Source organism: Cupriavidus sp. 8B (genome assembly GCF_054589115.1).
Genome location: NZ_BAAILO010000530.1, coordinates 1 through 57,671 on the forward strand (window position 1 = coordinate 1; position 57,671 = coordinate 57,671).

46 protein-coding genes, 1 tRNA gene and 10 pseudogenes (1 of these 57 running past the window's edge) are annotated in these 57,671 nt (G+C 61.5%); 30 read left to right on the top strand and 27 right to left on the bottom strand.

Annotated elements, in window-relative coordinates; genetic code table 11:
* Positions 1-48: 48 nt before the first annotated feature.
* The 6 genes from tnpB (ACYP5B_RS46495) to ACYP5B_RS46520 form a co-directional block, all read right to left on the bottom strand.
* Positions 49-288, bottom strand: a complete 240-nt coding sequence (gene tnpB, locus ACYP5B_RS46495; RefSeq protein WP_459574091.1) for an IS66 family insertion sequence element accessory protein TnpB — start codon at positions 286-288, stop codon at positions 49-51.
* On the bottom strand, positions 285-695 hold the full coding sequence (gene tnpA, locus ACYP5B_RS46500; protein ID WP_459377440.1) for an IS66-like element accessory protein TnpA: 411 nt from the start codon (positions 693-695) through the stop codon (positions 285-287). Before tnpA (ACYP5B_RS46500) ends, tnpB (ACYP5B_RS46495) begins: the two co-directional genes overlap by 4 nt.
* 229 nt (positions 696-924) lie before the next feature.
* Positions 925-1,875, bottom strand: a complete 951-nt coding sequence (locus tag ACYP5B_RS46505; protein WP_459376855.1) for an IS5 family transposase — start codon at positions 1,873-1,875, stop codon at positions 925-927.
* 120 nt (positions 1,876-1,995) lie between these two features.
* On the bottom strand, positions 1,996-2,964 hold the full coding sequence (locus tag ACYP5B_RS46510) for a Bug family tripartite tricarboxylate transporter substrate binding protein (RefSeq protein ID WP_459376856.1): 969 nt from the start codon (positions 2,962-2,964) through the stop codon (positions 1,996-1,998).
* A 61-nt stretch (positions 2,965-3,025) separates the two neighbouring features.
* Positions 3,026-4,531: an argininosuccinate lyase gene (gene argH, locus ACYP5B_RS46515; RefSeq protein ID WP_459376857.1), complete on the bottom strand. Its 1,506-nt coding sequence runs from the start codon at positions 4,529-4,531 to the stop codon at positions 3,026-3,028.
* A gap of 117 nt (positions 4,532-4,648) precedes the next feature.
* Complete coding sequence (locus ACYP5B_RS46520) at positions 4,649-5,530, bottom strand: LysR family transcriptional regulator (protein WP_459376858.1); 882 nt, start codon at positions 5,528-5,530, stop codon at positions 4,649-4,651.
* Positions 5,531-5,679: 149 nt separating this feature from the next.
* Between ACYP5B_RS46520 and ACYP5B_RS46525 the strand changes: the two genes are divergently transcribed.
* The 5 genes and pseudogenes from ACYP5B_RS46525 to ACYP5B_RS46545 all read left to right on the top strand — a co-directional run.
* Entirely contained in the window at positions 5,680-6,720 is a 1,041-nt protein-coding gene (locus ACYP5B_RS46525; protein WP_459376859.1) for an asparaginase, read from the top strand.
* Between the two features lie 485 nt (positions 6,721-7,205).
* Entirely contained in the window at positions 7,206-8,345 is a 1,140-nt protein-coding gene (locus tag ACYP5B_RS46530; protein ID WP_459376860.1) for a porin, read from the top strand.
* Positions 8,346-8,621: 276 nt separating this feature from the next.
* A pseudogene (locus ACYP5B_RS46535) lies at positions 8,622-9,542 on the top strand (IS5 family transposase); the annotation flags it as partial.
* A 622-nt stretch (positions 9,543-10,164) separates the two neighbouring features.
* Positions 10,165-11,790, top strand: a complete 1,626-nt coding sequence (locus ACYP5B_RS46540; RefSeq protein ID WP_459376861.1) for a gamma-glutamyltransferase — start codon at positions 10,165-10,167, stop codon at positions 11,788-11,790.
* A gap of 739 nt (positions 11,791-12,529) precedes the next feature.
* Positions 12,530-12,880: pseudogene (locus ACYP5B_RS46545) on the top strand (transposase); the annotation flags it as partial.
* A gap of 394 nt (positions 12,881-13,274) precedes the next feature.
* On the opposite strand, the pseudogene ACYP5B_RS46550 reads toward ACYP5B_RS46545, so the two are convergent.
* Positions 13,275-14,352: pseudogene (locus tag ACYP5B_RS46550) on the bottom strand (transposase); the annotation flags it as partial.
* 335 nt (positions 14,353-14,687) lie between these two features.
* Between ACYP5B_RS46550 and ACYP5B_RS46555 the strand changes: the two are divergent.
* The 8 genes from ACYP5B_RS46555 (at position 14,688) to ACYP5B_RS46590 (ending at position 22,464) form a co-directional block, all read left to right on the top strand.
* Complete coding sequence (locus ACYP5B_RS46555; RefSeq protein ID WP_459376862.1) at positions 14,688-15,470, top strand: enoyl-CoA hydratase/isomerase family protein; 783 nt, start codon at positions 14,688-14,690, stop codon at positions 15,468-15,470.
* A gap of 2 nt (positions 15,471-15,472) precedes the next feature.
* Positions 15,473-17,665 (top strand): acetate--CoA ligase family protein, encoded by a 2,193-nt coding sequence (locus ACYP5B_RS46560; protein ID WP_459574093.1) that lies wholly within the window; start codon positions 15,473-15,475, stop codon positions 17,663-17,665.
* Between the two features lie 14 nt (positions 17,666-17,679).
* Positions 17,680-18,495: an enoyl-CoA hydratase-related protein gene (locus ACYP5B_RS46565; RefSeq protein WP_459376864.1), complete on the top strand. Its 816-nt coding sequence runs from the start codon at positions 17,680-17,682 to the stop codon at positions 18,493-18,495.
* Positions 18,496-18,891: 396 nt separating this feature from the next.
* Positions 18,892-19,029 (top strand): hypothetical protein, encoded by a 138-nt coding sequence (locus tag ACYP5B_RS46570; protein ID WP_459376865.1) that lies wholly within the window; start codon positions 18,892-18,894, stop codon positions 19,027-19,029.
* A gap of 53 nt (positions 19,030-19,082) precedes the next feature.
* Positions 19,083-20,408: a dicarboxylate/amino acid:cation symporter gene (locus tag ACYP5B_RS46575; protein ID WP_459376866.1), complete on the top strand. Its 1,326-nt coding sequence runs from the start codon at positions 19,083-19,085 to the stop codon at positions 20,406-20,408.
* Positions 20,409-20,410: 2 nt separating this feature from the next.
* A complete protein-coding gene (locus ACYP5B_RS46580) occupies positions 20,411-20,578 on the top strand; it encodes a hypothetical protein (protein WP_459574094.1) in 168 nt (55 codons plus the stop codon).
* Between the two features lie 289 nt (positions 20,579-20,867).
* Complete coding sequence (locus ACYP5B_RS46585; protein WP_459376867.1) at positions 20,868-21,203, top strand: type 2 periplasmic-binding domain-containing protein; 336 nt, start codon at positions 20,868-20,870, stop codon at positions 21,201-21,203.
* A 361-nt stretch (positions 21,204-21,564) separates the two neighbouring features.
* Entirely contained in the window at positions 21,565-22,464 is a 900-nt protein-coding gene (locus ACYP5B_RS46590) for a glutamate/aspartate ABC transporter substrate-binding protein (protein WP_459574252.1), read from the top strand.
* Positions 22,465-22,774: 310 nt separating this feature from the next.
* Here the strand turns inward: ACYP5B_RS46590 and ACYP5B_RS46595 are convergent, their stop codons facing one another.
* The gene (locus tag ACYP5B_RS46595) at positions 22,775-23,668 is read right to left on the bottom strand and encodes a MurR/RpiR family transcriptional regulator (protein WP_459376868.1); all 894 of its coding nucleotides are present in this window, start codon (positions 23,666-23,668) and stop codon (positions 22,775-22,777) included.
* 264 nt (positions 23,669-23,932) lie between these two features.
* On the opposite strand from ACYP5B_RS46595, the gene ACYP5B_RS46600 reads away from it, so the two are divergent.
* On the top strand, positions 23,933-25,276 hold the full coding sequence (locus tag ACYP5B_RS46600; protein WP_459376869.1) for an aspartate aminotransferase family protein: 1,344 nt from the start codon (positions 23,933-23,935) through the stop codon (positions 25,274-25,276).
* A 75-nt stretch (positions 25,277-25,351) separates the two neighbouring features.
* The gene (locus ACYP5B_RS46605) at positions 25,352-25,438 is read left to right on the top strand and encodes a hypothetical protein (protein ID WP_459377442.1); all 87 of its coding nucleotides are present in this window, start codon (positions 25,352-25,354) and stop codon (positions 25,436-25,438) included.
* 93 nt (positions 25,439-25,531) lie between these two features.
* Here ACYP5B_RS46605 and ACYP5B_RS46610 read toward each other — a convergent pair.
* From ACYP5B_RS46610 to ACYP5B_RS46620, 3 genes and pseudogenes are all read right to left on the bottom strand, one after another.
* Positions 25,532-25,922, bottom strand: a pseudogene (locus tag ACYP5B_RS46610) (transposase); the annotation flags it as partial.
* Between the two features lie 139 nt (positions 25,923-26,061).
* Positions 26,062-26,298: pseudogene (locus tag ACYP5B_RS46615) on the bottom strand (hypothetical protein); the annotation flags it as partial.
* 224 nt (positions 26,299-26,522) lie between these two features.
* Positions 26,523-26,618: transfer RNA gene (locus ACYP5B_RS46620), tRNA-OTHER, on the bottom strand.
* 584 nt (positions 26,619-27,202) lie between these two features.
* Here ACYP5B_RS46620 and ACYP5B_RS46625 point away from each other — a divergent pair.
* Positions 27,203-27,472 (top strand): annotated as a pseudogene (locus ACYP5B_RS46625) (IS110 family transposase); the annotation flags it as partial.
* Between the two features lie 187 nt (positions 27,473-27,659).
* Positions 27,660-27,812, top strand: a complete 153-nt coding sequence (locus tag ACYP5B_RS46630; protein WP_459376871.1) for a hypothetical protein — start codon at positions 27,660-27,662, stop codon at positions 27,810-27,812.
* Positions 27,813-28,037: 225 nt separating this feature from the next.
* Here the strand turns inward: ACYP5B_RS46630 and ACYP5B_RS46635 are convergent, their stop codons facing one another.
* The 3 genes from ACYP5B_RS46635 to ACYP5B_RS46645 are packed head-to-tail and all read right to left on the bottom strand — an operon-like array spanning position 28,038 to position 31,717.
* The gene (locus ACYP5B_RS46635) at positions 28,038-28,811 is read right to left on the bottom strand and encodes an FAD/NAD(P)-binding protein (RefSeq protein ID WP_459376872.1); all 774 of its coding nucleotides are present in this window, start codon (positions 28,809-28,811) and stop codon (positions 28,038-28,040) included.
* 18 nt (positions 28,812-28,829) lie between these two features.
* A complete protein-coding gene (locus ACYP5B_RS46640; RefSeq protein WP_459376873.1) occupies positions 28,830-30,272 on the bottom strand; it encodes an LLM class flavin-dependent oxidoreductase in 1,443 nt (480 codons plus the stop codon).
* A 41-nt stretch (positions 30,273-30,313) separates the two neighbouring features.
* Positions 30,314-31,717 (bottom strand): LLM class flavin-dependent oxidoreductase, encoded by a 1,404-nt coding sequence (locus ACYP5B_RS46645; protein WP_459574097.1) that lies wholly within the window; start codon positions 31,715-31,717, stop codon positions 30,314-30,316.
* A gap of 296 nt (positions 31,718-32,013) precedes the next feature.
* Between ACYP5B_RS46645 and ACYP5B_RS46650 the strand changes: the two genes are divergently transcribed.
* From ACYP5B_RS46650 to ACYP5B_RS46690, 9 genes are all read left to right on the top strand, one after another.
* Positions 32,014-33,318: an acyl-CoA dehydrogenase family protein gene (locus ACYP5B_RS46650; protein WP_459574099.1), complete on the top strand. Its 1,305-nt coding sequence runs from the start codon at positions 32,014-32,016 to the stop codon at positions 33,316-33,318.
* Positions 33,315-34,904 carry an FAD-dependent oxidoreductase gene (locus tag ACYP5B_RS46655; protein WP_459376876.1) on the top strand — a complete coding sequence of 530 codons (1,590 nt, stop codon included), beginning with the start codon at positions 33,315-33,317 and terminating at the stop codon, positions 34,902-34,904. Before ACYP5B_RS46650 ends, ACYP5B_RS46655 begins: the two co-directional genes overlap by 4 nt.
* Positions 34,901-36,439 (top strand): ABC transporter substrate-binding protein, encoded by a 1,539-nt coding sequence (locus ACYP5B_RS46660; protein ID WP_459376877.1) that lies wholly within the window; start codon positions 34,901-34,903, stop codon positions 36,437-36,439. The genes ACYP5B_RS46655 and ACYP5B_RS46660 overlap by 4 nt, the downstream gene beginning before the upstream one ends.
* An 8-nt stretch (positions 36,440-36,447) precedes the next feature.
* Positions 36,448-37,995 carry an ABC transporter substrate-binding protein gene (locus tag ACYP5B_RS46665; protein ID WP_459376878.1) on the top strand — a complete coding sequence of 516 codons (1,548 nt, stop codon included), beginning with the start codon at positions 36,448-36,450 and terminating at the stop codon, positions 37,993-37,995.
* Between the two features lie 15 nt (positions 37,996-38,010).
* Positions 38,011-38,928 carry an ABC transporter permease gene (locus ACYP5B_RS46670; RefSeq protein WP_459376879.1) on the top strand — a complete coding sequence of 306 codons (918 nt, stop codon included), beginning with the start codon at positions 38,011-38,013 and terminating at the stop codon, positions 38,926-38,928.
* A 121-nt stretch (positions 38,929-39,049) separates the two neighbouring features.
* A complete protein-coding gene (locus ACYP5B_RS46675; protein ID WP_459574102.1) occupies positions 39,050-39,841 on the top strand; it encodes an ABC transporter permease in 792 nt (263 codons plus the stop codon).
* Between the two features lie 54 nt (positions 39,842-39,895).
* Positions 39,896-40,912, top strand: coding sequence for an ABC transporter ATP-binding protein (locus tag ACYP5B_RS46680; protein ID WP_459574103.1), 1,017 nt, complete (start codon positions 39,896-39,898; stop codon positions 40,910-40,912).
* Positions 40,909-41,868, top strand: a complete 960-nt coding sequence (locus ACYP5B_RS46685; RefSeq protein ID WP_459574105.1) for an ABC transporter ATP-binding protein — start codon at positions 40,909-40,911, stop codon at positions 41,866-41,868. Before ACYP5B_RS46680 ends, ACYP5B_RS46685 begins: the two co-directional genes overlap by 4 nt.
* Before the next feature lie 65 nt (positions 41,869-41,933).
* Positions 41,934-42,881 carry a TauD/TfdA dioxygenase family protein gene (locus ACYP5B_RS46690; RefSeq protein ID WP_459376883.1) on the top strand — a complete coding sequence of 316 codons (948 nt, stop codon included), beginning with the start codon at positions 41,934-41,936 and terminating at the stop codon, positions 42,879-42,881.
* Positions 42,882-42,915: 34 nt separating this feature from the next.
* Here the strand turns inward: ACYP5B_RS46690 and ACYP5B_RS46695 are convergent.
* Positions 42,916-43,515: pseudogene (locus ACYP5B_RS46695) on the bottom strand (tyrosine-type recombinase/integrase); the annotation flags it as partial.
* Positions 43,516-43,727: 212 nt separating this feature from the next.
* On the opposite strand from ACYP5B_RS46695, the gene ACYP5B_RS46700 reads away from it, so the two are divergent.
* Both ACYP5B_RS46700 and ACYP5B_RS46705 read left to right on the top strand, forming a co-directional pair.
* A complete protein-coding gene (locus tag ACYP5B_RS46700) occupies positions 43,728-44,921 on the top strand; it encodes an ISL3 family transposase (RefSeq protein ID WP_459574107.1) in 1,194 nt (397 codons plus the stop codon).
* Complete coding sequence (locus ACYP5B_RS46705) at positions 44,911-45,243, top strand: enoyl-CoA hydratase-related protein (RefSeq protein ID WP_459376885.1); 333 nt, start codon at positions 44,911-44,913, stop codon at positions 45,241-45,243. The genes ACYP5B_RS46700 and ACYP5B_RS46705 overlap by 11 nt, the downstream gene beginning before the upstream one ends.
* Before the next feature lie 125 nt (positions 45,244-45,368).
* Here ACYP5B_RS46705 and ACYP5B_RS46710 read toward each other — a convergent pair.
* A pseudogene (locus ACYP5B_RS46710) lies at positions 45,369-45,510 on the bottom strand (IS3 family transposase); the annotation flags it as partial.
* A gap of 174 nt (positions 45,511-45,684) precedes the next feature.
* On the opposite strand from ACYP5B_RS46710, the gene ACYP5B_RS46715 reads away from it, so the two are divergent.
* Positions 45,685-46,800 (top strand): porin, encoded by a 1,116-nt coding sequence (locus ACYP5B_RS46715; RefSeq protein WP_459376886.1) that lies wholly within the window; start codon positions 45,685-45,687, stop codon positions 46,798-46,800.
* Positions 46,801-46,899: 99 nt separating this feature from the next.
* On the opposite strand, the pseudogene ACYP5B_RS46720 reads toward ACYP5B_RS46715, so the two are convergent.
* Positions 46,900-47,010: pseudogene (locus tag ACYP5B_RS46720) on the bottom strand (MurR/RpiR family transcriptional regulator); the annotation flags it as partial.
* Positions 47,011-47,349: 339 nt separating this feature from the next.
* Here ACYP5B_RS46720 and ACYP5B_RS46725 point away from each other — a divergent pair.
* A pseudogene (locus ACYP5B_RS46725) lies at positions 47,350-48,153 on the top strand (IS110 family RNA-guided transposase); the annotation flags it as partial.
* A gap of 266 nt (positions 48,154-48,419) precedes the next feature.
* On the opposite strand, the gene tnpC reads toward ACYP5B_RS46725, so the two are convergent.
* The 10 genes from tnpC to ACYP5B_RS46775 all read right to left on the bottom strand — a co-directional run.
* Positions 48,420-50,018: an IS66 family transposase gene (tnpC, locus tag ACYP5B_RS46730; RefSeq protein WP_459574110.1), complete on the bottom strand. Its 1,599-nt coding sequence runs from the start codon at positions 50,016-50,018 to the stop codon at positions 48,420-48,422.
* 70 nt (positions 50,019-50,088) lie between these two features.
* Positions 50,089-50,427, bottom strand: coding sequence for an IS66 family insertion sequence element accessory protein TnpB (gene tnpB / locus ACYP5B_RS46735; protein WP_459574112.1), 339 nt, complete (start codon positions 50,425-50,427; stop codon positions 50,089-50,091).
* The gene (gene tnpA / locus ACYP5B_RS46740) at positions 50,424-50,819 is read right to left on the bottom strand and encodes an IS66-like element accessory protein TnpA (RefSeq protein ID WP_459574114.1); all 396 of its coding nucleotides are present in this window, start codon (positions 50,817-50,819) and stop codon (positions 50,424-50,426) included. Before tnpA (ACYP5B_RS46740) ends, tnpB (ACYP5B_RS46735) begins: the two co-directional genes overlap by 4 nt.
* A gap of 271 nt (positions 50,820-51,090) precedes the next feature.
* The gene (locus tag ACYP5B_RS46745) at positions 51,091-51,213 is read right to left on the bottom strand and encodes a hypothetical protein (protein ID WP_459574116.1); all 123 of its coding nucleotides are present in this window, start codon (positions 51,211-51,213) and stop codon (positions 51,091-51,093) included.
* 571 nt (positions 51,214-51,784) lie between these two features.
* Entirely contained in the window at positions 51,785-52,570 is a 786-nt protein-coding gene (locus ACYP5B_RS46750; RefSeq protein ID WP_459574117.1) for an ABC transporter permease, read from the bottom strand.
* The gene (locus ACYP5B_RS46755) at positions 52,560-53,318 is read right to left on the bottom strand and encodes an ABC transporter ATP-binding protein (RefSeq protein WP_459574119.1); all 759 of its coding nucleotides are present in this window, start codon (positions 53,316-53,318) and stop codon (positions 52,560-52,562) included. The genes ACYP5B_RS46750 and ACYP5B_RS46755 overlap by 11 nt, the downstream gene beginning before the upstream one ends.
* Entirely contained in the window at positions 53,315-54,658 is a 1,344-nt protein-coding gene (locus tag ACYP5B_RS46760) for an acyl-CoA thioester hydrolase/BAAT C-terminal domain-containing protein (RefSeq protein ID WP_459574120.1), read from the bottom strand. The genes ACYP5B_RS46755 and ACYP5B_RS46760 overlap by 4 nt, the downstream gene beginning before the upstream one ends.
* Positions 54,655-55,746: an ABC transporter substrate-binding protein gene (locus ACYP5B_RS46765; protein WP_459574122.1), complete on the bottom strand. Its 1,092-nt coding sequence runs from the start codon at positions 55,744-55,746 to the stop codon at positions 54,655-54,657. The genes ACYP5B_RS46760 and ACYP5B_RS46765 overlap by 4 nt, the downstream gene beginning before the upstream one ends.
* A 31-nt stretch (positions 55,747-55,777) precedes the next feature.
* A complete protein-coding gene (locus ACYP5B_RS46770) occupies positions 55,778-57,316 on the bottom strand; it encodes a class I adenylate-forming enzyme family protein (protein WP_459574123.1) in 1,539 nt (512 codons plus the stop codon).
* A 6-nt stretch (positions 57,317-57,322) separates the two neighbouring features.
* Positions 57,323-57,671: the 3' portion of a PaaI family thioesterase gene (locus ACYP5B_RS46775; protein ID WP_459574125.1), read on the bottom strand. Its footprint extends 74 nt past the window's final position; only the last 349 of its 423 coding nucleotides appear in the window; its start codon lies beyond the right edge, outside the window — the gene reads right to left on this strand; the stop codon is at positions 57,323-57,325.

Below are 57,671 nucleotides of genomic sequence, written 5' to 3' on the forward strand. Positions count from 1 at the left end.
GACCGTGCCGCGGCGGTGTCCGTTACAACGGAATCAAAATCCTCCACTTCAACAGAAGGAGATGTAGTATGAAACGAGATAGTTCGAGAGCAAGCACAGCCCATCGCCTGTCGACCACAACACTTTGATGACGTTGCCTCGCCTGCCGCAGAAGACAAAGACATGGCCGGAGAATGGACTCTCCTGCAGAGTCGCCGCAACCTTCGCGGCCAGCCCATTGAATCCAGAGCGCATGTCGGTCACGCCTGCAGCGATCCAGATGCGTGTTCCCGCCGGCAGCCCGATCATGGCGTCAACCGGTCCAGTACCGTGCGCAACGTGGTCGCGTCGACCGCGCCTTCGATGCGAATCACCACTCGGCCTAAACGGATCTCGATGGCGCCATTCGAGGTCGTCGGCTCAAGAGCTGCAGCGGCTGGACTCATTGGAGTCGGAGCGGGTGGCGAGCCTGGTTGCTCAATGGTCACAGGCAACAACACCGCAGTTTCGTGCCGCTGCTCCGCTCGATAGCGCCGGCGCCACGTGAACAGCATGTTCGCGTTGATGCCGTGCTCGCGCGCCAGCTTCGATACCGAGATGCCCGGCTCACACGCAGCGGCGGCCAACCGCCGCTTGAATTCCTCACTATGATTCGGCCGGCCTTTGCGACTGCCAGCGACTGGCACTTCCTGTGACTGTGACAAAGTAGTCCCCATCAAATAGGTAATGGGAACCACTTTGGCGTCACTCTACTGAACAGTACAGACGGTGCTGGCGACCCGCTTACGCACATCGTTCTAAGGATCGCCTGAAAAACTCAGTTTCGTGACCTAGGCGTCTTATCGACACCATCGCGGTTTGGATCTCCGCGGCTCTCCGGCTGGTTGCGTCAGCGCAATCCCGTTCTCTACCCGGTTGGGAGGCCATTCGCCCCCTCAACCGGCGTCACACGCCGTACGCCAGCAGCGCTCTGCGAGCCATCCAGAGATTGCTTAGTGCAAACAGCGTCTTCAGTTGTGCCGTGTTCTTCGCCAGACCTCGGTAACGGACCTTGGCCATGCCGATCTGCTGTTTCAGCACCCGGAATGGATGTTCCACCTTCCCCCGGATCTTCGCTTTGATCGATTCGATCTCATTGAGCGTCGCTTGAGCACGATCGCTGAAATCGAGTCTGCGGCGCTTGCCGGGCAGCATGCTCACGTGCCACCTGGCCTCGGGCTGCTTGTGGACGCCAACGAAGCCGGCATCGCCAAAGACATCAGTTTCATTGCCGTGCAGCAAGCTGTGCGCTTGGCTGATCTCACTCACATGGGCAGCCGTGCCGATCACGGTGTGCACCAGTCCGGAATCCGCATCCACACCAATATGCGCCTTCATGCCGAAGTAATACTGCTTGCCCTTACGCGTGGAGTGCATCTCAGGATCACGCTCCCCACTGCTGTTCTTCGTCGAGGTCGGTGCACTGATCAATGTGGCATCGACCACCGTTCCCGCTTTCAACATCAGGCCCTTTCCCGCCAGCATCCCGTTCGCGACCGTCAATATCTGGGCGGCCAAGTCGTGCCGCTCCAGCAAGTGACGAAATCTCGAAATCGTGCTTTCGTCTGGCAACCGCGCCATGGCCCCGTCCAGGTCAGCGAACTCGCGATAGAGCGGCACATCATGAAGCGCTTCTTCCATGGCCGGATCTGACAGGCCGAACCACTGCTGCAGGAAGTGAACGCGCAACATCGTCCCAATCGGAAATGGTGGGCGTCCGGTCTTCTTCTTGGGGCAATGGGGTTCGATCAGGGCAACCAGGTCTGCCCAGGGGACCACCTGACTCATCTCATCCAAGAACTCGCGCTTACGCGTGCGCTTTGTCGACAGGTTCAATCCCAATTCCCCTTGCTTCATGGCAGCTTCCTCCTGACTATTGCAACGTAGAGGAAGCTTAAGGGGCGCCGCGCGAGGGGCTGGAATCTAAGTCCGCCCGGCGCGTCGGCCTTTATGTATCCAGCCGGGCGTGTGGCGCACCTAGTCGATGGTCGCTCCAGAATCTCTGATGACCTTCGCCCACTTTTCTGCGTCCTGCTGCATCAGCGCCCCGAATTGATCGGGCGTGGCGCTGACGGACGTCGCACCCTGCTGCAACAACTTGTCGCGAACCGCTTTGTCTTGCGCGATGCGTGCGATTTCAGTTGATAGCCTGCTGACCACGGCGCGCGGTAGGCCGCGCGGTCCCATCACTCCAAATCGCACATCTGCCTCATATCCGGCAATGCCCGCTTCCATCATGGTCGGCACTTCCGGCAGGGCGGGAGAGCGAGTGGCGCTTGTCACCGCGAGCGCTCGCAAGCGCCCCGCCTTGATATGGGGCAATGAGCCGGGTAGGTTATCGAACATCAGCTGTACCTGATTGGCTAGCAGGTCGGCCATGGCGGGGCCGCTTCCTTTGTACGGCACGTGGACGATCTGCACGCCTGCCATTGTTTTGAACAACTCGCCCGACAAATGGTTGGTTGTGCCATTCCCGGCCGAACCCATGTTGAGGGCGTCAGGATGCTGCTTGGCATACTGCACGAGCTCCTTAACCGACTTTGCCTGCACCTTCGGATTTACTACCAGGATGTTTGGCACGCTGGCGAACAATGCCACAGGCGTGAAGTCCTTCTGCGCGTCGAAGGGCAGATGCTTATACAGCGTGGTGTTGATCGACTGAGTCGCAAGTGAGCCGAATAGCAGCGTGTAGCCATCGGCGGGTGACTTGGCAACAATATCGGCGCCGATGATGCCCCCGGCGCCCGGCCGGTTGTCCACCACGACCTGTTTGCCGAGTGCCTCGGACAGGCGCGTCGCCAGGATGCGCCCCAGCATGTCAGTGGTGCCGCCAGGCGGGAACGGTACCACGAGCCGAATCGGCTTTTCCGGAAAGGATGCGGCCGCCGCCACAGCGGTGCCCAGCGAGAAACATGCTGCAGCCAGCATGCGCACAAACGGTTTCATAACGAAGTGTCTCCATCGGTCATTGGAAGGCGATTGGCTCGCCCGGTGGGGCGCCAAGCTCTTATGGCTGTGCGGCAAGCTCGCACACGGCGCGCCTGAGCGAGGCCCGCGCCGTGGCGACGTGCTGCCGCAGACTCTCGACATCGTCACGCAAGACGCTCAGCGACTCCTCCTGTGCGGCAATGTTCTCGCGCACCCGCGCGGGCGACGGTCCGCCAATGGCTTTGCGGGCGACTACGGCCTGCACCGGGTCGAGGCAGCGCGCAACCGTACTGGCGTCCAGCCCGATCCTCCGGCCTGCATGCTGCAGCGCTGCGGCGTCCACCATCTCGGTACTGATTTCGCAGGCGGGCAAATGCTTGTCCAGCGCGTTCCGCACCACCGCGCCGACAATATGGTGGGCCTGCCGGAACGACGCACCGGCATCCCGGACGAGAGCGTCCGCGAGGTCTGTTGCAGCCGAGAAGTCCCGGCTTGCACGGTCGAGCATATGATCGTGCAGCGGGATTGCGTGCTCGAGCACGAGGCGCAGCAGTTTGATACAGCTTAGCGATTCCTGGGCCGATTCCCAGAAGCTCCGCATGCTCTCGCGATTGCCGTCGACCGTGTGCGTGAAATGGCTGCCCTTGACCGCTGCTAGCGATGCCGTCAACAGGCCCAGCAGGTGACTTCCCTTACCCTTGATGTGCTCCAGTACAACCGGGTTCTTCTTCTGGGGCATGATGCTGGACGTGGCCGCGATGCTGTCGGGAAAATCGATCAACCCAAACTCCGGTGTGGCCCATACGTAGAAGTCCTGCGCGACGCGGCCCCACGTGACCGCCCCAATCGTCATCGCGGACTGAATCTCCCATGCGAAGTCGCGGGAAGCCACGGCATCCAGCGCATTCCCGACGCATTTGGAGAAGCCGAGCCAGCGCGCCGTGGACGTCGGGTCGATCGGAAACGACGTTCCCGCTAGTGCGCCGGCGCCCATCGGGCACGCATCGAGTCCGGCCAGCGCCTGGAACAAGCGTGTGATGTCGCGGCCCAGCGCTTCAGCCACGCCAGCAAGGTAGTAGCCATAGGTTATCGGCTGTGCGGCCTGCAGGTGTGTATACCCTGGCATCACCGTGTCGGTATGCTCGGCCGCCTTGGCAAGTGCCACGGCGCGCGCGGCAAGCAGGGAGTACAGCAGGGAAAGTGTGGTATCTCGCGCACGCAGACGGTCGAGCGTGGCTGCGATGTCGTTTCGGCTGCGCGCCAAATGCAATCTGCCGCCGATTTCGGCACCCGCCACTTCCATCAGGCGTGCCTCATAGTTGAAGTAGGCATCCTCGCGTGCAGGATCTAGTGTTACGGCTTGTGGACCTTCCGCTTCGATCTGCAGGAGTGCTCTTGCCAGGGCGGATGCCATCGGTGTCGGCATCAGGTCTGTCTCGTGCAGCATCAGCAGGTGAGCCTGGTTGATCTCTGTGAGATAAGAAAAGCCGCTCTCGAATTCACGGAGCAGTCGGGGCATGTAGACGTGCTCGCAAACTTCGGGAGCGATCGGTTGCGTCAGACGCTTGCTGACTTTCGATTCCATACTGGTCATCCTCTCTAGAGCGTTGACCCCAGTATGAAAATCCGATGGCAGATCGTCAAATCATGATTTTTCCCACTTCCATACGGATTTGATATGACCAAGAAACTCGACGAACGCCTAGCGCTGCGATGCAGCGATTTCCCGCAGACAATCCAGGAACACCTTTGCCATTGCCGGTTCAGGACGCTGTTGCGCGTGCAGCACATAGCTGGGAAAGGCGATGGCTGGTTCGAACGGAATCGCTTTCACGCCCGGCAATCGAAGGTTGCGCACGACTAGCGGGTTCACCACGCTGACGCCCAGGCCCATGCCCACCATCGTGCAGATCGTCGCCGCGTAAGGCATCTCGAGCGTGAGCTTGCGGCCATCCGGGTCGAATGTCGCGTCGATCGCGGCGCGCGTGCCGTCGCCATACGGAAGTGAGATAAAAGTCTCTCCTACCAGGTCGCGAGCTAAGATTCGCCGCTTCTTCGCCAGCCGGTGCTGGGTGGGTACCACGCAGACGCCATTCTCGTTACGCCACAGACTGGCCCGTACGCCAGGCGTCTCGACCATATACGAAACCAACCCGACATCACAGAACCCCGTTGCCGCCCAGTTCGCTACCGTGGGCGAAGTGCCGATATGCACTGTGACTGGCACATCTCCATGGCGCTCTCTGAATGCCAGGATGCCTTGCGGGATGATGCTCATGGCGATAGACGGCACGGCTCCAATGCGAAGTGCGCCGGCACCGAGCTGGCGGATGGATCGGGCTGCATCGCGCAATGTGTCGAGCCCCACGAACGCGCGCTCCACCTCCTTGAAGAGCGCTTCGGCTTCGTTGGTTGGCGCCAACCGGCCTCCGAGGCGCTCGAACAGATGAAAGCCGGTTTCCCGCTCCAGTTGGGATATGACGCGGCTGATATTGGGCTGTGATGTGTGGAGTTGCGCGGCGGCGGTCGTCATTGACCGCGTCAGCATGACCGCACGAAAGGTCTCGATCTGCTTGAAGTTCACTGTTCAGCTCTGGGTGTCTGTCTCGGCGATTGTATATCAAATCCGTATGGGCAAGGCCAAACTCGTTATTTGACGATCTGTCACTGCATTTTCATACTGGATCTCAGAACTCGTGGCAAACACCCACCCATCTAATTGGAGATGATTCAATGAACCTTCAGAAAAACATCCTCGCGCTTCTTGCCATCAGCACCTTCGTGACCGGTATGGCTCGTGCAGATGAAGCAAGACCGGGTGTGGTCATATATGCAACAGGGGGCACAATCGCGGGCGCGGCAAAGAGCAGTACCGATACGACGACGTATCAGGTGGCGACGATGGGGGTGCAGTCGTTGATCGACGCCGTTCCGGAAATGAAGGACGTTGCCACGGTGACCGCGGAACAAATCGCCAATGTGAACAGCGACGACATTAACCAGGAGATCCTGTTGCGCCTGGCGCAGGCGGTCAACAAACGCCTGGCCGACCCCGCAGTGCATGGTGTGGTGGTGACGCACGGTACCGATACGCTGGAAGAAACCGCATTTTTTCTGGATCTGACCACCGCCGGCCCGAAACCGGTTGTCATCGTTGGCGCGATGCGGCCTGCCACCGCCATCAGCGCGGACGGTCCGATGAATCTGCTGCAGGCGGTGACACTCGCCGCCGACAAAGATGCAGAGAACCGGGGCGCGATGGTAGTACTGAACGACAGGATCGGGTCGGCATTCTATACGTCCAAGTCTCACACTACATCTGTAGATACGTTTCGAGCGGCGGAGCAGGGGTATCTGGGCATGTTCATCGGCACGCAGCCTCGCTTCTACTTCTCGCCGGCTACGCCAAAGGGTAAGCCGACCTTCAATGTGGAAGGGATGAGGTCATTCCCAAGGGTTTCTGTCATCTATATGCACGAGGATCAGGACACCGAGCAGATAGATGCGGCCCTCCGTGCAGGGGCAAAAGGGCTTGTGATTGCGGGCAGCGGCAACGGCGGGCTTCCGCTCAGTGTCAAGAAACGGGTGCTGGAACTCACTGAAAAGGGTTTTCCTGTGGTGCGGTCATCGCGCACTGGCAGCGGCTTTTCGACCAAGAAGGTGGAAGGCATCGGTTCCAGCACCTTGAATCCGCAAAAGGCTCGCATCCTGTTGATGCTGGCGCTGTCCCAAGGCGCCGACCTGACGACGATCCGGAAGTACTTCAACGAGTGATATGAGTTTTGCCTCCGCACGTTGGAATAGAGTTGTCGGGGCGCTAGGCGGCGAATTCAATCCAACTGCCGTTCACGCATTCTCGTCGGATTGGGCTACTTACCCGAAAGCCAGAGGGCACCGGGGCACATGAAATACCGTCGAGCGCCACTTCGCGCGCGAAGCTGGTCGTGAGGCTTATTAAACCGCTTTGATCGCTCATTTTGGCATATCAACTAGTTGATCGCTTGGCGCTTGTGCAACGGGATCGGCTGCATCCGTATGGGAGGCAGGTGCCGACTGAACGCACTGACCCGCTTGTCTGTTTCATGTGCACATATTTTGTGAGTCAAACGAAGTGTAGGGCTCTACCCTCGTTCCGGGCGAAACACCAGCAGTAGTTCTTCCATGTCGCCTCATTCCAAGACGTAAGTGAAGACGGCAAAAAACACCACCAAGTGGCACATATAAATCCCGAAGAATTTCACCAGGAATAGGAGTCGAGGATGATTTTGACGCATGGAACCAAACGTCAGAAAATAATGTCAGTGTTGTGCGCAGTGCTTGCATGCGGCACCGCGCAGGCTCAATCAAGTGTGACGCTATACGGTGTGGCCGATGCGAACTTGGAGTATGCAAATCATTTCTCAACCGTAACTCCATCTGCTACGAATGGATTCCGAACGGGTTCTGGCGCCAAGCTGTTTCGCCTGAACTCTGGTGGCCTGTCAGGTTCGCGCTTTGGCTTGCGCGGAACTGAAGAACTGGGTGGTGGTCTCAGCGCCCTCTATGTTCTAGAGGGGGGAATAGCGCTTGATACCGGCTCTAGCCTGAATGGTGGGCGCCTTTTTGGTCGCCAGGCATTTGTCGGCCTTAATAGCAAGACCATTGGCTCCGTCACCTTTGGTCGCCAGTACACAAGCTTCTTTGACGCGCTGGCGAATTTTTCGCCGACTGGCTTCGCATCGCAATACGAGCCGAGCGTGGTTGAGGTCGGCGCGGACTATCGCTCCGACAATATGGCGAAGTACACTGGCGTGTTCGGCCCCTTGACTGCCATCGCCCATTGGGCGTTTGGTAATGGCGTTGCCGGGAATGGCGAAGTTCCCGGTCAGTTCCGTCGCGACTCCGGCTTCGGCTCATCCGTAACCTACGCATCTGGCCCCTTTGCCGCAATGGCCGGCTATAACCAGTACAGCCCGACACTGGCCGCGGCAGGGGATATCGGCTCCTTCAAGAGAGCCGCCGCCGCCGCAAGCTATACCTTTGGCACGCAGGCGAAGCTGATGGCCGGCTATCGGTGGGGGCGAAACAAGGGTTCCGATGGTTCCACAATTCTACGTGATGATTTTTACTGGGCGGGCGCCAACTATCATTTAAATCAGGGAATTGATCTGACGCTCGCCTACTACTACGACGACATCAAGAAGTTTGGCAACATAAATATGAAGAATCCATGGCAGATCTCGTTTATTGCCGACTATAGTCTTTCGAAACGCACCGATGTCTATCTGACCACGGCATATAGCAAGAATGCTGGTCTGAACTTTGATACGTCGGCGAACAGCTTTGCGAGTGGATACTTCTTGGGCAGCGGCCAAAGCTCGATGCTCGGCGCGGCTGTTGGTATTCGCCACAAGTTTTAAGAGATGGTTTGGACGCATCCCTCCCGGGCGCCAAGTGACGTCGTGAGGGATGCTGCTCTCCACAAACGGGAGGGGCACTGGGCTTGCCAACAAAAGCGCTGGACATGGCACTCATCGAGGCAGGCGAGCAGCGACGCCATTGCGAAGTGTTCCGCTACTGTCGCTCCTGCATGACACGCGGCTACCACTGTCTCTTGCATCAAATGGAGAGCGCGATTCGATGTCCTGCGCATCGTTGCCCAATGGAGTCGGCATGTCCACGGTGCGGGTATGAGACTCGCGCCTGAGAAGTTGTTGCGGGCCACGCTGCTGCAGGTGCTCTACAGCGTTCGCTCCGAACGTCAGCTCATGGAGCAGACGCACTACAACTTGCTGTTTCGCTGGTTCATTGGCCTGGCAATGGACGATGCAGTCTGGGTGCCCAGCGTATTCACCAAGAACCGCGAACGCCTGATCAAGCACGATGCTGTGATCGAATTCTTCAACGAAGTACTGTCCATCGCGCAAAAGAAGGATTGGCTTTCCGGCGAACACTTCAGCGTGGACGGCACACTCATTCAGGCTTGGGCTGGCCACAAGAGCTTTGTACGCAACGACGGCGAGGACGAGACAACGATGGTGGCAACTTCAAAGGTCGCAAGCGTAGCAACGAAACGCACCAGTACAAGACCGACCCCGATGCCCGGCTCTACCGTAAAGGCAAAACCGCCAGTGAGTTGCGCTACATGGGCCATACCTTGAGCGACAACCGCCACGGCCTGGTGGTCAGCGCGCTGGTGACAAGTGCCGACGGGCATGCAGAGCGCGAAGCCGCCAAGGTCATGGTCAACGACGCCCGGGCAGGTGGTCGACGATGCGAACGTGGAAGTCACCGTGGGTGCGGACAAGGGGTATGACGCGGCCGAGTTCATTGAGGCTTGCCTTGAGATGAGGGTCACGCCCCACGTGGCGCAAAACACCTCCGGGCGACGCTCGCCGGTACCGGATGAGATCGCCTGCAGCGGGGGGTATGCCATTTCGCAGCAAAAGCGCAAGCTGATCGAACAAGGCTTTGGCTGGGCCAAGACCGTGGGGCACATGCGTCAGGTGATGGTGCGCGGACTGAAGAAAGTTGACCAGATGTTTGTGTTGAGCATGGCCGCGTACAACTTGGTGCGCATGCGCTCGCTGGGACAAATCCGTCCGCAGTTGCAGTAATCGCGGTAATGAGCCCAGAAACGGCCGCCAAATCATCAAAAAATCGATGAAATGACGCGCAGCTTCCGGATTGTGAAAAATAGGCGGCACCTCAACCATAGAGCGGGAAGTCTTGCAGCTTGTGCGGTGAGTACTTCAGCAGCCTGCTAATGTTGTCAAAGTACATCCACCCCCCGTTTACCCTGATGAGCACAGAGCGCCTTGTGCAACCCCTCATTAAGTAAGCTGTGGCACGCGCGGCCGGGGGAGGTTGCAACCACCTCGGGGTTGACAGCGGCCCCTCTCGGCCGCTTTGCCTGTCGTGCTACGCCTTGGCGGACACTCGCCATCAGCACCCCGAAAGCTCCGTTGTGAAGATACCCTTCCGCTTGATTGCGGTAGAAGCATGTGTTTCTTTGTATGCTTCGGTGAAACATATGTTTACACGCGATCGACGATGAGCTAAGCTTGCCCGAGCAAGCGCAGTTGTAAACGCAACAAGCACGGACGGAGGCCGTTGCAGCAAGCAACGGAATCCGGGACGTACAACTCAGCCCCAGAGGAGAATCATGTATCGCGTCTTGAATAAGGTGGATTTCTGTGTGGGGTGCAACCGCCCTGATTTCGCTCTGGATGGTGCGCGATGACGATTTCGCGGCGCCATTTCCTTTCTGCCGCCGGCGCATTGGCCTGTACGAATGCAGTTGCAAAGGTCACGGACGACGGAAGTTTTTTGTCCGAGCTGCCGGGGCATATCCACACCAACCGCGGCTTTGGTGCGTCGACCAACCATCCAATCGCGACGGAGGCGGCTCGGCGCATTCAACGTCAGGGGGGGGGAGTGCTAGACATGTACTTGGCTGCGCTCGCGACCGCCTGGGTGGTCGATCCGGCCAACTGCAGTCCCTTTGGGCGAATGCAAGGTCTGTATCTGATAAAAGGCGAATACGGCTGTCTTCACGCTGCGACCAAGATCCGCGAGGAAGTAGACTCCACGGTGCCGGTTCCAGGAAATATATCAGCCTATTTCGACCTTCGTCGGTCGGGACGGCTGCAGCTTTCCCTAAAGGCAATACTCGGTCCAGCCCAAACAATCGCTCGGCAAGGCTTTCGTCCCACAGAAGCTCTGCGCGTAGCCATTCTAAGCTCGGCTTCGGAGATGCAGTCGGAGTTGAGGGAAATCTATCTGGATGGCAATGGCCGCGTTCGGGCCAGCATACACAACCCGCATCTTGGCGAGTTACTCGAGGTGCTTGGCCGGGCGTCGGATGAAGAGGCCTTCTGGTCCGAATTATATGGTCGCCGGCCGGGGCCGTGGGAGAGGGAAGTGCTGGTGACCAACCGGCCACGCGCAGGTCGGCCTAAGGAACTCGCTCTACGCGGAACCGATGGCCGTGCATACCTCCTGCGCGCGACGGGTAACCTGGAGACGTGGGGAACTTGGACCCTGCTCGGAGCTGGCGTAATCGCCAAGCTCCAGGCGTCCGGCGCGCTCTCAACGCTGGAGACCGCCATGGAGGCCTACCTGCTGTCAACAATCTTAGTGCTGGACCGGATCCCATTTAAGGTGGGCTCGCTCAGGCCTAAGACGTCTAACCCATCGGTCGAAATCAATCTCGAGAGCGAGAGCCAGTCAATCGCGAGCCGCGTGCGTAACCTACTGGCCTCTCCGAGCTCGGATTTATGGGCCGATCTTGCGCGCACATACTTCCAAGGCGAAGGCAGCAAGACGGATGATAAGAACACAAATGCATTTGCGTTCGCTGAAAACGACGACTTTCTCTCCTTCACGACGTCTATGGGGCCGTGGTTTGGTTCTAAGCGCGCTTGGTTCGGTGCTGGTCTTGCCTACAGCTATGCCATGAAATCGAGGCAGCTGTTTACCGGCCAGACCCACGACGTAACTGAGATGTCTCCATTGATCGTTGAGCGCGACGGCAGACCCTGGCTGGCGATGGGAGCGGCCGGCAGCGAGAGAATCTTTGGGGCTTTGACCTTTCTGCTTTTCCTAAAGCTAGGTCTTGGGCGCCCCGGCGACATGGCTGAGCTGATGATGCTGCCGCGCTTATTCCCCAAAGATGGGAAGGTTCGCATCCATCGTGACATGCCTGAGAGCGTGCAGCGACACCTCGTCAGTCGGGGATTTATGCTTGATCCCACGGAATACGATGCCAGAAAGCACCTAGGTATTGTCAACCTCGTCGAGCAAGTGAAGCCCGGCACCTACCGGAGCGGAGCCGATCCCTCGGCGGACGGTGGCGCAATATAGCGTGACCGGTCGGCGCATGAGCGAGGGCCTCGCGCCATGTGCCCGAAGGCTGCCGCCTCGCAGCGCTGTCACACGTGCATACAGCTATGCCATTCCATGCGCGCCGGCTCTTTGTCCAATGCGACGGCCTCGTCTCGGGCATGATGGCCAACAGATCAAGCACCGCCGTTTCCGATTGATCGTGCCCGGAGCCAATCGAGCGGAAGTTGCCCACAAGTCCAGTGGCTCGCCGTTCTGTCAATGGGCAGTTCCCTACGCTGGCAATGTTGCGCGATCGGTCGCCCCCCAATTCGTGCCGCGGTTGCACAGACCGCGACTAACGGCATCCTGATTAGAGGGCTTCGATCTGACTTCCAAGCCGTAGTCCAGCGGCGATGGAACGCGCTTGCATGCGTAAGCTAGCGACGGCCGCGCCCGTGCACTGGCCCATGCTGGGCGGCTACCGAGTTTATTCTCTAATCGGCGCTGTACCTGGCCAGTGCCTGGAGCAGCTCAGACAACTTTCTTGCCTTGGCGGCCTTCGCCGCGGTGACGATGGTGGGCGCAAGCGTTATTCCTGCTCAACGAGACCAAGGCGCAGACCTTCATAGGGCCAATCCGGCAGGAAGCCTTGTGAGCGCGGGGGCGTGAGTCGCGCGCCCATGGGCGCTTGCTCGCGTTCGGGTTGGCAGTTCACGATCCGCGGCTTGGCTCGTCTTGGTTTTGCGTGGCATACATGCCATCCCCGAGACCCTAATCGCCCATTGCTGCCGAGGCAGTTCAGGACACCTCGATGGCGTTCAAGAAGGCCGTAATCGAGCGAGCCTGGGGTGCCGAACTCGGTCATCATTTGGGCTACCCGCGGCGCGGAGCGCCCGGCGGGCCGGCCAACCACCGCAACGGCAAGAGCGCCAAGACCGTGCTGGGTCCGCTGCGGGCCGATATTCCACGCGACCGTGACGGCAGCTTCGATCCAATCCTGATTCCCAAACACGAGCAGCGCTTCACCGGTTTCGACGACAAGATCATCGCCATGTATGCCGGCGGCATGACCGCGCGCGAGATCCAGGCGTTTCTGGCCGAGCAGTACGGTACTGAGGTCTCGCCCGACTTGCAGGGATGGCAGGCCCATCCCGATCGCCACATGATGTTCCGTCAACTGCTTTCGTTCCTGGGCAGCGCGACCCAGGGCGGCGCCGCGTCCCGTTGCGGACATGTTTTTCCAGCCTTGCCCGAAGGGACGACGACCGCGACCGCGGTTATCGCAGCTAACCATGTTCTCACTGGAGTATGGATTATTTCCCCGCATCGCCGGCGCGGGCGCCGTTTCACGGTCTGCTGGAGGCGAACCCATAGGAAGGACTGCGTCTGCTCCGTGTCGTCGTCGCGCACGCCATACAGCACCGGACCTGCGGCCGTCCGCCCGCCAACGATCGCTTGACGTCTTGCTGGCCATCGGTCCACGTTCGTTCCCATGGCGACGATCCTTCTCGTGGTCGCGCGAGCACGACAGCCAGGTTTAGATAGCGCCACAGCGCTATCGCGACCGGGCGGGCGACCGCAACGATCGCGATTCGCCGTTCTCGGCAATTTCGGTTCCGTGCCCTGCGTGGTCTGGTTAAACCTGCGCGTCCTCGCGCTGTCGGGCTGATAGCGGAGCCAGCACCACGCCATCTCGATCAGTAGGGCGCGGACGCGCCAGTTACCTTGTTTGCTTATTCCTTTGGTCTATCTGGCTCTCGCCGCTGTCGTAGGGCTGGGGCACGAGGCCAACGCAGGCACCCACCAGGCACCGATTGCTGAAGTCCCCCTAGAAGAGTTCGAGTGCGAGGCGTGACGGCTCACGTCGCCAATTCCCTTTAGGCGGGCCAGTGCCTCAACTCGCTTGCGCGCGGGTGCCGGCAGGTTTGCTTGTCGGGTCTTCTCCAGCACCGCGCTTGGTGCTCGGCCAGCGCCAACCGTTCGGATTCACGCAGCAGCCGCTCGTGCACAGTCGGCAGCGGCGCGCCGACGTGGCAGAGCTCGTCGCCACAGCCAAGTCGGTCGGCGAAGGCCTTGCTGTCGACGTCATCCCAGCAACCGAGTGTGGCCAGCAGTTTTGCGCATCCGGTTGGAATGCTGCAGCACTTCCTCCTGCAGTTCCCCGCGATCGCGCATGAGTTGGCGCGACGCTTCATCCTGGGGAGATGGTACGCGAACCACATGCATGCGGTCGCGCTCGCCGCGCAGCCACGCGCGCACGTTAACCACGAGCTTGATCGCATCTAGGCGGCCGGTCTTGGCCAGTCGCTGATGGCGCTCGACCGGAATGTTAGCGGGATCGACGACATAGGTAGTCGATCCCGCGTGCCCGCAGAGCGCGACAAATCCAGAACGCATGGCCGGCTTCGTAACTCACGGCGACCGGACATCGGCTGGGAGCGACCACTTGTGCTTCTGATGTTCGAACAGGACCAGCACGACCTGTAACCGGGCTGCGGCCTGCGGCTGCGCGAGGGTGTGTATCGGGGGTTGCCCGCTCTGTCCGTCGTGTAACGCAACTTTCCACTTCGCGGCTGCCAGTTCGAGCGATACCGCTAACACCCCCGTGTATGCGTGATCTGTACTACCGCGATCACACGCCGATCATCGCAGTACCTTGCCCAGTGGCACGAACGGGCGTTGCGCACGCGACTGAGATGGCCTCAGGCCTTGCACGCTCTCTGCGAAGCGCATTGGATACGCAAACGGTGCTCTGTGCGTCAGGGTAAACGCGGGCCTGCCTCCAATAGTCAGATTTCGTTTTGACAAGACATGGCTGGCCATCTATCATGAAACATATGTTGCTTTGAATAGTTAAAAGAAACATTCGGGTTGAGTTAGGTGCTACTGGAAGGGTCCTTTCCCGTCACGTAACAAACTAATAGTCTGGAAACGCAATGAGCTTTGACACCATCCTCTTTTCGAAAGCCGACGGCATTGCTGAAATCCGGCTTAATCGTCCCCATCGGCTGAATGCGGTAACGCAGCAACTCTACAATGAACTGAACGAGGCACTTGTACTGGCCGAGGCCGACCGCGACGTCCGCGTGGTTCTGATTTCAGGCGAAGGTCGTGCGTTCTGCGTCGGGGCCGATCTGAAGGAGCATAAGGCGGGGCGCACCGCATTCGACCGTCGGCAATACTTGGCAGGAGAGCAGGCGGTTTGTAAGCGTCTGCTTACGATGAAGCTCCCCGTCGTCGCTGCGGTCAACGGTTTTGCCTTGGGGGCGGGGGCCGAAATCGCCATTGCGTCCGACTTTGTCCTAATGGCTGAGAGTGCCCAACTTGGACTCCCAGAGATCAGTATTGGCAACTTCCTGGGTGGTGGCGTGACCTACCTGCTGCCCCGATTGGTCGGCTTGGCCAAAGCGCGAGAGTTGGTATTCCTGGGTGAGCGCATCAACGGTGCAGAAGCTGCGCGAATTGGGCTGGCCAATCGTGTGCTGTCGGACGAGGGTTTTCTCGAAAGCGCGCGCGAGTTCGCACGACAACTTACGACGAAGGCGCCGCTCTCCATGGAATTGGCGAAACAGCAACTGAACTTCGCTGCAGAACGCACGCTCGATGCCGCCTTGCTCGCCGAGTTGGAGGGCATGACCTTTGTGAGCACCACCAAGGACTGGCAGGAAGGCGTTGATGCCTTCGCTGAAAAGCGTGCTCCGGCGTTCAGGGGAGAGTGAACGTGCACGCACTACACCCCATCTTCTATCCCACCTCGATCGCAATCGTCGGCGCGTCCAAAGATCCGACGAAACGAGGATTTCGGTCCATTCAGAAGCTGTTGGACGATGGTTTCAAAGGCGAGATCTTTCCGGTGAACCCCAAGGAGGTCTCAATTCTTGGCCTCGATGTCTACTCATCTCTTGAGGCTATCCCTGGTCACGTCGACTTGGCGCTCATCTGCACGCCGGCTAAGACCCTTCCGGACGTCATCGCGCAATGTGGAAGGAAGGGTGTGAAGGGCGCCGTCGTCCTGGCTGGCGGCTTTGCGGAGGCCGGAGCGGAAGGCAAGGCCCTGCAGGATCGCATGGTGGCCGAAGCGCGCAAAGCGGGCGTGCGGATTATTGGCCCCAATACTTCCGGAATCTTCAATACGCATGCGGCAAGCAACATCGTCGGATTTTCCCATCTGAAGGCAGGTGGCATCGGCTTGCTTTCGCAGTCGGGCAACATGGCGCTGTCGCTGGTGACCGAGGCGCAGGCAAATGGCCAGGTTGGCTTGTCGACCTACGTCGGTATCGGCAACGAATCCGACATTCGCTTTCATGAGTACTTGGAGTACTTCCGGGACGACACCAATACCAGCGCGATCATCGCCTATGTCGAGGGGATGAAAGATGGGCAGCGCTTCCTGGATACGCTGCGACGTGTCGCGCGAGAGAAGCCGGTTGTAATTTACAAGTCTGGTCGGACTAGCGCCGGTCGCAGCTCCGCACAGTCACATACTGGAGCGCTGGCGGGCGACTACGCCGTCAGTGAAGGCGTGCTTCGCCAGGCTGGCGCAATTCTCGCGCGCAAATCGGATGAGATTCTTTCGCTGGCAGAAGCGCTTTCGCTGCTCACCCCGCTGAAATCGCGGCGCGTCGCCGTGCTCGCGGACGGCGGCGGCCATGCAACGATCGCTGCCGATGCGTTGACTGAACACGGGCTCGAACTCGCCCCGCTGTCCGAGATTACCAAGCAAGCTCTGGCTGCCATCCTCCCGCCGGCCGCAGCGGTGGCCAACCCGGTGGATGTCGCCGGTGGCACCGACTCGAATCCGGCCATATTCGCGGATTGTGCACGTATCCTGCTGCAGGATTCGAGCGTCGACGGCCTTATTATCACCGGCCTCTTCGGTGGCTACGGCGTCCGGTTCTCGAGCACGCTGACTCCGGTGGAGATGGAAACGTCGGATAGGATCGCGGAGCTGCATCACCTGTCACAGAAGCCTGTGCTGGTTCACAGTTTATATGGGTCGCTTTACGCTGATCTGCGTCCCCAGCCCCTCACCCGTATCCGAGAGGCGGGAATTCCCGTCTACGATTCGCTGGAGCGCGCAGTGCGGTGCTTGCAAGCACTCGCTGAGTTTGGTGAGGCAAGGCGCAAACGTGCGGCGTCGAACGATGCGGGTCACACTCGAGCCCCAGCTTTCGAGGCGGTTCTCCAAAAATGTCGAGAGGAATCCCGCACAGGCGTGCTTGAGCATGAGGCCCGTCAGGCCCTCGAGGCCTCAGGCGTGCAAATGATGGCGAAAGCAATCCTCGCGGGAAGTGCCGACCGAGCAGTCAGCGCATTCGAAGCGTTGGGCAAAGTTCCCGTCGCTATCAAGGTGGTGTCACGCGACATTGTCCACAAGACTGATGCCGGGGGCGTCAAACTGAACGTCGCGGACGAAGCCGGAGTGCGGCAAGCCTATGCAGACATCCTGCAAAGTGGCCGGCACTATAGCCTCATGCATGGCGTGGATCCCGACATCACCGGCGTTCTAGTGACGCCGATGGCGCCGAAGGGGGGCGTCGAAGTCATTGTCGGCGTCGTGCGCGACTCGAGCTATGGCCCGGTCATGATGTTCGGTCTTGGCGGCGTCTTGGTTGAGGTCTTGAAGGATGTTGTGTTTCGCTCCCTACCGCTATCGGAAGATGATGCAAGAAGCATGCTGTCGGAGATCCGTGCCAGCAGAATTCTAGACGGCGTGCGAGGTGCGCCGCCGGTAGACAAGGAAGCGCTCGTTCGCCTGATGCTCGGTATCTCGGACCTCTGTACTGCCTTTCCTGAGATTGCGGAACTGGATCTGAATCCCGTGCTGGCCTATCCCGATGGCGTCGGCATCCTCGATGCCCGCATCCTGCTCGAGGGAGACGACAGTGATGAACGCACAACCAATCAGCGTTGACCATGGAACCAAATATGAGCGTACAACCCCAACTTGCTGATGCGGTCCTCACCGTTGAAAATCGAGTTGCCGTTCTAACATTGAATCGCGATGATGTGCGCAATGAACTTACCGGCACCCGGTTGGTGGACGACATCGAGCAGACCGTAGCGTGGATCAACCGTGACGAGTCGATTGCGGCGCTTATCCTTACGGGTGCCGGCAAGGCCTTCTCCGCTGGCGGCAATATCAAGCACATGCTCAACCGTGAGGGGAGCTTCGGTGGCAATGTTTACGAAGTCCAGAAGCACTACCGCGAAGGCATTCAACGCATACCCTTGGCGTTAGATCGTCTGGATGTCCCCTCGATTGCAGCCATCAACGGGCCGGCCATTGGCGCTGGCTTCGATCTGGCCTGCATGTGCGACATACGCATCGCCTCCACACAGGCCACCATGGCGGAGAGTTTCGTCAATGTCGGGATCATTCCCGGCGACGGAGGGGCATGGCTGTTGCAGCGCCTCGTCGGTTATCAGCGCGCGGCAGAGCTCACCTTTTCCGGCCGCGCGATTCAGGCGGAGGAAGCGAAGGAGCTTGGCATCGTGCTTGAAGTCGTCGAAGGCATAGTCTTAATGGATAGGGCAATGGCGCTGGCGAGGAGCTTCGCCACCAAACCGCCCCAGGCACTGCGCCTGACCAAGCGGCTAATGAAGGCCGCAAGGCGTATGGAACTTCCCGATTTCCTGGACCACTGCGCCGTTTTCCAAGGAATGTGCCACAACACCGAGGATCACCTCGAAGCCGTGGCGTCCATGCTTGAGAAGCGTCCACCGCAGTTCTACGGTCGATAACGGCGTCCGGTTAACATAATACCGTCGTTCAACTGAGGGATGTGGCGCACCTGCGCGCCACTTGGATACCTGCGCGCTGAAAAAAACGCGACATGAATGCACTTTCCGGATTCGATATAGAAGATCTCTCTGTCGTTATGACGGCGACCTTCGCCAAGACCAGTACCGAAACCGACATCGTGCTATTCGCTCGGCGGTGTCCGGGGACGACAACAACGCGATTCACATCAACGAAGATGTTTGCCACCGAAAGTCCGTTCAAGGGGTGCATTGCTCACGGATTACTTTCCGCGAGCGTAATTTCGGCGGCAGTCGCCAACAAGCTGCCTGGGCCAGGGACGATCTATCTCGGCCAAACGCTATCGTTCCTTGCGCCCGGGCGGCCTTGGGGACACAGTGCACGCAACGATCACGATCGAGGAACTGTGGTTTGACCGTCGCCGTGCGCGCCTGAAAACGGTGTGTGTCGTGAACGGCAATATTGTCGTCGACGGCGAAGCCATGGTCGTGACCACGAGGCGGCAGCAGGACTGACAAAGCATGCCCATTTAATGCTGCGCTCACGTAGCAAAGATTCTGGAGACAACATGAGATTCAAGCTTACAACATGGATTCTGATCGGTATGCTCGCCGGCATCGCGGTGGGCTACGCGTGCCATACCGCATCGCCGGATGCGGAGCACACCAAGGCGCTAGCGGGCTATTTCTCCCTGATCACAGATCTGTTCCTTAGGCTGATCAAGATGATTGTGGCACCGCTCGTATTCTCGACGCTGGTTGTCGGCGTGGCGAAAATGGGAGATATCAACGCTATCGGCCGAATCGGGGCGAAGACCTTGGGCTGGTTTCTCTGCGCGTCATTCGTGTCGTTGGCCTTGGGCGCGGTGCTTGCAAACTTGTGGCAACCCGGGATCGGTCTGAATCTGCCACTTCCGGATGCCGCGGCCTCCTCTGGCCTGAAGGTGAATTCGCTGTCGCTCAAGGAGTTCGTGACGCATCTGGTGCCGAAGAGCATTGTGGAAGCCATGGCAACCAATGAGATTCTGCAGATCGTCGTATTCTCGGCGTTCTTTAGCATCGCTGTCGCATCGTTGGGCCATAAGGCCGAGGACATCGTTAGCTTCCTCGACCAGGTCGCTCACGCAATGCTCAAGGTGACTGGCTACGTCATGAACCTTGCGCCGCTAGCGGTGTTCGCAGCGCTTGCAAGCGTTGTGACAACGCAAGGGCTCGGTGTACTGAAGACTTACGGTACGTTCATGGGGGAGTTCTACCTGGCGCTGGTGCTGCTGTGGGTGGTGATCATCCTGGCGGGCTACATTGTGCTTGGCCGCCGAGTCTTTGGCTTGGTCAAACTCGTCCGCACGCCAATGCTGCTGGCCTTCAGCACGGCAAGCAGCGAGTCAGCCTATCCTAAGACGCTGGAGCAACTCGAGCGGTTTGGTGTCCCGAACAAGATTGCCAGCTTCGTGCTGCCGATGGGGTACTCGTTCAATCTTGATGGCTCCATGATGTACTGCACCTTTGCGTCGCTGTTCATCGCTCAAGCATACGGTGTACATCTGACCGTTGGGCAGCAACTTGCCATGCTGGCGATCCTCATGCTCACCAGCAAGGGGATGGCAGCGGTGCCCCGGGCATCCCTGGTCGTGATTGCCGCGACGCTGGGCCAGTTCAATATTCCGGAGGCAGGGCTGCTGCTGATCATGGGCGTGGACCAGTTCCTAGATATGGGCCGCACGGCGACCAACGTGCTGGGCAATAGCATTGCTACGTCGGTCGTGTCGAAGTGGGAAGGGGAGTTGGGCCAGGAGGTGGGCGAGGACATGCCTGCGGAGGTCTTGGCCGATAGGCGGTTGCCTGAGAGTGTGCCGGTGCAATCAGTCGGCCCCTCGACGCCGCAGGGAGTCTGATCGTGTGGCGCGGCTTCGGTCCTGTAGTTTGGCTATTGGCACTTTGCTCAAGCATGGTGCTGGCGCAAGAGGCCACCGAGCTGTCCGGCACCGTGAAGCGGGTAAAGGACACCGGTGTTGTCACCCTGTGCTACCGCGATGCCGCCTTCCCATTCTCCTATGCCGGTTAGGGAAATACGCCACAGGGCTACTAGATCGACCCTTGCCTAAAGATTGTCGACGAGATTCGTCGTGAACTGGATCGTGATGACATCGGGATCCATTCCGCCATGTTTCATCGGAGGAACGAATCGCGGCAGTCAAGGGCGGCAGGATCGACCCGGAGTGTGAGTCGAGTACTAACAATCACGTCCGACAGAGAGAGGTCGCATTTTCATCAGGAATCTTTGTGACGGGGACCAAGCTATTGGTCGAAGGTCAGATGGGATTCGATCTTATCGGGATCTCAGGCGTCGCACCGTGTCGGTCGGTGCGGGGACTACCAATGAGGCCGCGTTGCGGCGGCTCTCGGAGAATCAGGCCCTTGAGATACGTGTGCTCGCCCAACCCGATCTCAAGCAGGCCTTCGATCTGTTTCTCGCCGGGGATGTGACTGCATTCGCCACCGATGAAGTCCTGCTCCGGGGCTTCCTGGCCCACGCCCCCGACCGCAGCAGGCTTGCATTCGTAGGGGAGTTCCTCACCTACGAGCCCTATGGGATCGTCTACCGAAAAGGGGGATCCTCAACTCGCGTGCGTGGTGGAACGAACGTTCACGAATCTCGCTGTTTCGCGAGAGATCCGGTGGATCTATGAGCGTTGGTTTACGCGTCGGTTGCCAACGGGCGAGCAACTCGGCTTACCCATGAATCCGCAACTCACCACGATCTCCGAGGCACTGGGATTGCCTGAGTGAGCTGCGATTAGATCAAGGACTAGTGGCGGCGCCTCGGGTCGGTGCAGTACGCGCCGGCCTGAGGTCATATACCAAGTGGAGCGTCCTAGCCAAGTCGGGTGTGATTGTTTCCTAACATCACTCGCCTTGAGATTCGATTGTTTCATGGTTTTCCATGATGGATCGTATGTTTCTGTGCGGCTACTATGAGTTTGCGGTGGTTCTCCCGTACCAGTTCACCAAGTTCACCAAGTGCACCTAGGAGCAACACAGATGAAAGCCATGAATCTTCTCTCAGTTGTCGGCGTGGCGAGCCTGGTTCTTCAGACGAGCCTGGTGTTTGCAGCCGGTCCAGCGGACAGCGCCACACTTGCTCGCATCAAGGAATCGGGAACGATTTCGATCGGTCACCGAACATCGTCAATACCCTTTTCCTACTACGATAGCAACCAGAAGGTCATTGGCTTTTCGCAGGATATCTGTGACAAGGTCATCGCCGAAGTTAGGAAGCAGACAGGTGCGCAGAACCTGCAGGTCCGCATGGTGCCGGTCACGTCGCAGAACCGCATCTCGCTGGTTCAGAATGGCACAGTGGATCTCGAATGCGGCGTCACGACCAATTTGAAGTCGCGTCAGCAACAAGTGGCCTTTTCTACAACATTCTTTGTTGCCGGTACCCGACTACTGGTCAAGAAAGGCAGTCCGATTCATGATTTTTCTGATCTCACCGGCAAGACGGTAGTGACCAACGCGGGCACCACGTCGGAGCGGATTCTGCGCAAACTCAACGATGAGAAGAAGACCAACATCACCATTCAGAGTGCCAAGGACTACGGGGAGTCATTCCTGATTTTGCAGTCTGGCCGCGTCGCGGCGTTCATGATGGATGATGTGCTGCTGTCGGGGGCGAAGACGCTCGCCACGAACCCAGCGGAATGGGCTGTAGTTGGAACGCCGCAATCGTTCGAGGCCTATGGGTTCATGATGCGACGTGACGATCCTGAATTCAAGAAGCTCGTCGATGGTGTCATCACCAACCTGATGAAGAGCGGTGAGATCCAAAGGATGTACGACAAATGGTTCAGCAAGCCGATCCCCCCGAAGAACGTTAGCTTCGATTTCCCAATGAGTGCGGCAGTCAAGAGGGCTTATGAGCAGCCGAATGACGAAGCATTTGAGTAAGCTGTGCTGCGGAGGCTAGCATGCGTGGCATACGAGGTGGGCAGCAGGCTTGCTCTTCCCTTGTACCGAAAAGCGGGGTATGGCTGATCAGCTTGGGATCCTGGCGATGCCCTACCAGGCGAAGGGGGCGGTCATGCGAGCGGTACTATCTCGCTGGTCGGCCTGCCTTCCGCGACTGCTCCGCGAATGCCAAGACTTGCTGACACAGCTGCGACCGACCTCGATCGGAGAACCTAAAATTGCCGGAGTGCCTAGACAGGTCCCCGTGATTTCAACAACGGGGGTATTGCCTAATGCCTCGATCCGAGGCTCAGCTCCGCCTTGCTGGTACATAGGCGCCGGTCTGGTGCAACTGACCTTCAGTATGCTCAAGCGCCTTGATCGCTCCCTTCCCTTTCTTGGCCAGCAGTTGCTCAACTAGGGCTTCGGCCACGGCCACGCCGGCAGTGATAGAGGGAAAGAATGAGGGACTATCGATTGAGAATAGCAGTGTGCAATCGGCTCGCAACGCTATGGGCGCGACCGTGCTATCGGTCAGGGCGATCACACGGCAGCCCGCTTCACGAGCCGCATCGGCCACTCGGACAATTTCCGTAGAGTAAGGGGCAAAGCTCACTACAACCACGGCGTCCTTCGCCGCCAAGGCACGCAGCTCCATCTCTAGCGTGCCCGCATCTCCCCTGATTAGCAGTACCGTTGACCGAAACAGTCGATAGATATAGTGGATTGTGAAGGCGATCGGAAAGCAGGCGCGGAAGCCCGCGACATAGACATTGGCTGCCGCGCTGAGTAGATCGACAGCCTTGGGCATGGATTCCGCGTTATTCTCGCCGGCCAAATCCAGATTCTGATGTTGCGTTTCGAGCATTTCGGCAAGCATCCGGCTCGAACCACTAGCGCGCATTACCTGCTTGGCGCGCTTGGCATACGGCTGTGGACCGCCGCGAACTTCCTCAACAAAGAGTTCGCGCAGGCCCTGCCATCCCTCGAAGCCTAGGAACTGGGCAAGGCGCACCAGTGTCGCCGGTTGGACGCCGGCATCCGCCGCAATCTTGCGCATCGAGAGGAGCGGGATCTCCTGCGGATGGTCGAGAAGATAGCGGGCGCCGCCTTGGAACTGGGTACTGAGCGTCGCGTAGCTCTCTCTCAGATGCTTCAGCAGCTCGTCGAGGTTCTGCGGTGGTGCGAGGTTTCCCGTTGTCATCGTCAATTCCTGTTAGGGTGTATGTAACGATTGTTGCACAATTAACTGACGGCTGCACGCGGGCGTGTAGCCCGTGGGGCGGAAACTGGTTGTGAATCGGGTATATCTCCAGACGAATAAAGGAATCAAATGTTGCGTAGTGGGTAGCGGATTCTTATACTTCGTGGGTCGGGAAGGTAAGCACAAATATCGCGCCTCCCAAGGGCATGCGGTGGCGTTTGAGCGCCAAGCTAGATTCTTCAAACGGTTCTTGAACACAACATCATGACCAAAGTCTTTCATCGAAATCCTCGCCATACCCTTGCCGTTGCAGTTGCCGGCGAGGGCATTGAGCTCATTGATAGCAAAGGGCAGCGCTATATCGACGCTTCGGGGGGCGCGGCGGTATCTTGCCTGGGTCATGGTCATCCCCGTGTGATCGAGGCCATCAAGCAACAGGTCGATACAATTGCCTACGCGCACACTTCATTCTTTACGACGGAAGTATCTGAAACGTTGGCGGATACTCTAGTGCAGGCGGCACCTGGTGACCTGAATCACGTCTACTTTGTTTCCGGTGGCTCCGAAGCGGTCGAGGCCGCACTAAAGATCGCGCGCCAGTACTTCGTTGAGATTGGGCAGAGCGAGCGCCGGCATTTCATCGCTCGTCGACAGAGCTATCACGGCAACACCCTTGGCGCGTTGGCGATTGGCGGCAATGCCTGGCGACGGGAGCCGTTCTTGCCACTATTGGTGCCTGCACACCATGTTTCCCCTTGCTACGCTTATCGCGACCAGGCGGCAGATGAATCCGACATGCAGTATGCGCAGCGTCTGGCGGACGAACTGGAGGCAAAAATTCTGGAATTGGGGCCGGAAAGCGTGGCGGCCTTTGTAGCGGAAACAGTGGTTGGCGCAACTGCCGGGGCGTTGCCTCCGGTGGCCGACTACCTCAAGCGAGTCCGCGCAGTATGCGACAAGTACGGGGTACTGCTAATCCTAGATGAGGTGATGTCTGGCATGGGCCGCACCGGCTATCTGTTCGCCTGCGAGGAAGACGGTGTGGTTCCGGACATCGTGACCATCGCCAAGGGGCTGGGTGCCGGGTATCAGCCGATCGGTGCCATGATTTCGACTAGTCGCATCTACGACACGATTGTGGCCGGCAGCGGCTTCTTCCAGCATGGCCATACCTATATCGGACACGCCACGGCTTGCGCGGCCGCACTGGCGGTGCAGCGCACTATCGCCGAGGAAGGCCTGTTGGCCAACGTGCAGGCGCGTGGTGAGCAGTTGCGCGCGCGGCTGCGCGAAGCAGTCGGAGATCATCCGAATGTCGGCGATATCCGTGGTCGTGGCTTGTTTGTCGGCGTGGAGTTCGTGGCAGACCGGGCCACCAAGGCGACGTTGGATCCGGCCATAAAGGTACATGCCAAGCTGAAGTCCACCGCAATGCAGAACGGCCTTCTTATCTACCCCATGGGTGGGACCGTCGATGGCGTGCGCGGTGATCACGTGCTGTTCGCACCACCGTTCATCTGCACCGAGCCGGACATCGATCGGATTGTCGAACTGTTCGCCAAGTCGGTCGGAATCGTGCTTCCGTCCAGCTGTTCCTCATTGATTTGAGGGCACAGCAGCGTAACCAGTCATAGTGGTCGCACACCCTATGCGCTAGCTGTTGCGCCGAACGGGGCCAGCAAGATGCAAGTGGACCATCCGCGATTGCCGATTGAGCCGGCAGAACTCGCTTTGTGCGCCAAGGAATGCTTGGAGTCCGGGGCGCAATGATTCACCTGCATGTGCGCAAAGCCGACAACACGTATAGGCTGGAAGTGGCGGATTACCAGCCGGCGGTCGCCGCAGCGCGCAGGGCTGTTGGCGACGAATCAGTTGTGCGCGCAAGCGGTGCAGCGCAAGAATGGCTTGTTGCGCTTCGCTCTTGATCGCAACAAACTGTGCCTCGGATTGCTGGACTGCCGCCCAGATGGCGCGAGCGTCGGCGGCGTCCGTCTTGTTACGCAACACGAATGGACTGCACTGAGCATGCGCAGATGAGCATGACGTCGTGTCCGAGGTGCTGCACTTGTCGCGCCCAGTGGTGTGCTCCGCCACAGGCCTCAATCGCCACCGGCGAGCGTTCCCTCCTCCCAAAAAACTCGAGAAGCTGGCTTCGCCTGAGTTTTATGTACTCGATTTCGCCCGTGTACGGGTTGACCGCATGCAGTTGGACGACGTGCTTGGCAATATCCATGCCGATTACGATAAGCTTCATTTCGGCTCCTCCCGTAGGTGGTTGCACTCGACAGCTCCACTTTGGCGCGGCTTGGCTATCCCCGGATCCCGATCCTTTGCGTTGTTTTCCTCGCGCAAAGGACATGGCTAAACCAATACTCGACGACGGACGACCGAGCGGTTTTGCCAAGGCCGCTGCCATGCGGCTCGCCGCGGCGAGCAATCTCGGTGCTGATGCCGTTGGCATGCAGCGGCTGGCGATACTTGTCGTGGTCGTATCCACGATCACCCTGGACGATGCTTGGCTTGGGCAGTGGTCGCGAGGAATCGACTATGACACGTGACCAATCGATGCGGTCCGCCGCAAGTAACTTGGCCAACAACACTTCGTGGAGATGGTCCCAAACGCCGAATGCCGGACTGAAGGACGAAGAAAATGCCGTTGAGCACCGCCCGATCGATCGAGCGCACCATCGCCTGGCTGCACAAGGTCAAGCGATCGCGCATTCGCTTTGACCGCCTAGCCATCAAATCCCAAACTGGCGATCGCAGCACCTGGGGAAGGAATATGCGGGACTGATGCCGGGCCGGCACGTGACATGAAAATGCCTGAGGGCGCCTGCGGATAGGACGAGAGCGATGGCGGACGGCAGCGGGAGTCGAACCCACTTGAGAGCCGCTGTCGCCCGCAGCTTGGGTTGAAGTCCGACTGTACCACCGGATACGGATGCCTTCCTGTCGGATCCATTCAGGCGGGACGGGGATCCTTACCTGCTGTGGCGCGCCATGACCATTTGATGCGCTTTCGTGATGGTGAACAAATGCTCATCCCTGGCACGGAGTGGGAGCGCGACCGTCCCAAGTATCTCGGGCTGTTGGGCCTGCCAGCCACCGCTGATACCTTCATCGAACAGCTGATATGACTCTCCGTGTCAATCGCGATTGTTGCTGCGCAGCGGACGCAGTGCTCCCCTCCGGGACCGCATCCGATTAACCGGATCGAGGAATTGCGCCCTACAACTGGTAACCTTCTAGCGCGGCTGGGTCGGCATCGACCGTGGCGCCGACGTCGTCCTTGCCGGTTGCAGCCTCGGCGACCCGGCATTGAACCGATCGCGCATCATGTGGAACGGTGCTTGTCTGGAACGCGCACGTCGCAGCCACGCCCCGCTGGGGAGATCCCAGTTATCTGCGATTACGGCCGTGGCGGACTCGATTCGCGGATAGGCGGCGACGTCGCCACCGTTGCGAGGCCAGTGCGCGCGACAACGGACTACCGCCTCGGCGCTTCCCGAGCGTCGCAAAGAAAGCTCAGTGTATCGAAACGATGCAGCCGATGCGGCGGCGATCTGTGGGGCGGTGCCCTGCGCCAACATGCGCTTTGTACCGATCAAGGACGAACACCAGCAAGCCATCCTCTGCTTGCATCGCACCCGCCAGGGCTTTGTCGAGGAGTGCACCGCGTGCTACAACCGGCTCCGTGGGTGGCTAGCAGAATTTGACGTCGTCTTGCCACAGAAGCCCGACCGACGACGAAGAGAGATCGGGGCGCACCTGGAATCCCTACCGAGCTGGGCCAGCCGGTGCATCGACGGCGGGGATACCGTACAGTCGACCCAGTTCGGCTTGGTGATCGCGGTGAGTGCATCCTCGATTGGTTTCACATCGCCTTGCGGGTGCAGAACCTCGAACAGATGAACAAGGGCAGGCCGGCACACTGCGACGGTCCTAGCAACGCTGCCTTGATCAAAGCGCTGCATGGCGCCAAGTGGCACCTGTGGCACGGCTGCCCCAACCGGCGTTGCGCCGACTGGAAAGCCTGGGCTGCGATCTGGAAGCTGAGGCAAGCCCCGAGGAAGCCAAACTCCTTGGCAAGCTCGAGGAGTTCATTGCCTACCTCGAAAACAATCGGCACTTCATCGTGAACTAGGTGACCGCTATCGGCATGGGGAGCCCATTGCATCAGGTTTTGTCGAGTCAGCCGTCAACCAGGTGGTCAGCAAGCGATTCGTCAACGGCAGCAGATGGCGTGGCGGCCTCGGCACGCGCACAACCTGCTGCAAATCCGGACTACCGTGCTCAATAACCAACTACGGTCTTACGTTGAACGATGGTATCCCTCCATCGCCGGAGAACAAGGCCAATGCTTTGCCGCTTAATCGGCCCCCGGTTTGGCGCGGCCTCCATTAAGAGTCATCAAAAATTCACGATGACTGCGTAGCATCCGCGGATCGCAACGCCCGCGGAATCCGGCGTGTTCGGCCGAGATCAGGCCGTCAAGGGCGCTCAGGCCTGAGCCGAGATACACGATACGGTCATCACGCTCGACGCCGTCCCAGGCGCTCGGCGCCCACTGGTCGGCCACGTAGCGAGGCGATTGCAGGACGGCTTCGCTGACAGGGAAGGGCAGGTGGTCGGCGCGACGGTACATCAGCCCCGTGGCGAGCACGACCTTGTCCGCGAGCAGGCGCTGCCCGTTGGAGAGCGTCAGCGCATAGCCGGAGCCGGTGGCCTGCAGGCCGGTGGCGCGGGCCCGCACATGCTCGAGCGACACGCCAGGGCGCAGCTGGACCAGCGTGGCCGACCAGGTTTCCTGCAGGTAGACACCGTAGAGCCGGCGCGGCGGAAGACTGTCCGCGAGGGGAACGCCTTCGGGCGGCGCCCAGCCACCTGCCTGCGCCTGACGCGCGAGCCAGTCGGTGAAATGGGTCGGCTCCTCATCGAACAGGCTGATCGCCTTGCTCACTCCGTTGATAAGATGGTGATCCAGCGCGGTGCTGTAGGCCACGCCGAGACCCGGTGTGCCGGCGGGGTCGATGAGCTGGATATGCAGTGATACCGTCGACTGGCGCAACAGGCGCAAGGCTACGGCGATACCGGCAAAGCCGCCCCCGACAATGGCGATGCGGGGTACGGGATAGGTGCTCATGGGATAAAACAGGTGCGTTCAGAGAGCCACGGAGACCGCGGCGGGATCGGCAATGGCTTCAGCGGTGGCTGCGGTCGGTTCGGCGTTCCTCTGGCCCCACACGCGGTATTGCGCGGCAGCGTGGTCGTCGCCAACCCTGGCGCGGCCAGGGCCGTAGAGCTTTTCGCGCAGCGTGCCGGGCTGGTACGCCGTCTTGTAGACGCCGCGGCGCTGCAGTTCCGGAACCACGAGATCGACGAAGTCCGTATGTGAGTCCGGCATGATCGTGTAGCTGAGGTTGAACCCGTCCACGCCGGTTTCCTCGATCCATGCCTGCATCGCGTCGGCCACCTGTTCAGGCGATCCCACGATGACCGGGCCCTTGCCGCCAATGGCGTTGTGGCGCGCGAGTTCGCCGATCGTCCACGCCCGGTCGGGATCGCCGATCGTGAACCCTTCGATGGTCGATTGCATTGCCTCGCTTTTCTCATACGAGAACGGCTCGCCGATATCGCGGCCGGCAAGGTCGACGCCAGTCCAGCGCGAGAACAGCGCCAGCGCGCCTTCCAGGCTCACGTGCTGTTCGATGTCGGCGAGCTTGGCGCGTGCTTCTTCCTCGGTGCGGCCGACGATGACGGTCAGCAGCATGAAGAACAACACGGACGCGGGATCACGACCCTGTTCGGCGACGCGACGGCGTGTTTCGTCTACGGTATCGCGGATCACCTTCTTGCTCGGCGCGCTGATGAAGACGCACTCCGCATGGGTGGCCGCAAAATCCTTGCCTCGCCCCGAGGCACCGGCCTGGTAGAGCAGCGGGGTGCGTTGGGGCGACGGCTCGCTGTAGTGCACACCCTCCATCTGGAAATACTTGCCGTCGTGGTGGATGTCGTGGACCTTGTCCGGGTCGGCGAAGACCTGGGCTTCGCTGTCGCGCACCGCTGCATCGTCTTCCCAGCTTCCTTCCCAGAGCTTGTAAAGCAACTCCATGTATTCGTCGGCCACGTCATAGCGCTCGTCGTGCCCACGCGAATTGCCCAGTCCCACTGCCTTGGTGCCGGTGCTTCCGAAGCTGGTGACGATGTTCCATCCCACGCGGCCGTTGGTGAGGTGATCGAGCGTGGACATGCGCCGGGCGAACTGGTAAGGCGGCTCGTAGGTCGTGCTGCTCGTGACCGCAAGACCCAGATGCGTGGTGACTTGCGCCATGGCCGAGACCAGCAACAGCGGATCCAGCCGTGGAAACTGCAGCGCGCCGCGGATGGCCGGCGCATGGGAACCGCCGTAGACGCTGTAGGTGCTGATGCCGTCGGCCCAGAACAGCGCGTCGTACAGCCCTCGCTCTGCGATCCGGGCCAGTTCCGTCCAGTAGGACAGCGTGTTGTACTGCAGGGATTTGTCGCGCGGATGCTTCCAGAGACCCGGCGAGAGATGGCTCGGGGCAAAGGTGACAAAGGCGTTGATGCGAATTTCTTTTGGCACGGTACGTTGCCTTGCTAAAGTTGAGGGAGCGTCGGCCAGGGTCATGCCACCGGCAGTGCGGAGACCGCTGGCTGATGGCCATGACGTGCCTGCGCAGCCGGATGCGATGCCGGCAGACGGGCGAGTCCTTCGCCGTAGAGCTTTTCCCGGAGCGTGCCGGGCGCGTAGTCGCGCTTGTAGACGCCGCGGCGCTGCAACTCGGGCACCACTAGGTCGACAAAGTCCTGGAAGCTTTCGTGGGCGACGGCGTAGCCGAGGTTGAATCCGTCGATGCCTGTCTCGTCCACCCACGCCTGCATCTGATCCGCGATGGTGGCGGGGGAGCCCACCAGCAGACTGGCGCTGCCCCCGCCGATGGCCACGCGTTCGAGGATCTCGCGGAACGTCCAGACCCGGTCAGGGTCAGCACGCGTGTAGTTGTTGATGACCGACTGCATGTGGTTCGATTCGACGTACTCGATCGGGTCGTCAAGGCTGTATTTCGAGAGGTCGATCCCCGCCCAGCGCGAGAACAGGGCCGCCGCGCCTTCGGTGGATGCGTACTGCAGGTAGTCCCGAAATTTCGCTTGTGCGAGCGTGTCCGTGGCGGCGGGAATCGCCGTGAGCGAAAGGAAGACCTTAATGCTATCGGCGGGCCGTCCGGCCTGCACGGCACGCTGGCGCAGGTCGTCCACGGCATCCTTCACAACCTTCTTGCTGGGTGCGGAAATAGACACACATTCGGCATGCCGGGCGGCGAACGCCTTGCCGCGCGCCGAGGTGCCGGCCTGGAACAGCAGCGGTGTGCGCTGCGGCGATGGCTCGCAGATGTGAATGCCTTCGCTCCGAAAGAACTCGCCTTCGTGATTCACGGTGTGGATGCGCGCGGGATCGGCAAATATGCCCTGTTCCTTGTCACGCAACACGGCGTCATCCTCCCAGCTGCCTTCCCAATACTGGTAGACCAGCGACATGTATTCGTCGGCCACGTCGTAGCGGTCGTCATGGGCGCGGGCCGCCTGGCCGTTGAGCGCCTTGGTGCCGCTGTCGCCAAAACTGGTGACGATGTTCCAGCCCACGCGCCCATCCGTGACATGGTCCAGGGTGCTCATGCGGCGTGCGAAGAGGTACGGGGGCTCGTAGGAGACGCTGCTCGTGATGCCGAAGCCGACATGCTTTGTCACATGGGCCATGGCCGAGACGAGCAGGATGGGATCGAGCCGAGGAAACTGCACGGCATGGCGGATGGCGGTGTCCGGGCTGCCCTTGTACACATCGTAGAGGCTGATGCCGTCGGCCAGGAACACCGCGTCGAACTTTCCCTGCTCGCTAATGCGTGCGAGATCGGTCCAGTAGGAAAGCTGGTTGTACTGGAGCGAGCGGTCGCGAGGATGCCGCCACAACCCCATCGACAGATGGGACGGGGCAGCCAGCGCGAACGTGTTGAGTCGGATTTCCTTGGTCATGAGGCGGGAGTGAGGTCGATCGGGTCGGGCGCGCTAACGCCGGCCGGATGAGGAGTTGGCCAGGTAAGGCGGGGTGCTCGAGACCGTTCAAGGGTAATCAATACCGGCCGGCCGGCTAAGCACGAATTTGGCATATCGATACCGATTTCAGCATATGTTGGATATGCGAAATGAGTCGTTGCCGCACTTGTGGTGCCGGTCACACTATGTGTCTCGCTGACCGGCTCCCAATCGAGCGCTGCTTCGCTGGGGCGGCCTGGACCGTCATGTAATCACATAGTTGTCCGTCGTGTCACATGCAAACAGGTGGCGGCCTCGGCCCGCCCGCGCATCAGGACCGTTGCGCGGGCAATGCATTGAAGAGGAATGCTCCCACCATGTCCGCAGTACTCGAAATCGATGCCGTCTCTTCGCATGAACAGGATGTCGCGCCGCAACGTGCAACGCCAAATCAGGGCCGCCGAGACCTGACCACGCTGAGAAGGCTCGCGCAGGAACGTTTCGCACCGCGCGAAAGGGCTCTGCATGAGCGCGCGGCCCTTCCGCTCGAGAACCTGAAGGAACTGCACGAAGGTGGATGGTTGCGACTGACCTTGCCGGAGGCGCTGGGCGGCAGCAATAGCCACCTCGGTACGGACGATCCCGCTACCTATCTTCAGGCAATCCGCACGGTGGCACGCGTGTCGCCGGGCACCGCCCATTGCCTGCAGGTTCACAATCACGCGATCTGGACGGTGCTGGAGGCAGGCACACCGGAGCAGCACGACCTGTTCCTTCGGCCGTTGCAGAACCGGCTGTCCCTTTTCTCGTTCATGGGCAGCGAGGCCGGCTTGCAGCCCGGCGGGTCGGGGTTCCAGACCATCGCGACGGCGCAAGAAGGTGGCCTGCGCGTGGACGGCCGCAAGCAATATGCGACCAATGGCGTGGAACGCGGTTATGGCATCGTGTTCTCTTCGCTGGCGGGCATCGACGGCATGGCGGCGAACCACCAGATGGTGATCGTCGAACCGGGCATGCCGGGTGTATCGCAGGAGAACGGCTGGTACCAGCCCAGCGGCATGCGGGTGGCCGAAAGCCCGCGCATTTGCCTCGATCACGTGCGCATTCCCGCCACGCATGTACTCGGCAAACCAGGCGAGTATATTCGCGGCCGTTGGCAGGGGCGCTTTCATCTGGGGTTCGCCGCCAACTACCTCGGCACGGGCGAAGGCATCTTGAACTGGTCGCTCGCATGGCTGCGTCAGTTTCCAGAGCGAATTGCTGATCCCTTCGTCCAGGCGCATGTTGGGGAAGTCCAGGTGGCGCTGCAGGCCGCGGCGGCATCGCTGGATCACGCCATCGGCGTCTGGCGTAGTGGCGATGTCCTGAAGGCCGAACTGGCCTCGATGGCGGCAAAATCTTCGTGCGCCCAGGCGGCGACGCTGGCTGCGGAGAGGCTCGGCCGCCTGACTGGCTCCAGCGCGCTGTTCGATTCGCATCCGCTTGGACGGCTGATCCGCGACCTGCAGACGCACATCCTCCATGTGGGGCACGACCGCACACACCAGACCATCGGCGCGGCTGCACTGGGCCAGACGTTCGATTCCACGCGACAGCGATGAGCACGCGCAATCGGGCATGCGACGTGCTGGTCGTGGGCTATGGCGCGGCTGGCGCGGCCGCGGCGATCGAGGCGGCGGATGCCGGCGCGGACGTACTGCTGGTCGAGAAGACGGCATGGCCGGGCGGTTTGTCCGTGGTGTCGGCAGGCGGGGCACGCATGGCGTTTGACGCCGATGCGGCACTGGCCTATCTGCGTACCACCTGCGGAAACCGTACGCCTGACGATGTGCTGCAGGTACTTGCCGGTGGCATGCGCGACTTTCCAGCGTGGATGCAGTCATTGGCTGACGACGTCGGCGCGCGCCTGGTGATTCGCCCGGCGGCGGGCAACTACCCGTTCGAAGGATTTGATGCGCTGGGCTATGTTGAAGTGCAGGCGCTGCCCGCCGAACTCGAATTCGACTGCGCGATTCCCGAGAAGGTCCGCAATGTCTCACCGTCGGGGGCCCGGTTCTTCGGCTTGCTCCAGGCGCATGTGGAGCGCAGGCCGGTGTCCGTGCTGACGTCGACGCGCGTGGCGCGGCTCCTGCGCGACGGGAGTGACGATGGCGGCGTCGTGCGGGGCGCGGAACTGGAGGACGGGCAGGGCCGCATCATCGTGCGTGCTCGGCAAGGCGTGGTCCTTGCGTGCGGTGGCTTCGAGGCAAACGTGGAGATGCAGGACGCGTGGCTGGAGCCGGCCGTTGTGCTCAACGGGAGCTTCCTGGGCAATACCGGTGACGGTATCCGCATGGCCCAGGCGCTTGGTGCCGACCTCTGGCACATGTGGCATTTTCACGGTCCGTATGGATTCCGCCATCCCGATCCCACCTTCCCTTACGGCCTGTACCCGAAGAATTTCCCGATGTGGACGCCCGGGCATGCCGACGGCGGCCTGCCCGTGATGCCGTGGATCCTCGTGGACCAGCTCGGCCGACGCTTCGCGAACGAGTACGAGCCCTATCCCGGCGACACCGGCGTGAGGCACTTCTCCCACCTGGACGGCAACCACGGGCGCAATACGCGTTTGCCGGCGTGGATGGTGGTTGATGCCGACGGGTTCTCCATGTACAAGCTCGGCCGGCTCGTCGCACACGACGCCACGCTGGACTTCCAGTGGAGTGAGGACAACCGAAGGGAGCTGGACCTGGGCATTTTCCGTCAGGCCGACTCGCTGGCCGAGCTGGCGCAACAGGCCGGTGTACCCGAACAAGCGCTGGAGCACACGGTGCAACAGTGGAATACGGCTTGCGATGCCGGGCATGACGCGGACCATGGCCGGCGGTCGTCCACCATGCATCGCGTTGCGCGCGCGCCGTTTTACGCCGCCCAGGTGTGGCCGCTCGTGATCAACACCCAGGGCGGGCCCGTGCACGACGCCCATCAGCGCGTGCTGGATGTGGAAGACCGCGTCATTGAGGGACTGTATGCGGTCGGTGAGCTCGGCAGTGCGTTCGGCCACATCTACATGGCAGGCGGCAACCTGGCGGAATGCATTGTCGGCGGGCGCGTGGCAGCCCGGCACGCGGTGTCGCGCGGCCGTGCGGCACGCAACGATCCCGGCATGAACCCAATATCCAAACCAAGAGAGGAACCCGTTTCATGAAGGCAGTCTTCCAGATCACCGGCATCGTCGCTGCGGCGATGATGCTTGCCGCGGCGCAGGCCCACGCGTTGGGCGGCAAGCCCGCGGTCGACAAGCAGACGCTGGTGGTGGCTCTCGCCTCCGGGCCCGGCAGCCTTGATCCCCAGGTGGCGGCCAGCATCGATTCGGCCAAGTACGCCTGGAACGTGTTCGACACGCTCTATGGCTTCGATGTCAAAGGCAATCTCGAGCCGCGCCTGGCCACGGCATACAAGATCAGCGACGACGGCTTGGTCTTCACGTTCACCATCCGCAAGGGCGTGAAGTTCCACAACGGCGACAGCATGACGGCGCGCGACGTGAAGTACTCGCTTGACCGGATTCTGGACCCGTTGACGAAGAGCACGCGGCGCCCGTTCTTCGTCAACGTGGTGGAAAGCGTGCTGTCCCCGGACGACCGTACTGTGGTGATCCGCCTGCACAAGAAGGATGGCGCCTTCCTGAACAAGGTGGCCGGCTATCTCTATATCGTTCCCGAAGTGTATACGCGCGGCCTAGGCGCGCCCGAAGCGTTCGCGCGCCAGCCTGTCGGCACCGGTCCTTACCGGATCGTTTCCCACCAGATCGGGCAGTCCCTCGAATTGCAGCGCTTTGCGCAGTTCTGGGGCACCGCGCCGAAGGTCGACAAGATCGTTCTCCGCTTCGTTCCTGAAGCCAGCAGCCGTGTGAATGCACTTCTGGCCGGCGAGGTGGATCTGGCGGCCGAGATCGCGCCCACCGAGGTGGAGCGCCTGCAGGGTATTCCCGGGCTGCACGCGGTGTCGGTCCCGGGTGGCAGCCCCGTCTACGTCCGCATCTACGCGAACGATCCCAAGACGCCGCTCGGCAAGCCCCAGGTGCGCCTGGCATTGAACTACGCGATCGACAAGGAGGCGCTGATCAAGAGCGTGTACCGCGGCCGCGCGGCGCCGTTGCGTTCGCACATTCCCGACAGCTATCCGTCGGATCCGAACAAGGGCCTGCAGTCGTTCAAGTACGACCCTGTCCTGGCGCGCAAGCTTCTGTCGGAGGCAGGCTTTCCGCAGGGCTTCTCCACCAGCCTGATGTGCACCACGCCGACGTTCGAGCGCGCGTTCTGCGAGGCGATTGCCAGCTATTGGGCGCAGGTGGGCGTGAAGACGCAGATCCGCCTGATCGACTCCACGGCATCCAATCGGCTGAACAATACGCACCAGAGCGGTCCGTTGTTCCTGTCGCACTTCGGTAATGCTATTTACGACCCCATCCACGTGGTTGGGGGCTCCATGGCCAAGGACGGTACGTGGGCGGACTACGACAACCCGGCCGTGCAAGCGCTGATCGAGAAGGTGGACGGCGTCAACGATCCGAAACAGCGCACGGAGACCTTCAACCAGTTGCTCAAGCTGGCCCGCGATGACGGGGAGGCGGTGTTGATCGCCGAGCCGCAACTGAACTACGTGACCGATTCCGCCTTGCAGTGGCAGCCGCAGATTGCAGGCTGGAGTCTCAACTTCCGACAGGTAGCCTGGAAATGATGTTCGCCATGACCCGCAAGACTTTCGCTGGCGGCGCTTCGCCTGCCCTGGCCGTGGCGCTGACGCTGGGGTTCGCCTTTCCGGCGGTCGCCATCGATGGCAAACCGGCCGTCGACAAGCAGACCGTGGTGGCGGCCATCACGGCGCTGCCGGCCAACCTGGATCCGCTGATTCCACCCAGTATCGAATCGGCAAAGTACGCATGGAACGCATTCGATTCGCTGTACGGCTTCGATCGCCAGGGCAACCTCGAGCCACGACTGGCCACGGGATACGACATCGGCGGCGATGGACTGGTCTGGACGTTCAAGCTCCGCAAGGGTGTGAAGTTCCACAATGGCGACGATTTAACGGCGGAAGACGTGAAGTTTTCGATGGATCGTGTCCTGCAGCCGGAGACGAAGAGCACGCGCCGGCCATTCTTCGCGCCGGTGGTCGAATCCACCACAGTCAAGGACGCGCATACCGTGGTGTTCCGCCTGAAGAAGAAAGACGGGGCGTTCCTCAACAAGCTCGCGGGCTACCTGTACGTGGTGCCGCACAAGCTCGTGCAGTCGCTGCCCAATGCCGATGCGTTTGCCCAGGCACCGGTGGGCACGGGGCCGTGGAAGGTGGTGCGCAACCAGGTCGGGCGTGAGCTGGTGTTCGAGCGCTTCGACGGGTTCTGGGGCAAGAAGCCCGCGGTCTCACGATTGATCTACAAGGTGGTACCCGAGGCCAGCAGCCGCGCGAGCGCCTTGCTGGCCGGGGAAGTGGATCTCGCCACCGAGGTGGTGCCCACCGATCTCGAACGCCTTCAGTCCAACAAGGGGCTGGCGGCCGAGGTCGTGGACGGCGGTAGCCCGCTGCACATTCGCATCTACTCGAATGATCCGGCCACGCCGCTTTCCAAGAAGGAAGTGCGGCTGGCCATGAACTATGCGGTTGACAAGAAGGCCCTCATCGCCAGTGTCCTGCGCGGGCAGGCGGTGGAGCTGAATTCGCTGATTCCGTCCAGCTACCCGTACGGCAGCAATCCGACCCTGAAGCCATTCGAATTCGATGTCGCGAAGGCAAAGCAGCTGCTTGCCCAAGCGGGCTATGCCAAGGGCTTCGACACGAGCCTGACCTGCCCGAGCAACCAGCCGCGCGTGATTTGCGAAACGCTGGCCGCGTACTGGGGGCAGGTCGGCATCCGCACGCAGATCAAGGTTATCGATTCGGTGGCGTACAACCGCCTAAACAACACGCACCAGAGCGGGCCGCTGGTGGTGATGGGCTTCGGCAACGCGATCTACGACCCGATTCACGTGATCGGCGGCGCGGCGACGAAGGATGGCACGTGGTCGGACTACTCGAATCCCGACGTCGACCGGCTCGTCGCGCAGGTGGATGGGGAAGCGGAGAGGGCGAAGCGCGCTGCCATCTTCAGGCAGGTGCTGCAGATCACTCGCGATGACGGCCAGGCCGTGTTGCTGGCGGAGCCCAAGCTGATCTACGTCAAGGACCCGCAACTCGACTGGAAGCCGCAGGTGGCTGGCTGGAGCCTGAACTTCCGCGAAGCGGCGTGGAAGTGAGCGACCGGAATCGCCATGCTGAACTACATCCTCAAGCGGCTCGGGCAGTCCGCATTAACCGTGTTCCTGGTCATTGCGCTGATCTTTACCGTCGTGCGCGCCATTGGCGACCCGACGCACCTGATGCTTCCGCCGGAAGCCACCGAGGCGGACCGCGCCGTGCTGCGCGAGCAAATGGGGCTGGACCGGTCGCTGCCCGTGCAGTTTGCGTCGTTCGTCGTGGATCTCGCGCATGGCGATTTCGGAACCTCCTACCGCTTCGCAAGGCCGGCCTTGGGCGTGGTGGCGGAAGCCTTATTGCCTACGCTGATCTTGGCCGTGGCGGCGTTGGCCGTGGCGGTGCTCATCGGTTTGCCGCTAGGCATAGCGTCGGCGCTGTGGCCACACGGGGTAGTGGACCAGTTTGCAAAGATCTTCACGGGACTGGGCCAGGCGGCACCGCCTTTCTTCTTCAGCCTGATCTTCGTGATGGTGTTCTCGCTGCAATTCGGCTGGCTTCCGACTGGGGGATACGGCACACCGTCGCATCTCGTCTTGCCGATGTTCGCGCTCGGCTGGTATGCGGCGGCCGGTGTGGCGCGCCTGACGCTTTCTAGCATGACGACGGTGCTGCATTCCGAGTACGTGAAGTTCGCCCGCATCAAGGGCGTTCCCGAGCATGTGATCGTGCTGCGGCACGCACTCAGGAACGCCATTTTGCCGGTGATCACGTTTGTATCGCTGCAGTTCGGCGTATTGCTTGGTGGCGCCGTCTCGGTCGAGGTGGTGTTTGCCTGGCCAGGCGTGGGGCAGCTCATCCTCGATTCGATCAACAACCTCGACTACACGATCGTCCAGACTGCGGTGACCGTGGCCGCGATCGTGTTCGCGCTGGTCAACCTTGTGGTGGACCTGCTTTATGCCGTGATTGACCCGCGTATCCGCTATGCCTGAGATCGTAACTTCCAGTCCTCATATCGTGCCCCTTGCGATTCGCGAAGTGCCCGCGGAACCCGTCCTGTCCGAGGCGCCGCACAAGCGGTCGGGTCGCCGCGCAGCTCGCCTGCAGAAATGGGTGGCGCTCATCGTCGTCATCGTGGTGTGCGCCTGCGCTGTCTTCACCGAGTGGCTGGCGCCGTTTGATCCGGTTGCCATAGCGCTCTCCGATACGTTCTCGCCGCCGTCGGCCGCGCACTGGATGGGAACCGACCAGCTCGGCCGCGACATCCTTTCGCGTGCCATGTATGGGGCCCGAATCTCGCTGGCGATTGCCCTGGTCGTGGTCACGTTCGCCGGCGTGCTGGGAACCCTGCTGGGTGTGATTGCCGGCTATGTGGGCCGTGCGGTGGATGCCGTCATCATGCGCCTGACGGATCTGCAGCTTGCCTTTCCGGCCGTGATCCTCGCGCTGGTGCTGGCGGGTGTCATCGGCGTCAACATGACCAACCTCGTGGTAGTGCTCACGCTGGCCAACTGGGCGCGCTTCGCGCGTGTCATACGCGGCGAAGTGCTTTCCCTCAAGACGCGGGAATTCGTATTGCTGGCGCGGCTGAGCGGTGCCGGCCCATGGTGGGTGATGCGCAGGCATATCGTGCCAAACATCGCTGGTACGTTCGTGGTGCTGGTCACGCTTGATATCGGCAGTGTGATCATTCTCGAAGCGACGCTGAGCTTCCTCGGGCTCGGCGTGCAGCCACCGATGGCGTCGTGGGGCTCGATGATCGCGGAGGGGCGCGGACAGCTGAGCAACGCGTGGTGGGTATGCGTGATGCCCGGCGCGGTGCTGATCGCTACGGTTCTCGGCACGAATCTGCTTGGGGACGTATTGCGCGAGAAGCTCAACCCCGTCCTTCCTGAAACCTGGTGAGGCGGCGACATCATGGATATTCTCCTGGAAACGCGTGACCTGACCACGCAGATCGTGACGCGCGGCGGCACCATCACCGCCGTCGATCACGTGAACCTCAAGGTCCGCAAGGGCAAGGTGCTGGCGCTTGTGGGCGAATCCGGGTCCGGCAAGAGCATGACGTGTTCGTCGATGCTCGGCCTGCTGCCGCCGAATGGCAAGGTGGTAAAGGGACAGGTGCTGTTCAAGGGGCAGGACCTGGTGAACATGCCGCCTCGCGACCTGCGCAAGATACGCGGCAAGCAGATCGGCATGGTGCTGCAGGACGCGATGACCGCGCTCAACCCGCTGTTGACCATCGGCGAGCAGGTTGGCGAGGTGTTCCGCTGGCACCACGGCGTCACCGACCGGAAGGAACTGCGGCGCCTGAGCATCCAGGCGCTCGAGGCCGTGAAGATTCCGGCGGCGGAAGAGAGGCTGGACAGCTATCCCTTCCAGTTCAGCGGCGGGATGCGCCAGCGTGTGTGTATCGCGATCAATATCGCCTGTTCGCCCGACCTGATCATCTGCGACGAACCGACCACCGCGCTGGATGTCACGGTCCAGATGCAGATACTGGGGCTGCTCAAGGAGCTCCAGGCCACGCGCTACATGACGATCGTGTTCATCACGCACGACCTGCAGCTCGCGTCGCAGTTTTGCGATGACGTGGCCATCATGTACGCCGGGCGCATCGTCGAACAGGGGCCGATTACTGAGGTGTTTGCGCACCCGGTGCATCCCTATACCGAAGGGCTCGTGCGCGCCATTCCGTCGCTCGACGATTGCGACGCGCCACTCAAGACCATTCCCGGCACGCCGCCGATCGCGCGCGACTGGCCGCAAGGCTGCCGTTTCGCGCCACGCTGCGCCGAGGCCGACGCGCGGTGCCGGAGCACCTACCCGAACTGGTTCGAGTGGGACGCTGGCCGCCGCAGGGTCGCATGCTGGCATGCCGTCCAGAGAGTGCATGGCGACGGAGCTGACGTCGCCGGCTACGAATCGATGCCGCAGACGGGTGAATATCACCCTCACAAGCAGAAGGTCGCATGACAGCCGCCACCGCATTCATTTCCGCAGCCAGGCTGCACAAGACCTATCGGGTGCGCAAGGGGCTGTTCGGCAAGAGCAAGACCCTGCACGCCGTGGCGGGGCTCGACTTCGATGTGCCGCCCGGCAGCACGTTTGGCCTGGTTGGGGAGTCGGGCTCGGGGAAAAGCACGCTGGCGCGCCTGCTGCTTGCGGCCGAACCGGCAACGAGCGGCGAGTTGCACGTGGATGGCCGGCTGGTCTCCTCCGGCACGGTCGCCGAGCGAAAGGCTTTTCACAAGCTGGTCCAGCCCGTGTTGCAAGACCCCTACGCGTCGCTGAACCCGATGATGCGCATCGGGGAGATCGTCGCGGAGCCCATGCGAGTCCACGGCCTGCTCAAGGGGCCGGCGTTGCACGATCGCGTGGGGGCGTTGCTCGAGTCTGTCGGTCTGCTGCCGGAGATGGCGCAGCGCTACCCTAACGAACTCAGCGGCGGTCAGCGGCAGCGCGTGGCCATTGCGCGCGCACTGGGGCTGGAGCCTCGCGCGCTAGTACTCGACGAGCCCGTGTCGGCGCTCGATGTGTCCATCCAGGCGCAGATTTTGAACCTGCTCAAGGACATCCAGGCCCGGCGGGGGCTGACCTATGTCCTCATCTCGCACGACCTGGCTGTCGTAGCCTATATGAGCAACCGCATCGGCGTGCTGTACCTGGGCGAGTTCATGGAACTGGGCAGCCGCGACGACATCATCCGCAACCCAAAGCACCCCTACACGAGGGCGCTGCTGGCTTCGAGCGAGAGCCGGGTAGAGACGGGCGCATCCGTGGTGTCCGAGATTCCGTCACCGATCGCCTTGCCGACCGGTTGCCGCTACCAGTCCCGCTGCCCGCACGCCTCGGTCCGTTGCCGGCAGGAGAAGCCAGAGCCGCGATCGGTCGGTGGCATGCACAGCGTGGCCTGCCATTTCGACCTGTGACGGCCTTTCCCACCATCCCCTCTATTCCCTCCATCCCCCAACATTTCCAGATAAGGAGACAGACCATGACCAAGACCCAACTTGAATATCCTGAAACCACGGTTCAGGTGTCTCCGTTGTCGGCGCATATCGGTGCCGAGATCCATGGCGTGGACCTGACCCGCCCGTTGAGTACCGAAGAGATCGCCGCCATTCGCGGCGCGCTGCTACGCTGGAAGGTTGTGTTCTTCCGGGACCAGGCACTGACGCATGCTTCCCAGATCGCGTTCGCTCGCCAGTTCGGTGAACTGACGGTCGGCCATCCGGTATTCGGCCATGTCGATGGTTATCCGGAGCTCTACTCGGTCGCAAAGAATCGCAAGGCAAACCGCTTCCAGGGTCAAAGCAACCAGCGGCCGTGGACCGGTTGGCACACCGATGTTACCGCAGCGGTCAACCCGCCGGCGGCGTCGATCCTGCGCGGCGTCACCATCCCGCCATACGGCGGCGACACCCAATGGACCAATCTTGTGGCCGCGTATCGGGCCTTGTCCGCGCCGATGCGCCAGTTTGTGGACGGCCTGCGCGGCGTGCATCGTTTCACGGCCCCGGCCGGCGCCCGCGCGACGCAGGAGTTCAACCAGCTCGTGAATCGTGCTTCGCTGGTCAGCGAACATCCGCTGGTGCGCGTGCATCCGGAAACCGGTGAGCGTGCGTTGTACGTCAGCCCGTCATTCCTCAAATCGCTGAAGGGATTCTCGCCGCGCGAAAGCCAGCAGCTCCTCGAGCTGCTCTTCGAGCATGTGGTGCGCCCCGAGTTCACGGTGCGTTTCAGGTGGCAGCCCGACAGCGTCGCGTTCTGGGATAACCGCGCAACGGCTCACCTCGCCCCGACAGACGTATTCGATCTCGACTTCGATCGTCAACTGCACCGGGTCACGCTGGTGGGCGATGTTCCGGTTGGCCCCGATGGTCTGCAATCCACCGCGATTGGCGGCGATCCGATGCTTGCGGCCCACCAATTGGCCAGTTGACGGCAAGCGACCCGGTGCCGGCCGGCCCTCTACCCGGCATCGCTTCGATGGTGTCCTTGACGGTCTGCCACATGGCGTGGCTGAGGTGGCGCGTGATACGGGGCTTGGACTGGCCGCGCCGGCTGCGTGCCAGGGAGAGCGGATTGCCGGCGAGGTAGCCGGCGTCCGCCAGCTAGGTGAACAGCGTATTGAGGATCACCATCGCATGCCGCGCGCTGGCCGGGGAGAGCGGGCCGGCGAACGGCCGCCAGTCGGGCGCGCCGCGCACGAGCTTCTTGCGCGATGCCATCACCCAGCGCCAGGCCGGTTGCGGATCGGCCAGGAAGCGCGCGTAGGCCAGCAGGTCCTCGTGCGTGAGCGAGGACAGTGGCTTGCCCAGCTGCAGCACCGCCCACAGGATCAGCCGCTCGACCTCGCGCCGGTAGGTTTGGAGGGTCGCCGCGCTGTCGGCATAGCGCGCGAGCCAGGCGGTGACGGCGGCCAGGTCGTCGGCCGCGGCGATCCGCGTGGCCGTGGCGGAGGCGCGGTTGCTGCCGGCCGCGCCGGACAGCGCCGGCGTGAGGCGCAGGCGCTCGAGCGGGGTGGGGAGCGGGGCGGCCGGGCTGTCGGGCGGCTGAATGGGGAGCAGTTCCATGAGCGGGTGGCGGCGGAGGCCGTCAGTGAAACTAATTTTGTTCCCGTCATGGACACGGAAAATATGGGCAACCAGAGGGTCGAGTAACAAAATTAGTTTAAAAAGTTGAAAGACAAATTGTTCCTTCAGCCGACAGTTAAACTAATATTGCCTCTTTTGAATTCCAAGTGGGTGGTATCGTGGCGGGTTTCAGGTAAAGAGCAACACGATCGATGCATAGCAAACTGTTTGAAGCAGCCCTTGGCGTAAGCGATCCGTGGTTCGTCCGGGAAGTCGACTTCAACGCGCAAACCAAGACGTTGACGATCCAGATTGACTTTGTCGCCGGCAGCCGCTTTTCCCACCCGGAGGTCGCCGGTGGGCACCGGGTTCACGACACGGTGACCAAACGCTATCGGCACCTGAACTTCTTCGAGCACGACTGCTATCTGGAAGTCCGCACGCCCCACGTGAAGCTTCCCGACGGCCGCGTGGCGTTGGTCGAGCCGGACTGGGCTGGCAAGCTCTCTGGCTTCACGTTGCTGTTTGAAGCCATGGTGGTGGCGCTTGCGCAGCAGATGCCGTTTTCTGCTGTAGCCAGAACGGTGGGTGAGTCGTGGCATCGCGTGTACGCTATCTGCGAGCGCTATGTCGACCTCGCGGTGGCCGAACTCGATCTGGCCGGCATGACTGCTGCCGCCGTTGATGAAACGTCCTACAGGCGCGGTCACAACTACCTGACGCTTGTCGCTGATGCCGACGCGCGTAAGGTCGTGTTTGTGACCGAAGGCAAGGATGCTGGCACGGTTGGCAAGTTCGCTGAACATCTGCGCGAGCACAATGCTGTGCCCGAGCAGATCGGGGTGGTCAGTATCGACATGTCGCCAGCGTTCATCAAGGGCGTCAGCGAGCATTTGCCCAACGCGCGCATCACCTTCGACAAGTTCCATGTCGTGGCTCACGCTTCGGCAGCCGTGGACAAGACCCGGCGTATCGAACAGAAGACCGATCCAAGCCTCAAAGGCCTGCGCTGGACACTGCTCAAGGATCGCGACGCGTTGATCGCCAACGTCACGACCAAACGCACCGCCCGTGCCTGGCTGTATCGCGAGCAGTTGCGCGACATCCTTGAGCGCAAGCAGATCAACGTTGTTTCCGCAATGCTCGCGCAGTGGTGCACCAACGTCATGCGATCCAAGGTCGAGCCAATGAAGGAGGTCGCGCGCATGATCCGCAAGCATTTCGACGGCATCGTTGCATGGACTCAGACGCGCCAGACCAATGGCTTCCTGGAGGCGCTCAACGGCCTGTTCCAAGCCGCCAAGCGCAAGGCCCGCGGTTATGTGAGTTTCAAAACCATGCGCACCGTGGTCCTCCTGATCGCCGGAAAGCTCGACTTCTCCTCGATCAACCCGCATGCCGCATAACCCACTCATTGCTCAAAAGAGACCCTTTTCGGGCAGAGCAATCCAAGCGGAAGAAGCGAAGGAGCTCGGCATCGTCATGGAGGTTGTCGAAGAGGCCGCGCTTAGGGACCGCGCATTGGAACTTGCACGGAGTTTTGCAGCCAATCCTCCCCAGGCATTGCGCCTTACTAAGCGATTAATGAAGGCAGCAAAACGGATGGAAATCGTGGATTTCCTTGATTACTGCGCAATCTTTCAAGGTATGTGCCACAACACTGAAGACCATCTTGAAGCTGTCGCTTCCATGATCGAGAAACGAACTCCGCAATTCTGCGGCAGATGATGATTTGAATTCGACTGATAGAGGGCAAGCGCGTGGAGTGGGGAGAAAGTGGTGGTTCTTCTCTCTCGCTGAGGCGCGTCCCCCGCAGATGGTCAACACAACGGCTTCCTTCAGGATCTCGATAGTTGCAGCTCGCTGATCTCCTTCATCGCTGCAGCCAATTGGCGAGGCTGGGACCACAGCTTCGCCAGCGCTCACAGCGGCCAGGCTTTCCTCCTGGTACTGCTTGCGTCATGCGAACACCTGATTGGGATTGAGCCCGCGCCGTGTTCCGATGCCTCACGCCGGCGAAGAATCGTATGTTTCATGGTTAACTCTTATGGATCGGCTGTTGCCTTTGCGTTAATTTACGTCCCGAGGTGGCAAGTCGCCGTCTGTGCAAAAGGGCCAGAAGGAGAGTGTTGTCCGAGCCTAGAAGAAAGAACTTGAGGAGATCATGTTATGAAAGTAAAGCTGCTGGCATTTTCGGCCGCTACGCTAGTTGTTTCCAACGCGTACGCGCAATCTAGCGTCACGTTGTATGGTGTTGCCGATGCAGGCATCGAGTACCTTAATCATGCTGTGGCCTCGACCGGGACTGTCGCTCGGGGTGCAGAGGGTAACAATCTATGGGCTGTCCAGTCCGGCAATCTGTCAGGTTCACGCTGGGGTTTGCGAGGCGTTGAAGACCTGGGTGGTGGCTTGAAGAGTATCTTCTTGCTGGAGAGTGGATTTGCCATCGACGCTGGTACGTCGAGCCAAGGAAGCCGCCTGTTCGGCCGGGGCGCGTACGTCGGCCTGCAGAGCGAGGCGGGGCAGTTGACGTTGGGTCGCCACACTACGCCGTTCTTTGATTTTGGCGGAAAGTACGATCCTCTTTGGATTATTAGTCGCTATTCCAGCGCCTCCCAGGACCCCTTCATGGGTTCAGCGCGCGCTGACAACTCGATCAAATATAAGGGAAATTTCGGCGGATTGAGCCTGACTGGTTTGTACAGCTTTAACACAAACAATCAGGAAGTTCCCGGTAACTTCACCAACGGTCGCGAGTACTCTGTCTCAGCGAGCTATGAAGTCGGTCAACTCTCTGTCGGGGTGATTTATGACCAGACAAATAGATCGTCTGCGACCGCGCTGACGACGAATAACCTTGTTCGCCGGTCCGCCCTGGCTGCCACTTACGACTTCGGGCAGGTTACGCTCTCTGCCGGTTACCGTTACGCACATGCCTTCAACGGCGCCGTCCTGCCTGGCGTAACGCTGAAAGACACGGTTTCCAACTTTGCTTGGGCCGGCATTGGCTACCAGGCGACACCAGCCTTGTTGCTGACAAGCGCTGCGTACTATCAGAATCTGCGTAGCGCAAACGCAGGAAATCCTTGGCAGTTCGTTACACAAGCTTCCTACGCTCTATCCAAGCGTACTGATCTGTATGCTACCGTTTCGTATGTCCTGAACAAGGGCAAATCGAATCTTGGCGTCAACGGATTCAATGATCAGCTGGGAACGAGTAACGAGGCCGTACAGCCGGGCGCAAATCAGTTTGGCGCTGTAATGGGCGTTCGCCACAAGTTCTGAACATCGCGAAAGCCTTTCGAGAACCGGAAGCGTTATCCCGACGAGGCCCCACGCGGGGGTGTGGGGCCTTGGTGCATATACCACACGGAAGTAATTAGCTTAGGTTCGCTGTGCAGCCACATAGGCTCCAGTACGGTGTAGTTGACCTTCGCTATGATCGAGTGCTTTGATCGCTCCCTTTCCGTTCTTCGCAAGGAGCTGTCGTAGTACAAAGCCATTCTGTCACTCCGGAATCTGGCCGGAACCCGCGCCGCATATAAAAGTCCGACCGGTGAGTTGACAATATTGCTTGCACTCTCAGCGAAGCAAAATCGTCAATTCGCATTAGTCCGGATTAATTTTGTCAATTGACGTCCTAGACTTCGAATCCCGCTCGTAAGGCATTGATCTTATGGAAGAATCTCTGCACATAGCGGAGTCGGTTGCGCTCGTCCGCCCGCGCGGTGCGCACCGCGGCGTTAATGGGATGGACGCCCCTACCCGTCACGGCTTCGGTATGCCAAAGTGGGAGCGCATAGCAACCCCATGAACCGAGCAGGAGTGTCCATCATGAAGACTGCGACGATTGGCATCGACTTGGCAAAACATGTTTTCCAGGTTCACGGCGTGGATGAGCACGGCAAGGCCTCATTGAAGAAGCAGCTCAAGCGTGCCCAAGTGGCGGAATTCTTTGCAACCCTCCCGCCGTGCGTCGTCGGGATCGAAGCCTGTGGTAGCGCTCACCACTGGGCTCGCAAGCTGCAGAGCTTTGGCCACACGGTGCGATTGATGGCGCCGCAGTTCGTCAAGCCATACGTCAAGACCAATAAGAACGACGTAGCCGATGCCGAGGCGATCTGCGAAGCGGTAACGCGACCGAATATGAGGTTCGTGCCGGTCAAGAATGTCGAGCAGCAAGCGGTGCTGGCGCTGCACCGTGCACGTCAGGGCTTCGTGAAGGCGCGTACAGCCCAGGCCAACCAGATCCGTGGGTTGCTGGCCGAGTTTGGGTTCGTGGTTCCCCAGGGTATTGGGCAGATCGCTAGGCAGGTGCCGGATTTGATCGAAGATGCAACCAATGATCTGCCTGGCACGTTTCGTATGCTCATACAGCGGTTGTTGGCGCATCTGAAGGAATTGGATCGTCAGGCCGCTGAAATTAGTGCCCAGATTGAGGCTTGGCACCGGAATGACGAGTTGAGCCGCAAGCTGGCAGCAGTCCCCGGAATCGGCCCGATTACCGCCAGCGCACTGGTCGCAACCGTAGGCAATGCGCGGAACTTCGCCAGTGGTCGTCAATTGGCGGCCTGGCCGGGTCTGGTTCCTCGGCAGCATTCCAGCGGCGGAAAGAGCATATTGCTTGGCATCAGCAAGTCAGTATGACTCCCCTCGCAGCGAGGCTGGCCGCCGCGGGGACGTAAGCGCGGGTTAGCATTGCTGCCAGAGCCGCATTGAGTGTGGCAGAACCGCCACTCAACGGTTCGTTTCCGACGCGGAGGCCAGCATGGAAAACGATAGCACGTTGTATGTGGGACTGGACGTTCACAAGGATTCGATCACGGTTGCGTATGCGATCGGTATGGTAAGCGTCCCGCCGTCCCACCTTGCCGTCGACGACGTTTGTGAGAGAGCGGACGCGCTCAGGACGCGGAATGCCAGTTGTGGGGGAGCAGCTCGTCGATGCGGCTGTTCAGATGGGTGGGCAGGCGGGTCAGCACATCGTTGAGGTAGGCCCACGGATCGTGCCCGTTGAGTTTGGCTGATTGCACCAGGCTCATCACGATCGCGGCGCGCTGACCGGCCAGTTCGCTGCCTGCGAACAACCACGAGCGCCTTCCCAGGGCCCAGGGACGGATCAGGTTCTCCAGACTGTTGTTATCCACGCTTACCTCTCCATCGAGGAGGTGGTGCGTCAGCGTCGGCCAGTTCTTGAGGCTGTAGTCGAGTGCCTTGGCTGTGATGCCGCCATCGGGCACACGTGACCGCTCCAGTTGCAGCCAGGCATGCAGTTGCTCCCACAGTGGCTTGGCGTCGCTGTGCCTTCTGGCCAGACGTTGCTCGCTGCTCAGGGTGGCGAACTCCCGCTCAAGACGGTAGATCTGCGCAATGCGACGCAGTGCCTCTGGCGCGACCGTGCTGCCGCCCTGGTTTCGTAGCAGTTCGTCGTACCGACGTCGGGCATGGGCGAGACATCCTGCGGCTATGCGGCCGGGGTAGGCTTGCAACACGCTGTCATAGGCAGCGTATTCGTCGCGCACCAGGGTACCTTGCCAACATCGCTCGTTGCCGTCTTCGCGGGTACCTCCCAGGAAGGCAATTGGGTACTGCGCACCTCGACCAACACAGAAGTCGTAGATCACGCCAGGTTGTGGATCGAAGGTGCCGCGCGAATAGGCCCAGATGTAGGCCCGCTTGGTTTTACCGGCTCCCGGATCGAGCATCGCCACCGGTGTCTCGTCGGCATGCAGCACCCTTGATGCAAGTATGAAGCGCTTGTGCGCTTCGTAGAGCGGTTCCAGTGCGGCACCGGCACGCCCGGACCATGCGGCCAATGTTGAGCGCGGCGTGTGCACGCCCGAGCGGGCATTGATCGTCTCCTGCCGGTAGTACGGCAGGTGGTCGACGAAGCGGCTGATCAGCGTGTGCGCCACCAGCCCGGCTGCAGGCAGCCCACCGTCGATGATCTGCGGTTCAACGGGTTCCTGCACCAGGCGTTGGCAGCAGCGGCAGGCCCACTTGCCATAGATGTGGCGGTGCACGAAGAACTCCGCCGGTACGATATCCAACTTCTCGCTGACGTCCTCACCCACGCGTACCATGGCTCTTCCACAGCCCGGTGTCGGGCAGTTGGTGTCCTCGGGTTCGTGGTGATGCTCGACTCGGCGCAGGTGGGCCGGCAGGGGCTGGCGACGGGGTGTGCGCTTGGAATTGGTGTTGGCTTCAGCAGAGGGCTCGCCCTTGGCCTGCTGCAACTGCGCTTGCAGACTGGCTTCGTCTTCGGCCAGGGTCTCCTCGAACAGCCGGCGCTGCTCGGCGCTCATCGCCTCGGTCTTGGCCCCGAACTTCCAGGCCCTGAGTCGCGCCAGCTCGAAGGTGATCTTCTCGATCTTGACGTCCTTGAGCTTGATCTCGCGTTCCTGCTGCTGGATGTGTGCGAGCATCTGCTGCGCCAGTGCCAGGACGTCCTCGGGCGCGAGGTCCTGAAGGCCTTGGTCTTGTAGTTGGCGCAGGTTCAGCATGGAACGATCGTGCCAGCCACCGGGTACTACCACCATCCGGATTTATGCTGTCAACGCACCGTGAACATCGTCATATGCGCGTAATGGCGCGCAGGTCCTCCAGGCGCTGCCAGGGCAGGCCGAGCACCAGGGCGTCGAATTGCGCCTGCGTCAGTTGTGCGCCGGTGGCGCCGGCCTGTATGGCAGGCCAGGCAAAGCGTCCCTGGTTGAGGCCGCGCGCCGCGCACCACACGCCAAAGCCGTCATGTATCAATAGCTTGATGCGGGTGTGGCGGGCGTTCGCAAACAGGTAGGCGTGATGAGACTGGGCTGCGCCGAAGACCTGCACCACGCGCGCCAGCAGCCGCTCGGTGCCGGCACGCATGTCGATGGGCTCGACGGCCAACCACACCGCGTCAATGCGGATCATCGCAGCCAGTCCAGGAGCAGTTGGGCACATTGCTGTGCCGCTGACAGAGGCCAGTGCACAACCAGCGTGCCGCCCGGGCGCTGGATCTCGATGCGGATGGCGTCGGGTGCTACTGAAGGTGGCGTCTCGCATGGCACCGCCTCGGCCGGCTGCATGGTCGCTGTCACAGGCTGAACATGCAGTGGGATAAACGCTCGGCCCTCGCGCTGCGCTGCCGGCATCTGGCGTTCATGTTCCTCTCTGACCCATCTGTGCACCATGTTCGGGTGCAGCCCGTGGCTGAGCGCCACGCCGGCCACCGATGCCCCAGACTGGCGAGCTTGCTCTAGTACCATCGCCTTGAACTCGGCGCTGTACTCTCTGCGGCGTGGCCGCTCGATAGTTGTCGACACTCGATCCATCGTCCCCACGATCCTCCATCGTGGGGACGATGCAGGATCCCGTGGATCGATTCAAGGCGGAAGAACTGGACGCTTACGATACTTCACATCGCTACGTATTCGCTCCAGCTGGCTGGAAAGCCGCAATCTCTTGCCGTTTGATGGTTTCAATGCTTGAGCGGCTAGGCGAAGAGCTAACGCGCGAAGAGGAGCGCCGCCAGGGCATGCGGATGCCGCGCTGCGAGACTGAAGTGCGAGATCCGCCAGGCTTCCCGAACTAAACTCAAGGATATTGCAGGTAGTCCGCAATCCGGTCGCTTTCGAAACTGTCAGCCGCAAACGCAGAGGGATGAGTTGCCATGATCGCCGCGGCAAACGCGGCCAAAATGAGAATTAACTTGAACATGGGTAGATGCTGAAAAACATCGAGCGTGCATGCCGAATCAGTTGTCGCTCTTCGGCGCTCTGCTCTGCGTCCGCGGTTTTGGGCCACCGCATACGGGTGCAAAGAGGTATTCTATCCACGCGCCGTATCGTTTTGCGCGCATAGTTCGGCTTCAATCTGCTGAAAATCTGCGCGAACGCATTCCATACCGCCTATTTTCACGCGCGTCACGCGATGGCTTAGAGCCGCCGGTCAACGCGTGTGATGGCAGGGGGCGTAACTGCTTGATTGCCGAGACGCCCGCATGGGGGCCTGGCGGCGCCGATGCACGGCGATACACAACCAGGACGTTTTCAGGTCAAGGCTTTACGAAATACTTGCCGGAACCCGCCTATCTTAGCCGGACAACGCTCAACGGAATGCAAGTCGCAAGCCTTGGACGACATTTCGGTCTGCGTTTGGACCGCAGATTTGCGCCACTGAGCGGTTGGCTAGCGGGACCCCTGCGCCGGCCTGCGATCTTCACGAGCAAAGTCGTCGTAGAAACTCACGAGCGCAAATAGTTCGGGTTGGCTGCCTGCCGGCCGGAAGTTTACCCGCCGCGCGCCGCAGGGTGCCAGAAGACGACACGCCGATGGATCCCACGTACGGCTTCCACGCCGATCAGGCCAGTGATCGCCAGCAGCAGCACGCCTGCGAACATTGTGGCAAGACTCATGCTGACCGACGACGACGCGATCAGGAAGCCGAGTCCCCGCTGCGCCGACAGGAATTCGCCGACTACGGCGCCGATCAGCGCCAGCGATACGCCGATCTGCAAGCCCGAGAAGATGTCGCCCAGCGCCGCCGGCAACTTGACGTGCCACAGCAGGAAGCCGCGCGACGCGCTGAAGGCACGGCACGCCTCAAGCAGTTCGGGGTCGGCGCGCCGGATCCCGTTGATAGTGTTGACGAACAGCGGAAAGAAGCAGACCAGGGCCACAAGCACGATCTTCGACGCCGCGCCAAAGCCGAACCAGACCAGCAGGATGGGCCCCAGCGCCACCTTCGGCGTGGCCTGCAGGCCCACCAGCAGCGGGTAGACAAAGCGTTCGAAGGTCTCGGATTCCGCCAGCAGCGCGCCGAGGGCCACGGCCAGCACGCTGCCCACCGCAAAGCCGGCCACCGTGTTGAGCAGCGTGGCGCCGATATGCGGCCACAGCGTGCCGGTGAGAAAGCCATCCGCGAGCGAACGGAACACCGCCTCTGGCGGCGGCAGCAGGTAGTCGGGAATCTGCAGCCATCGTACGGCCTGATCCCAGGCGAGCAGCAGCAGGCCGACGCTGATGGCCGGATAGAGCGGCGCGGGCAGGCGCCGGGCCATGGTGTCAGTGGGCATTGAAGTGTCTCCGCAAGTGCTGGGTCAGCGCAGTGAATTCGGGATGATCGAACGTGTCGACGCTGCGCGGGCGGGCCAGCGGGTTTGGCAGCGACTCCACAATGCGGCCCGGGCGCGGTGACATGACCAAAATCCGATCGGCCAAAAACACGGCCTCGGGAATGCTGTGCGTGATGAACAGCACGGACTTGCGCTGCACGCTCCAGATGTCCTGCAAGGCGAATGTCAGGGTCTCGCGCGACAGCGCGTCCAGCGCCGCAAAGGGTTCGTCCATCAGCAGCAGTGCGGGGTCTGGCAGCAGCATGCGCGCGATACCGACGCGCTGCTGCATGCCGCCAGACAGCTCGAACGGATAGTTGCCGGCAAACGCGATCAATCCGACCAGTTCGAGCAACCGGTCCGCCCGGGCCTTTGCGCGGGCAAGGTCCAGGCCCTGTGTGCGCGCCGGCAGCAGTACGTTCTCGCGCACGGTTTTCCAGGGCAGCAGGCTCGGCTTCTGAAACACCACGCCGGTGCTGCGGCTGGGCCCTTTGATCGGATTGCCATTCAGTGCGATGTCTCCGCGCGTCGGGGCGAGCAGGCCGGCGGCTAGGCGCAGCAGCGTGGATTTTCCGCAGCCCGAAGGGCCGAGCAGGGCGACAAACTCGCCTTTGCCGATTTCCACATCGACGTCGGCCAGGGCCTCGGTCCGGCCGGAACGCGTGGGATAGGTCAGGCCGACGCCGCGTATCGACAGTGCGGCGCTCATGACGCGGTAGCCCCTGCGTCATGGCGGCTTGCCGACCGCTGCACGGCATCGGCCAGGAAATCGACCACACGGGCCCACGAGGCGGCGCTGGCCCTGGCGTTAGCCTGCGCAGTGCCGCCGCCATCGAGCAGCAGGCCGGCCACCGGGTGTGGCTTGGCGATCAGCGTTGCAGGCAACTGCGGCAGGCCGATTGCATGCCCGGCGCCTTCGCCGCGCAAGTGCTCGACGGGCGCCCCGTTCTTGCGCCGGCGCAGCACGTCGGCCATCTGGTCGCTGTAGAGCGTGGACGGCCAGAAGCCGTCATCGGTGCCCGAGATCAGCAGCAGCGGCCCCTCGATGCTTTCCACGGGGATGCGGGCGCGTGCCACGGCCTGGGCGTTGCGCAGTGGCGTATGGAAAGCGGCCGCCTGACGTACCGGCTGTCCGGCGCCGGGCGGATGATCGAAAGCGTGCCAGTCGGCGTCAAGGTTGTCGCGCCAGACATTGGGCAGCGGCTCGCCCCGCCATGTCCAGGCAGTGGCATCGCGCGGCTTTTCCGGATGGCCCGCGCGCAGCGTGCCATGCACCACGGCGCTGGGCACGTATGCCACGACGGCCGAAACCAGCGCAGGAAAGCGCGACGCCAGCAACAGCACCAGTTCACCGCCGCGCGACACGCCCGATGCCGCGACGAACCCGTGCTGTGGTGCCAGGCGATCATGCATCCAGCGCAGCGCGGTTTCGAAGTATTCGAGCGGTGTGTCGTTGATATGGTCGGGCCGGCCTGGCGCCTTGAAGTAGCCAAGGGCCAGTGCCGAGTAGCCGTGCGCCGCATATAGTGCAGCGCGTTGTTCGTGCATGCCGCCGCCCGAACCCGCCAGCACCAGTACCGCCGGGTGCGGACCGGCACCAGCGGGGGTGTACTGGGTGCCGCTGAGCCCCGACTCGCGGACCGGGCGATGCGTGACGCCGGGCGCCAGGAAACGCAATGTGTATTGCGCCCGTGCCTGTGCGCCACATTGGCCCGTGGCGGTCAGCGCGATGTCCAGCGGTGCGATGCCGTCGCTCCATGTCGGGCGCGTCGGGGCGCGCAGGCGCCGCATGGCCCAGACCGGCGCGGTGGCGTCGGCAACGATCCAGTCGCCGCTGGCGGGAACCGTGGCGCCGACCGGAACCGTGCCGTCGGCATCCGCTGTCAGCACCGCGTGGCTTTCCCATTGGCTGCCGTCCGGATGATGCAAGGTGGCGGTCAGGGTCACGCGTTCGCCACTGTTGAATCCGCGCAGCGTGATCTCGCGCGGCACATCGACCAGCGCGTCGGACGGCGCGATATCGATTCGTGCGTGCTGGGGCCGGGTCATTGGGCTGCCTTTGCGCGACGCACCAGCGCGGCGCGATCGAAGTCGCTGAACGCCGAGACAAATTCGTTCGAGAAGATCTTTTGCAGCGGTACATCCGCGCTGGGATACTCCCCGGCCTTGGCCATGGCTTCGATGGCGCGCTGGATGGCGGGCAGATCATATTGCCCCGGCACGCGTGGCGCGCCGGAAGGCGTGTACAGCACGCGCTTCAGGCGGCGCGTCAGCAGCTCGGAGGCTTCGGCAAGTTGTTTGGCTTCGTCGCCCGCCGGCCTGGATTCGGGGTGCTGCTGCCAGAACGCCTTGACGCAGAACGCTGGATTCGCCTCGCAAACGATCTGGGCCTGGGTGTAGGCGCGGCCAAAGCGGCGCACCAGGTCGGGCTGGTCGCGCAGGGTGTCGACGTGGGCGATAAAGCCGTTGCCGGCCGTCTCCTGGAACACCGCCGGATAGGCGATGCGCCGGATCCGGGTGCCGGAGAATTCAAGCAGGTCGTCCCAACTGCTGTTGAAGTTCAGCGCATCGACGCGATGGGTACGCAGCGCCTGAAACCCGGCGCCGAGCGCCCCGACGGCTACGTACTCGACGTTCTTGCCCGGCTCCAGCCCTGCGATACGCAGCGCCGCGCGGCCGCCCGGAATCGTGCCCCATGTCAGAGCGCCCACGCCAATCTGCTTGCCCTTGAGGTCGCCCAGGGTGCGGATCGGGGAGTCGGCCAGCACGACGAATTCCATCGTGTTGCCCGGCACCCCGTTATAAAAAAAGCGCAGTGGCAGCGGATCCTTGCCCGAAAAGTAGCTCGCGATAACCGGTTCCGAAGTCGGGTAGCCGAACGTCACGCGCTTAGCCGCCACCTGGGGCAGCAGGGCACCGGCGCCCTGGAAGACGATGGTCTTGACGCTGAGGTTGGCTTCCTTGAACAGGCCCAGGGCCTCGGCGGCGGCGTAAGGCGCCCCATCGTGGACGGCGGGCGGAATGGCCAGGGCCACCGTGACTTCATCTAGCGCCTGGGCCGAGGCGGCGAACAGCGTGGTGGTGCCGAGCGCGGCGAGAATGGCGCCGGCGCTCGCCGGCTTGCGGAACAACATCATTGACTCCTGCGGATTGCAATCGGGTGGGTCTTTAGGGAACCAGCAGGCGCACGGCTTCGTCGGCCAGCGCGCGGCGATCGATCTTCTGCGTGGCGGCTAGTGGCAGCGCATCGACATACCAGATCCGGCGCGGATGTTGATAGGCGGCCAACTGCGTCAGCGACCATTCGCGCAGCGCGTGCTCAGTGGGCGGCGCGATGCCCGGACGCAGCACTACGAAGGCCACTGGCTTGGTCCCCTTGATCTCGTCAGGCACTGGCACGACGCTGGCCTGCTGCACGGCTTCGTGCCGCTCCAGCGCTTTCTCGATCTCGCCCGGGTAGAGGTTCTCGCCGCCGCTCACGAACATGTCGTCGCGCCGGCCGACGAAGGCGTAGAAGCCCTCGGCGTCGCGGCGGAACACGTCGCCGGTGATGTAGTAGCCGTCAGCGGTGAATGGCCGCAACTCCGCGCGCCCGTGGTAGCCAAGCATCAGCCCGGGGCTGCGCAGCTCGAGCACGCCTTCGTCGGATGCTTGACCCTGCTCGTCGATCAGCCGCACCGCCACGGCGGGATGCGGATAGCCGACCGATTGCGCTGGCGTAGGCAGTCCATTCGGATGCGGGCCGAAAACGACAGGGCCGCCCTCGGTGGTGCCATAGGCGTTGATGACGCGCGCATTGGGCAACAGCTGATGGATCTGCGCCCTCAGCGCGGGGCTGACCGGGGCGGACCCCATCCGCACCGCCCGCACGCTGCTCAGGTCGGTGCGCGCCAGCAATGCATGCTCGCGAAGCATCATCGCAATCATCGGCGGTACGGCCGTCAACCACGTGCACCGGTAGCGTCCGATGGCGTCGATGTAGGCCGCGGCCTGGAACTGGGGCAGCAGCACCGATGGCGCGTGGCAGGCCAATGCCAGCAGGATCAGCGCCAGCGCGTTCATGTGGTACAGCGGCGCGGCAATCAGCACGAGCTCGTTGGCAAGCGGCGTGCTGGCCTGGCGTGCCTGCACCACCCAGAGGTGGCTGGCGTGGCTCAGGCGTACCCCCTTGGGGCGCCCCGTGGAGCCGGAGGTATAGAGCAGCAGGGCCAGGTCGTCATCGGCGGGCGCGTACGGCGTGAAGGGAGTGGTATCGTCATCCGGCGCACCCAGGGCGTCGTGATCGGGCGACCCGAACACGATGGCCGGCACGCCCGCGGGCACCTGCGCATGGTGCGCCTTGTCGCACAGCACAAGCCTTGCGCCGCTGTCGGCGACGATATAGTCGACCAGTGCCTGTGGCAGCTTGAAGTTCACCGGCACTGCGACCAGCCCGGCGCGCATGATGCCTAGCAGCGACACCACGTAGTCGACCGAATTCACGCCAAGCAGCGCGATGCGGTCGCCCTGCGCCAGGCCACGCCGGAGCAGGCCCCGCGCAACGGCGTCGGCGGCGACGTCGATGTCGCCAAACGTACGCCGGGAGGCCTCACCGTTGGCACCGATGCCGACGATGGCCTGCGCGGCGGGATCGGCGTCGCGAGCAATCACGCTGCCGAGGTTGCGGCCTAGATTGCGGCCAAAAGCCGCGTGCGCTTCAGTTGCCATGATGCTTCAGGCCTGCGCAGGGGTGGCGTAGACGCCGCGGCCGCTGGCTACCAGGCGGTCTTCGGCATCGTAGACGTTGGCCTCGGCCACGCTCACCAGGCGGCCGGTCTTGATGACGGTGCCCACGACCTTCAGATCGCCGCGCGCCGGGCGATGGTAGTCAACGCGCAGGTCCACCGTCGGCACACCCTTGCCGGTGTGCGATACCAGCGCCCAGTCGGCGCCAAGGTCGACAAGCGCGGCCAGGATGCCGCCATGAATGTAGCCGCCGTCCGGGTTGACGATCCATTCGTCGCGGAACTTCGCGGTCAGCGTGATCTCGCCTTCGGCGACCGATGCGACCTGCAGGCCGAGC

Excerpts from the sequence above, each read along its gene's own strand:
- ACYP5B_RS46595 (WP_459376868.1), bottom strand. The coding sequence starts at position 23,668 with ATGACAACGGGAAACCTCGCACCACCGCAGAACCTCGACGAGCTGCTG.
- tnpC (WP_459574110.1), bottom strand. The coding sequence starts at position 50,018 with ATGCTGAACCTGCGCCAACTACAAGACCAAGGCCTTCAGGACCTCGCG.
- ACYP5B_RS46575 (WP_459376866.1), top strand. The coding sequence starts at position 19,083 with ATGAGATTCAAGCTTACAACATGGATTCTGATCGGTATGCTCGCCGGC.
- ACYP5B_RS46635 (WP_459376872.1), bottom strand. The coding sequence starts at position 28,811 with ATGAGCACCTATCCCGTACCCCGCATCGCCATTGTCGGGGGCGGCTTT.
- tnpB (WP_459574112.1), bottom strand. The coding sequence starts at position 50,427 with ATGATCCGCATTGACGCGGTGTGGTTGGCCGTCGAGCCCATCGACATG.
- ACYP5B_RS46715 (WP_459376886.1), top strand. The coding sequence starts at position 45,685 with ATGAAAGTAAAGCTGCTGGCATTTTCGGCCGCTACGCTAGTTGTTTCC.
- ACYP5B_RS46700 (WP_459574107.1), top strand. The coding sequence starts at position 43,728 with ATGCATAGCAAACTGTTTGAAGCAGCCCTTGGCGTAAGCGATCCGTGG.
- ACYP5B_RS46665 (WP_459376878.1), top strand. The coding sequence starts at position 36,448 with ATGACCCGCAAGACTTTCGCTGGCGGCGCTTCGCCTGCCCTGGCCGTG.
- argH (WP_459376857.1), bottom strand. The coding sequence starts at position 4,531 with ATGGAATCGAAAGTCAGCAAGCGTCTGACGCAACCGATCGCTCCCGAA.
- ACYP5B_RS46765 (WP_459574122.1), bottom strand. The coding sequence starts at position 55,746 with ATGATGTTGTTCCGCAAGCCGGCGAGCGCCGGCGCCATTCTCGCCGCG.
- ACYP5B_RS46505 (WP_459376855.1), bottom strand. The coding sequence starts at position 1,875 with ATGAAGCAAGGGGAATTGGGATTGAACCTGTCGACAAAGCGCACGCGT.
- ACYP5B_RS46555 (WP_459376862.1), top strand. The coding sequence starts at position 14,688 with ATGAGCTTTGACACCATCCTCTTTTCGAAAGCCGACGGCATTGCTGAA.
- ACYP5B_RS46530 (WP_459376860.1), top strand. The coding sequence starts at position 7,206 with ATGATTTTGACGCATGGAACCAAACGTCAGAAAATAATGTCAGTGTTG.
- ACYP5B_RS46655 (WP_459376876.1), top strand. The coding sequence starts at position 33,315 with ATGAGCACGCGCAATCGGGCATGCGACGTGCTGGTCGTGGGCTATGGC.
- ACYP5B_RS46750 (WP_459574117.1), bottom strand. The coding sequence starts at position 52,570 with ATGCCCACTGACACCATGGCCCGGCGCCTGCCCGCGCCGCTCTATCCG.
- ACYP5B_RS46760 (WP_459574120.1), bottom strand. The coding sequence starts at position 54,658 with ATGACCCGGCCCCAGCACGCACGAATCGATATCGCGCCGTCCGACGCG.
- ACYP5B_RS46770 (WP_459574123.1), bottom strand. The coding sequence starts at position 57,316 with ATGGCAACTGAAGCGCACGCGGCTTTTGGCCGCAATCTAGGCCGCAAC.
- ACYP5B_RS46525 (WP_459376859.1), top strand. The coding sequence starts at position 5,680 with ATGAACCTTCAGAAAAACATCCTCGCGCTTCTTGCCATCAGCACCTTC.
- ACYP5B_RS46660 (WP_459376877.1), top strand. The coding sequence starts at position 34,901 with ATGAAGGCAGTCTTCCAGATCACCGGCATCGTCGCTGCGGCGATGATG.
- ACYP5B_RS46510 (WP_459376856.1), bottom strand. The coding sequence starts at position 2,964 with ATGAAACCGTTTGTGCGCATGCTGGCTGCAGCATGTTTCTCGCTGGGC.
- tnpB (WP_459574091.1), bottom strand. The coding sequence starts at position 288 with ATGATCGGGCTGCCGGCGGGAACACGCATCTGGATCGCTGCAGGCGTG.
- ACYP5B_RS46650 (WP_459574099.1), top strand. The coding sequence starts at position 32,014 with ATGCAAACAGGTGGCGGCCTCGGCCCGCCCGCGCATCAGGACCGTTGC.
- ACYP5B_RS46755 (WP_459574119.1), bottom strand. The coding sequence starts at position 53,318 with ATGAGCGCCGCACTGTCGATACGCGGCGTCGGCCTGACCTATCCCACG.
- ACYP5B_RS46590 (WP_459574252.1), top strand. The coding sequence starts at position 21,565 with ATGAATCTTCTCTCAGTTGTCGGCGTGGCGAGCCTGGTTCTTCAGACG.
- tnpA (WP_459377440.1), bottom strand. The coding sequence starts at position 695 with ATGGGGACTACTTTGTCACAGTCACAGGAAGTGCCAGTCGCTGGCAGT.
- ACYP5B_RS46565 (WP_459376864.1), top strand. The coding sequence starts at position 17,680 with ATGAGCGTACAACCCCAACTTGCTGATGCGGTCCTCACCGTTGAAAAT.
- ACYP5B_RS46600 (WP_459376869.1), top strand. The coding sequence starts at position 23,933 with ATGACCAAAGTCTTTCATCGAAATCCTCGCCATACCCTTGCCGTTGCA.
- ACYP5B_RS46605 (WP_459377442.1), top strand. The coding sequence starts at position 25,352 with ATGCAAGTGGACCATCCGCGATTGCCGATTGAGCCGGCAGAACTCGCT.
- ACYP5B_RS46670 (WP_459376879.1), top strand. The coding sequence starts at position 38,011 with ATGCTGAACTACATCCTCAAGCGGCTCGGGCAGTCCGCATTAACCGTG.
- ACYP5B_RS46645 (WP_459574097.1), bottom strand. The coding sequence starts at position 31,717 with ATGACCAAGGAAATCCGACTCAACACGTTCGCGCTGGCTGCCCCGTCC.
- ACYP5B_RS46540 (WP_459376861.1), top strand. The coding sequence starts at position 10,165 with ATGACGATTTCGCGGCGCCATTTCCTTTCTGCCGCCGGCGCATTGGCC.
- ACYP5B_RS46685 (WP_459574105.1), top strand. The coding sequence starts at position 40,909 with ATGACAGCCGCCACCGCATTCATTTCCGCAGCCAGGCTGCACAAGACC.
- ACYP5B_RS46690 (WP_459376883.1), top strand. The coding sequence starts at position 41,934 with ATGACCAAGACCCAACTTGAATATCCTGAAACCACGGTTCAGGTGTCT.
- ACYP5B_RS46705 (WP_459376885.1), top strand. The coding sequence starts at position 44,911 with ATGCCGCATAACCCACTCATTGCTCAAAAGAGACCCTTTTCGGGCAGA.
- ACYP5B_RS46745 (WP_459574116.1), bottom strand. The coding sequence starts at position 51,213 with ATGTTCAAGTTAATTCTCATTTTGGCCGCGTTTGCCGCGGCGATCATG.